The following is a 56372-nucleotide window of genomic DNA, read 5'->3' on the forward strand; positions in this document are numbered from 1 at the left end:
CGACCTCGACGATCAGGTGGCCGTCCTTCCGCCGTGTGCGGAGGGTCAGCGTGCCCGTGCCGTCCATCGCGCCGAGCGCGTTGTCGATGAGGTTGGTCCACACCTGGTTCAGCTCCGCGGCGTACGCCGGGATGGGCGGCAGCGACCGGTCGTACTCCTTGACCGTGCGGACACCCTCGGGGATCTTGCCGTGCAGCATGGCCAGCGTGGCGTCGAGCAGATCGTGCACATCGACCGTCTGGTGCGGGGCGCGGTCGAGCTGGGAGTACTGCTTGGCGGCCGCGACCAGGCCGGAGATCCGGTTGACCGTGTCGTCGATCTCGCACATCAGCAGCTCGGTGTCCACCGTGTAGGTGAGCCACCGGACCGCGGCCTCCAGGTTCTCCTCGCCCACCGCCCCGGCGATCTGGTCGAGCCAGGCCGCGTCGAGGCCGCCGGCCACCAGCGTCGCCGCCAGGTCCCAGCCGCCGACGATGTCGTGGTCGTCCAGCCAGTCGGCGACCGCGTCCTCGGCGTCGGAGCGCGCCAGCGGCGTGAGGTCGGGGGCGGAGGCCGACCGCTTGACCGCGTCCTCCTGCAGCTCCACCAGGTCGTGCAGCTGACTGCCGTCCAGCCGCCCGTCGGCGATCATGGCGAGCTTGTGCCGCATGCCCGCCACCCGCTCGCGCAGCGCCGACGTCGCCCGTACGGCGGCGGCCGCCGGGTTGTTCAGCTCGTGCGTCAGGCCGGCCGACAGCGAGCCGAGCGCGAGCAGCCGCTCCCGCTCGCCGACGATCGTCTGGGTGGCGCGCATGCCGAGGAACAACCCCTCCAGCAGGTGCATCGCCATCGGGAACCACTCGCGCACGCAGGCACCGATCACCTCGGCAGGCAGAACGAAGAACTCGGCGTCGGTGAGCGCGGTGAGCGTGTTCAGGTAGAGCTGGGAGAACTCACCGGTGATGTACGCCTGGGTGGCGCCGCCGTACACGCCGCGCTGGCCGGTGCGGCTCACCTCGACCTCGTCGCCCTGCACCCGCCTGCTCATCGCGACCGTGCCGCTCAGCAGCACGAAGAAGCAGGTCGCGGGATCGCCCTCCTGGTAGACGAGGGTGCCGGCGAGCCGCTGCTCCACCCGGCCCGCCTCCGACAGCCGCACGAGCTGCGCGTCGTCCAGCGACTCGAACAGGAAGAGCGTGCGCAGTTCGTCGGGTGACAGGGTCGGCTCACTCGGATGGTCGGTCATCTGGCCTCCAGGTAACGGTGCACGAGCGAGACCGCCATCGCGCCCTCGCCCACGGCCGAGGCGACGCGCTTGACCGACCCGGCCCGTACGTCGCCCGCCGCGAAGACGCCGGGCATGCTCGACTCCAGGTGATAGGGGTCCCTGGACGGCGTCCACCCTGCCGGGCGGTTGCCGTCCGCGAGCAGGTCGGAGCCGGTCAGCACGTAGCCGCTCGCGTCGCGGGCGACCACGTCGCCGAGCCAGTCGGTGCGTGGTTCCGCCCCGATGAAGACGAACAGCCACGACGCCGGCACGGTCGTCGTCCGGCCGGTCCGCCCGTCGCACAGCGTCAGGCGCTCCAGATGGTCGCGGCCCTGGCCGCCGACCACCTGCGTGCGCGGGTGGACCTCGATCGACCCGATGGCCTCGATCTGGTCGATCAGATAACGCGACATCGACCGGGTGAGGTCATCACCCCGGATGAGGATGTGCACCTTGCTGGCGAACCGGGAGAAGTACACCGCCGCCTGGCCGGCCGAGTTCGCCCCGCCCACGATGTAGACCTCTTCTCCGGCGCAGCTCGGGGCCTCGGTCGCGGCCGCGCCGTAGAAGACGCCGCGGCCGGTGAACTCGGCCAGGCCGGGCGCGTCCAGCAGCCGGTACGACACGCCGGTCGCCAGCACGACGGTGTGCGCCGTCACGGCGGTGTCGTCGCCGAAGCGCAGCACCGTGGCCGAACCGCTGCGTTCGAGGCCGACGACCTCCCGGGTGGTGAGCAGTTCGGTGTTGAACTTGAGCGCCTGCCTGCGGGCGCGGTCGGTGAGCTGGGCGCCGGACACGCCGTCGGGGAAGCCGAGGTAGTTCTCGATGCGGCTGCTCTGCCCGGCCTGGCCGCCGGTGGCGCGCTGCTCCACGAGCAGGGTGCGCAGGCCCTCGGACGCGCCGTACACCGCGGCGCCGAGACCCGCGGGGCCCGCGCCGATCACGGCGAGGTCGTACAGATCCGAGGCCGGGGTGGTGGCCATGCCGACATGCGCGGCGAGGTCGGCCTCCGTGGGCCGCGCCAGGGCCTTGCCGTCCGTGGTGATCACCACCGGCACGTCCGCCTCGCTCATCCCGGCGGCGGTCAGCAGGCGCACGCCCTCGGCCTCGTCGGCCCGCAGCCAGCGGTACGGCACGAGGTTGCGGGCCAGGAAGTCGCGCACCGTGAACGAGTGCGCGGACCAGCGATGACCCACGATCTTGGTCTCGGGCATCGTCACGGCGGGGGTGGCGAGCCAGGCGTCGAGCAGCGCGTCAAGCACCGGGTAGAGCTTCTCTTCCGGCGGGTTCCACGGCTTGAGGAGGTAGTGGTCGAGGTCGACGATGTTGATCGCGTTGATGGCCGCGTCGGTGTCCGCGTAGGCGGTCAGCAGCACCCTGCGCGCCAGCGGGAAGACGTCCATGGCCGCCTCGAGGAATTCGAGGCCGTTCATCTGGGGCATCCTGTAGTCGGCCAGGATGACGGCGACCTGCTCGCCGCGCAGCTTGATCTCACGCAGCGCCTCGAGCGCGCTGGGGCCCGACTCGGCTCGGATCACCCGGTAACGGTCGCCATATCGGCGGCGTACGTCACGAGCCACCGCCCGGGAGACGGAAGGGTCGTCGTCGACGGTGAGGATCGCGGCATTCTGCACAACACACAAGGTACTGGCGGATATTCGCTTAATGGGACCCCCGGGACATAGGTCCCACGGTAGGGGGACGTTCGCCGGTCGCCCCGCCGCCGCTTGTGGCCAAGGCTGGGGAGAACGAGGGAGGGTGTCATGCCGATGACCGTCCGCGACGTCATGAACAGGTTCGTGGTGGCCGTCGAGGCGACTGCCTCGTTCACCGACGTGGTCACCGCGATGTGCCGGTTCCATGTCGGGGCCGTCCCCGTCGTCGACGCCGAAAGGCGGGTGATCGGCATGGTGAGCGACGAGGACCTGCTGCTCAAGGACCTGGACAGGCGGCTCGGCGATCTGCTCTTCGAGGGGCCGTCCCGGCACAGGGAGCGCAGGAAGGCGCACGGCCGCACCGTCTCCGAGATCATGAGCAGCCCCGCGATCACGGTCACCGAGGACACCCCCCTGCGGCGGGCGGCCGTGCTGATGCACCGCAACAGGATCAAGGATCTGCCGGTGGTGGACGGGCAGACCGGGCGGATCACCGGAGTGGTCAAACAGTCCGACCTCATCAGGGCGTTCTGCCGGCCCGCCGAGGACCTTCGCGACGACGTCCTGGAGGTGGTGGCCCGCCACTCCCGGGACTGCGCCGTGCGGATCGAGGGCGGGATCGTCCACCTCGACGGCGGAGTGGAACGGCGGTCCCAGCTCTGCGCTCTGATCGGAGAGGTCTGGCGGGTGGACGGGGTGGTGGACGTCGAGTCCTCCATGACGTACGAGACTGACGACGTGGGCCGGGACGTCTCCGCGGGCGCGCCCCCGGGGACCGGCCCGGCGGAAGGCGGGAAAGTTCGATGAGCGTCGAGACCATGACCGCGTCCGAGGTGATGAGCCGGACGCTCGTCACGGTGGAGCCGGAGGAGTCGCCGCTCATGGCCTGGGAACTGATGTGGCGGGCCGGCGTCCACCACCTCCCGGTCGTGGACGCCTGCTCGCGGCTCGTCGGCGTGCTCACGCGTGAGGACGTCGCCGCGCACTGGTCGGGCGGCCCCGCCGAGCAGTCCCTGGCGGCGGTGCGCACGCTCGTGCGGGGGCGGTGCTGTCCCCGCGTCGCCCCGGACGCCCCGCTCCGCGAGATCGCCGCGCTGATGACCGACGCCGACTGCGGCGCGGTCCCCGTGCTCGGGCCTGACGAGGTTCTTCGGGGCCTGGTCACCACAACCGACGTGCTGATGGCGCTCGCCGGGAGGACGGCGCGACCGTCCGGCGGCCCCACGGACGTGAAGGGCGGCCTGTTCCGCCTGGAGCCGGTGCCGCCCGTCACCGGTCCATGAGCAGGACGGCCGCCCCCTCGACGCGGTCGGCGGCCAGGTCGGCCAGGGCCCGGTCGGCGGCGTCGAAGGAGTAGGGCGTCGTCGCGACCCGCGGGTGGTGGCGGGCCGCGAGCCCCAGGAACTCGTGCCCGTCGGCGCGGGTGTTGGCCGTGACGCTGCGCAGCGTCCGCTCCTGGAACAGGTGGCGCCGGTAGTTCAGCACCGGGATGTCGGTGAGGTGGATCCCCGCCACGGAGAGCGTGCCGCCCCGGTCGAGCGCGGCCAGTGCGACCGGCACGAGGTCGCCCACCGGGGCGAACAGGATGGCCGCGTCCAGGGGCTCGGGCGGCGGGTCGGCGCTGCCCGCGGCGGAGGCCGCGCCCAGCCGGAGCGCGAGCTCCCTCGCCGCCGCCGACCTCGTCATCACGTGCACGGTCGCGCCCTCGGCGATCGCGATCTGGGCGGTCAGGTGCGCGGACGCGCCGAAACCGTAGATCCCCAGCCGCCCGCCCGGGGGCAGGCCGGCGCGGACCAGCGCGCGGTATCCGATGATCCCCGCGCACAGCAGCGGCGCGAGCGTCTCCGCCGGGGCGTCCTGCGGCAGCGGGTAGACGTACGCCGCGGGGGCGGTCAGCAGCTCCGCGTACCCGCCGTCGGCGTCCCAGCCGGTGTACGTGGACGCGGGACACAGGTTCTCCGCGCCGCGCAGGCAGTAGCGGCACCGGCCGCAGGTCGAGCGCAGCCAGGCCACCCCCACGCGGGCGCCGGGCGGCGGCCCCGCCGTGTCCGGGCCGAGCCCCGCCACCCGTCCCACGACCTCGTGGCCGGGCACCGTACGGGGGCGTCTCGGGGGGAGGTCGCCCTCGGCGAGATGCAGGTCGGTGCGGCAGACCGCGCACGCCTCTACGCGGACCAGCAGTTCCCCGGGCCCGGGCGCGGGATCCGGCAGCACGGACCGCTCCAGCGGCCGCGTCGAGACGGGCCCCGGCCGGGCCACGACCCAGGCGTCCATGACCCGGCTATCCGTGCTGGATGCGCCGGCCGCTGATCTCGACGGGCACGATCCGGATATAGAGCTCCCGCTCGCCGCCCGCCCACGTCTCGACCTTCTTGTTCACGTCGCCGGTCACGTGGTGCGCCCCGCCGCGGACGAGCACGCTCCAGCCTTCCCGGGTGCTCTCGTCGATGTGGTCGACCTCGAAGGCCACCATGAAATCGGCCCCCTCGACCCCGGTGCGCAAATCGGCGTCCATCGGGCCGCCGAGCGCCGTCCGGAACAGCACGGCGCCCTGCTCGACCGTGTAGTTGACCGGCAGGATCACCGGCCCGCTGGGGTTGTTGAAGGCGATCCTGCCCACCCCGCCGGGCGAGATCAGCCGCAGGCACTCCTCGCGGTCGAGCTTGTCCAGGCGCGGCATGCCCGCGGGTGCGGTGTCTTCAGTCATTCGAACCTCCACAGTGATCTCATGGGCCGTCGGCACACTAACGTCCGGTACCCCTCGTGGCGGCAGGGCCGTCCGTCGTCCGCCGGAGGGACGAAGGGCCCGGAAGGCTTGGCCGCCGCTTGCCGTAATCCATCCTTAATCGCATGCCCCAGATGGGCACGACCGTCACGTGGAAGTGCTGAGCAGCCGCATACTCCTGCGACCGGCCGACGGTGTCGAGAGCCGCCGTTTCTACCGTGACGTCCTGGGCCTGGCCGTCAGCCGGGAATTCGGGCCGGCCGAGGACCCCGGGGTGGTGTTCTTCCTGGGGCAGGGGCTCCTCGAGATCTCCCCGCACGGCTCCGGCGCCGGACAGGAGGGCACGGCGATCTGGTTGCAGGTGCGCGACGTCCAGAAGGAGTACGACCGGCTGCTGGAGGCCGGCGTACGGGTGTCCAGGCCGCCCCGGCTGGAACCGTGGGGGCTGGTGGAGATGTGGATCGAGGACCCCGACGGCCTGCCGATCGTGCTGGTCGAGGTCCCCGAGGGCCATCCGCTGCGGCGCGATCACCGTTCCTTCGCGCCGTTCCCCGCCTGAGCCCCTCCGCCTCCCCGAGCGGGCCGAGTGGACTGCGGTGCTGCTGAATTGAAGAATTCTTCATATTGTGAATATGCTGGGCCTCGCCGACGAAGGAGAGGATGACATGCACGAGTTCACGGCGGAGCTGCGTGCCCGGCTCGCGGAGGCGCGCGAGGAACTGCGGCGGGCGCGGGAGGGCGGCGACGAGCACGGCATCCAGATCGCCTTGGGCCGACTGGACAACCTGAACCGCCTGGCCGCCGACCACGGGGTCGGCCCGGAGGCGGCGGGAGGGGCGGAGTGAGCCCGATGCCCGTCCCGCTCTACCAGGCCAAGGCCGACTTCTTCCGCACCCTGGGACATCCGGTGCGCATCCGCGTGCTCGAACTCCTGCGGGACGGCCCCCGCCCGGTCCGCGAACTGCTGGGCGAGATCGAGGTGGAGGCGTCGAACCTGTCCCAGCAGCTCGCCGTGCTGCGCCGTACCGGCCTGGTGAACGCGGTCAGGGAGGGCGGCACGGTGGTCTACTCGCTGGCCACCCCCGACGTCGTGGACCTGCTCGCGGCGGCCCGGCGGATCCTCACCGAGATGATCACCGGCCAGGGTGAGCTGCTGGCCGAGCTCCAGGCGGAGGCGGCGAAGTGACCGGCACGGCCAGGCGGCTGTACGGGCGGGTCGCGCGGCTGCTGCCCTCGCCCGCCGATTGGCGGCCGGCCCGTCGCAGCCCCGGCCGCGACCTGATCGCCGGGCTCACGGTCGCGGTGGTGGCCCTGCCGCTCGCGCTCGCCTTCGGGGTCGGCTCCGGGCTGGGCGCGCAGGCCGGCCTCGCGACCGCGGTCGTCGCGGGCGCGGTCGCCGCCGTCTTCGGTGGCAGCAACCTCCAGGTGTCGGGCCCGACGGGCGCCATGACCGTCGTCCTCGTCCCGATCGTGCACGGTCACGGCCCGGGCGGAGTGCTCGCGGTCGGCCTGCTCGCCGGACTCGTGCTCGTCGTGCTCGCGCTGGCCCGCGTCGGCAGGTACGCCCGTTACATGCCGGCACCGGTGATCGAGGGCTTCACCGCGGGCATCGCCGTCGTGATCGCGCTCCAGCAGGTGCCCGCGGCGCTCGGCGTGAAGGGCGAAGGGGAGCGGGTGTGGCAGGCGGCCGGCGACGCGGCCGCGAACTTCGCGCGCGACCCGCGTCCGGTGCCGATCGTGCTGGCGCTCGTGGTCGCGGGGGTCATGCTGCTGGGGGCGCGGTGGCGGCCGGCGGTGCCGTTCTCCTTCCTCACGGTCGCGGCCGCCACGGTCGTGGCCGAGATCGGCGGACTGGACGTCGCCCGCATCGGGACTTTGCCTGCCGGGCTGCCCGCGCCGTCGGCGGGGTTCCTCGACCCCTTCCTCGACCCCGGCGCCATCAGCGCGCTGCTTCCGGCGGCCTTCGCCGTGGCCGCCCTCGGCGCGCTGGAGAGCCTGCTGTGCGCCTCGGTCGCCGACGCGATGAGCGTGGGGGAGCGGCACGACCCCGACCGCGAGCTGTTCGGGCAGGGCCTGGCGAACGTCGTCTCCCCGCTGTTCGGCGGCATCCCCGCCACCGCCGCGATCGCCCGTACGGCGGTCAACGTGCGATCGGGCGCCCGCTCGCGCCTGGCCTCCCTCACGCACGCCGTCGTGCTGGCCGTCATCGTGTTCAGCGCGGGCGGCCTCGTCGGGCGCATCCCACTCGCCGCGCTGGCCGGGGTGCTGCTGGCCACGACGGTCCGCATGGTCGAGGTCGGCTCCCTGCGCGCCATCGCCAGGTCCACCCGGGGCGACGCCGCGGTCATGGTCCTCACCTTCGCCGTGACCGTCGTCTTCGACCTCGTCACCGCGGTCGCGACCGGCGTCGGCGTCGCGGTCGTGCTCGCCCTGCGGGCCGTCGCGCGCAGCGCCCAGATCGAGCAGGTCCCGCTGGAGACCGGCGACCACGGCGACGAGGAACGGCGCCTGCTGACCGAGCACATCGTGGCCTACCGGTTCGACGGCCCGCTGTTCTTCGGCGCGGCCCACCGCTTCCTGCTGGAGCTGTCGGAGGTCGCCGACGTGCGGGTGGTCATCCTGCGCATGTCGCGCGTGTCCACGATCGACGCCACCGGCGCGGGCGTTCTCGGCGACGTGATCACGCGGCTGGAGGGCAGGGGGATCACCGTGCTGCTGTCGGGCATCCGGCCGGGTCACGACGAGGTCCTCAGCCGGCTCGGGGTGGCCGGGCATCTGCGCCGCGACGGGCTCGTCTTCCCTGACACGCCGTCCGCGATCACCCACGCGAGGACGCTGCTCGTCCTCCCGTCCGGGCGGCCCGGATCCCCGGTTGCCGTCGCACGTCACCCGGACGTTTCCGCGCCGACGGTGTGATCGGTGCGCCACTGCCCGTAGGCTGCGGAGTGGAAGAGTTATAGCCTTAATTTCCTACCAGCTTTGTGGGAGACTGGGGTGATGAGCGCCTGGCCCCGTGAGACCCCTGTCACCGCCGCCGTCACGGCCGCGCGCTGGGTGCGGTCGGCGGCGGTCGACGACGACCTGGGACGGCGATGGCGGGCCAACCCCGATCCCCGGGGGCGGTCCGCCGCGGCCGGTGACGACGCGTCCCTCTACTCCGGCGCGGCCGGTGTCGTGCTGTTCTTCCTCGAGCTCGCCGCGGCGACCGGCCACGAGGCGTACCTGGAGGACGCGCTCGCGGGGGCCCGCCGGCTCGCCGTCGTCTGGCGCGAGCGGCGCGACCCAACCTTCTACCACGGGCTCGCCGGTGTGCTCTTCGCGCTGGCGGAGACCGGATGGGCGACGGGCGACGAGGAGGTCTTCGGGGCGGCCCGCGCCGCCGCCGCCCGTCTCGCCCGCGACGCCCGCCCGTTCGGCGACGGCGTCGGCTGGACGGGGGACCCGGCGCAGCGCGGCGACGGGGGGATCGTGCTCGCCCTGCTGCACGCGGCGGGCATCCTCGGCGTCCCCGAGTACGAGGAGGTGGCGATCGAGGCGGGCAGGCGCATCGCCGGCCTCGCCGTCCCCGGGCACCGCTTCGGCGGCGACGCCTGTCCCGACCTGCCGGTGGACGCCGTCACCCCCGGATTCCTGTCCGGCACGGCGGGCACGGCGTTCCTGCTCGCCCGCCTGTACGGCGTGACCCGCGACGAGCGGTTCCTCGCGGCGGCCCGCCGGGGCGCCGACTTCGTCCGGACGGTCAGCGTGGTCACCGACAGGTGCGCGCTCGTGCCGCATCACCTCCCGCAGGGGCGCCGGCTCCACTACCTCGGCTTCTGCTCGGGGTCCGCGGGGGTCGCCCGGATGTTCTTCGAGCTGCACCGGGTGACCGGCGACCCGGGCGATCTCGACTGGGTGGAACGGCTCGCGCACGGGATCGTGCAGAGCGGGGTGCCCGGGTCCCGTCCCGCGGGTCACTGGGACGTGGCCTGCCTGTGCTGCGGCACGGCCGGGCTGATCGAATGCTTCGTCGGCCTGTACGCGGCCACGGGCCGCGAGCGGCACCTCGACTTCGCGCGCGTGCTCGCCAAGGACCTGATCGGGCGCGCGACCGCGGGCGACGAGGCCGGCTTCCGCTGGTACCAGGCGTACCGGCGGCTGCGCCCTGGGGAGGTCACGGCCGACACCGGATACATGGTGGGAGCCGCGGGCATCGGGACCGCCCTGCTGCATCTGGACGCCGCGGAGCAGGCCGCGCCGCGCCGGTTGATCCTCCTGCCGGACAACCCGTTCCCGGCCATCCCGATCCCCGCCGCCGTCCTGCGCGGCGACCAAGCCTAGTTCCGGCCGGGTCGTGTCTTCACGCGTTCTCTCGCGGCTCCCCCGGTGCCGGCCGTGCCCTGAGCGGGAGCGGTCCCGGTTGCCCAGAGCGTCGGAACGCAGGATGTGAGGCAAACGGCCGGTCACCGCTCTCACTTCAGTCATGCGGACGGCGGCGTCCGTTACGGTCCGAAGCAGTGCCGATCGATCCGAGAATGTGGTGACGACCGTGAAAGCAGTGGTGATCCAGGCGTTCGGAAGTCCCGAAGGCCTGGCCGTCGTCGACCTCCCCGCCCCGGCTCCCGCCGCCGGGCAGGTGCTGGTCGCGACCGAGGCGATCGGCGTCGGCGGCGCGGACGTCGTGATCCGAAGCGGTGCTCTGGCCGCCTACGGTTTCGAGGAGGGCCTCATCCCCGGCAGCGAGGTGGCGGGCACCGTGGTCGCCGTGGGCGACGACGTCGACACCTCATGGATCGGGCAGCGGGTGTGGGCGTTCACCGGCGTGGGCGGCGGCTACGTCGAACAGGCGATCGCTCCGGTCGAGGAGATCCTTCCCCTCCCCGCGAACCTGTCCTCCGTCGACGCGGTGACGCTCGGGAGCTCCGGTGTGGTGGCCCACTTCGGCCTTGCCCATGCCCACTTCGCTCCCGGCGAGTCGGTGCTGGTGCGTGGCGCGGCCGGCAGCATCGGGATCATGACGGTTCAGCTCGCGGCCCGTGACGGCGCCGGCGCGGTCGCGGTCACGACGTCGTCGGCCGAGCGCGGCGAGCGCCTGCGCACGCTCGGCGCGACCCACGTGCTGGACCGCTCCGGCGAGGGGGGCTCGGAGGCTCCCGCGGGATACGACGTCATCATCGACGTCGTCGCCGGCGCGGACCTGCCTTCCTTCTTCGGCAAGCTCAATCCGAACGGCCGCCTGGTGGTCGTCGGTGCGGTCGGAGGCCAGCCGCCGGCGGACTTCGGCACGACGATGATGGCGGCGTTCCGGAAGTCGATGTCGTTCGCCACCTTCAGCGCCGACACGGTCACCGGGCCCGCTCGGCGTGCCGTGAGGACCGAGCAGTTCGCGGCCGCGAGTCGCGGCGAGTTGCACACGGTGGTGCACGAGGTGCTGCCGTTGGAGGAAGCCGTGTCGGCGCATCGGAAGATGGACGCCGGCGAGGTGTTCGGCAGGATCGTGCTGACGCCGTAGCCCTCGCGGTTCACGCCACTCGCCGGTCACACGCGCTGCTGCCCATCCAGCGAGCCAGACCTTCCCGGCCGTCTGAAAATTTCACCTGTCCGTGCCCCGTACGCCCAGCTCGGCGGGGGCGGCTGCCCTGACGCCGTTGACTCCCCCGACCTGTTCAACGAGCCCTACCCGGAGCGCGCGACCGGCGGCGCCGCCTCGGGGTGGGCCTGCTGGCGCGACGGCGGCACCTGCTCCGGCATCCCCTACCAGGTGGCGGGCTTCCAGTCGCTGGTGAACGCGGTGCGGGCCGCCGGCGCGACCAACATCATCATGCTGGGCGGCCTGGCCTACTCCAACGACCTGTCGCAGTGGCTGCAGTACAAGCCCACGGACTCGCGGAACAACCTGGCCGCCGCGTGGCACGTGTACAACTGCAACTCCTGCGTCAGCACCTCGTGCTGGGACAGCCGGCTCGCGCCCGTGGCCGCCAAGGTCCCGCTGGTGGCCGGCGAGATCGGTGAGAACACCTGCTCGCACGGGTTCATCGACCAGGTCATGAACTGGTTCGACGCGAAGGGCGCGTCCTACCTCGGCTGGACCTGGAACGCCTGGGACTGCTCCACCGGCCCGTCTCTGATCAGCCACTACAACGGCACCCCGACCGCCTTGGGGGCCGGGCTGCGGGCTCGCCGGCTGTCGTCCTGATCCCGATACGTGGCGTGCCCTCCTTCCCTCCAGCCCTCCGGGAAGGGGGGCGCGTCCACTCCTAACTTTGCCACTTCATGGGAAGTTCGTCCAAAAAGTAAAGTTTTCGTCCGAGATGTCGAGATTTGGGGTGTTCTTGGCTTAGTGTCCGGTTACCCAGCCGTGACCAGTCAGGAGATCCCCCATTTCCAGCTACGCGGACCCCCACACCGACGCCCTCCGGGAGCAGACGAGCCCGGCGAAGGGCGAGACGCACCACGCGACCGCCGTGCCCCCGCACCGGCAGGACGCCTCCGCCCGCCCCGCCCCGGCGGGCTCCCCGCACATGCTCGCCGACGTCACACTCGTCGCCACCGGATGGTTCCCGGACGCGGACGACGCGACGGAGCCGCAGCCGCGGGACGCCGTTCCCGAGGCGGCGATCCCGGACGCGGCCACCGCGCCCGCCATTCCGAAGGTCGGCTGCCCGACGGCCGACGGCCAGACCGTCCTTTACGCCGGCAAGACGACCGCGTCGTACTTCTGGGACGACGGGTCGGGCATCAACGGCGACACCGGGGCCCCCGCGTCGGGCGAGCCGATGCAGAAGGGCCTGGCCGCCAGCCCGAGCTGGCCGATGGGCACCAAGGGCTACGTGGTCTACAAGGGGAAGAAGGCCGACTTCTTCGTCGGCGACCGCGGCCCCGGCGTTCCCTCCAGCAGCGGGGTCATGCTCGACCTCGACGGCAAGACGTTCGCCGAACTCACCGGCGGCACCTGGAACAAGCACTCGCTCACCGTCGAGGACGCGGGCGGTCTCGGCCACATCCCGGTGAAGTACGTGATCACCCAGTGGGGCAGGGGCCTCGGCAAGACGGGCGCGCCCAAGCCCTTCTCGACGGGCGCCTACGGGGTCAAGGACCACCCGGAGCCTCCGCCTCCCTGCCCCACGGCGAATCCCGCCCCATCACAGGACTCGGCTTCACAGGACTCGGCATCACAGGACGCCGCTCCGGCTCCCGCGTCCACGCCGTCCACGCCGGGGGTGGAGGAGAGTCCCGCCTCCGTGGCCTCCCCGTCGGTGGCTCCCGCCGCCACCACCGAACCCGCCACCGCCACCACCGCAGCGGCCATGCAAGCCGAGGCAGCGGCCACCACCACCACCACCGCCACCACCGCCGCCACCGCGGCACCGGGCACGCAGGCCGAGGCGGCCGCCGTAGGGATGACCCCCCTTTCCGGTACGGCAGGGGCGAGGAGCGTCGCGTCCCCCGCGCCCGCCGCAGCGAAGGCCCCCGCGAAGGCCCCCGCGAAGACCGTCGAGAGGGACGTGAAGGGAGCCGCGAAGGGGACGAGGACCGGCGAGACGACGGCCTCCCCGGCGTTCACTCCCGCGTCGGCGGTGGACGGACAGCTCGAAAACGCCGCCGTTCCCGCCTTCTCGGTCGCGATCGTCGTGTGCGCCCTCGTCGCCGTGGGCGCCAAGGCCCTGCTGAGCCGCCCCGCCCACGCTCACAACGCCTCCCACCAGCCGGGCCGTCACCGCAAGCGGTAGGAAGACGGCCGCTTCCGGGCCGGGGGACGTCTACCGCTTGCGGCCCTTGAGCGCTCCGGCCACGCGCTTGAGCACGCGGTCCCACTCCGAGCCGAACGGGTTGTCCTGCACCAGGTAGGTCCAGGTGGCCGTGGGCCGCTTCAGGCCCTGCTCCGCGAGGTCGCGGGTGACGTCGGCCTTCTCGAAGGTCTCCCGGGCGCGCCGCTCGACCTCGTCGAGCATCGCCCGGTAGGCCGGAACGGCCTCGCGGTTGAACTCGTCGAGCGGATTGAGCCGCCCGAGGGCCCGCAGGTGGATGCCCTCACGCAGGTCGGCGAGGAAGCCGAGATGCTCGGTCCAGCAGCGGTCGAGGTGATACAGCACGATCTGCCGGGCGGCCCGCTCGACCGTCTCCTCGCCCGCCGTCTCGCACAGCTCGCCGTAGCGCTCCGGGCAGGCACGCTCCAGGGCCCGCGCCCCGGCGTCGCCGTGCAGTACGCGGTCGCGCTGCTCCAGGACCTCCGCCCGCTGGCGCTCCTGCAGTCGCGTGTAGCGCCAGGTGTTGCGGTGGATCTCCAGGTTGACGCCCTCGGCGACGCGCTGGGCGTGCGCCACCAGCCCGGCGGCGTCGGCGCCGGTCACGACGCCGTCGCGGCCGGCCGGGGGCAGCGACTGGTCCGGCGCGTACGCGGTGAGGAGCGTGTCCTCGCCGCTGACGAAGAACACCGAGCCGCCGGGGTCGCCCTGCCGTCCGGCCCGGCCCCGAAGCTGGTCGTCCAGCCTACTGCTCTCGTGCCTGCCGGTGCCGACGACGTAGAGCCCGCCGAGCCCGGCGACCTCCTGCTCCTCGTCGGGGTCGCCTGCGCCGAGCCGGATGTCGGTGCCGCGACCGGCCATCTGGGTGGAGACCGTGATCGCGCCGCGCCGGCCGGCCTTGGCGATGATCTGCGCCTCCTCGGCGTCGTTCTTCGCGTTGAGCACGGCCGCGCTCAGCCCCCTGGCCTGCAGGGCCTCGGCCAGGCGCTCGGACTCGGCCACGTCGAGCGTGCCGACGAGGACCGGCTGCCCGGTGGCGTGCCGGGTCTCGATCTCCTCCAGCAGCGCCCGCTCCTTGTCCTCGAGCGTGGCGAAGATCCGGTCGGGCTCGTCCACCCGTACGCACGGCTTGTTCGGCGGAATGACCGCGACACTGAGGTCGTAGAACTCCCGCAGCTGCTCGTGCACGGCGATCGCGGTGCCGGTCATGCCGCACACGCGCGGGTAGCGGCGGATGAGGCTCTGCACGGTCATCGAGTCGAGGATCTCGCCCGTCTCCGACGCCGGCAGGTGCTCTTTGGCCTCCACGGCCGCCTGGAGCCCGTCCGGCCAGCGCTGCAGCACCGCGACCCGGCCGCGGGAGGTGTTGATCAGATGGACCCTGCCGTCCCTGACGATGTAGTCGACGTCCCTGGTGAGCAGCGCGTGGGCGTGCAGGGCGAGGTTGACCTGGGTGACCACGCCGGGATGCTCGTAGAGGTCGATTCCGAGGGCCTTCTCGACCGTGTCGGTGCCCTTGGGGGTGAGGAAGACGCTGCGCCCCTCCTCGTCGATCGTGTAGTGGTAGCCGCGCGACAACCGCCGTACGAGTGCCGCCATCTCGGGCAGCGCCGTGCCCGGGTCGGCCGTGCCGGCCAGCACGAGCGGCACGCGGGCCTCGTCCACCAGGACCGAGTCGGCCTCGTCCACCAGCGCGACCTCGGGGGCGGGCACGACCAGCTCTGCCGGGTCCGTGCCCAGGCGGTCGCGCAGCACGTCGAACCCCAGCTCGCTGACGGCTCCGTACGTGACGTCGCAGGCGTACGCCGCCCGGCGCTCCTCGGGGGTGGAAGTCTCGGCGATCCATCCGGCGGTGAGGCCGAGCGTCTCGTACAACGGTCCCATCCACTCGGCGTCACGGCGGGCCAGGTAGTCGTTCACAGAGACCGCGTGGACCCGGGCGCCGCGCAACGCGTACCCGGCCGCCGTCAGGGCGCCGACGAGCGTCTTGCCCTCGCCGGTGGCCATCTGCACGACATTGCCCTCCAGCATGGCGAGCATGCCGACGAGCTGCACGTCGTACGGCCGCTGGCCGAGCGCCCGGCGGGCGGCCTCCCGCATCGCGGCGCAGAAGTCGGCCGAGCCGACCCACGCGGGGTCGACCTCCGCGGGGCGAAGGGCGGCCCGCCGGGCCACCTCGCCCTCCAGTTCGCCCGCCTCGGCCACGATCCGCTGGAAGGGAGCCAGGTCGACACTTCCCGGCTTGTCCAGGAACCGCCTGATCCATGCACCTACCCGCGCCACACCCGCTCCAACGACTCGCCTGCCGGACTGGTTCCACATGCCCGGTTCATGGTCCCACTATCGGTGAGGATTTCAGTGGTGGGGCGTACCTGACACTCCCTGACAGGTATGGGCGGCAGGATGGCGGCATGACAACGATCGCCAAGCTCATCGCCCTGACCATCGACTGCGCCGAGCCGAAGAAGCTCGCCGAGTTCTACTCTCAGATCACCGGATTCGCCGTGCAGTACGCCGAGGACGAGTACGCCGGGATCGGCGACGGCACGACGAGCATCTACTTCCAGCGTGTGCCCGAGCGGAAGGCGCCCTCCTGGCCGGGCGGGGACAAGCAGTTCCACCTCGACTTACGGGTGCCCGACGTGGCCAAGGCGGTCGAGGAGTACATCGCGCTGGGGGCGTCCAAGCCGGAGTTCCAGCCGGGCGACTGGGTGGTGCTCGCCGACCCGGAGGGCCACCTTTTCTGCGTGTGTCCGGAGAGGTCATGAAGTGGCCTCGGTGGTCCTCGATGGGCACAGTGTGGCTGACTCTCCTGACGATGCAGGAAGCGTGATTACATCGCGCGATTGAATCTAGTCTCTCCGTGATCGATTTCGGCGGGCAGGGGGCCCGCCCGATGCGATGCGGAGGCACTCATGACGACTCGATCGGCGACCCGTCCCGGCCTGGTTCTCCTCGGGGCGGGACTCGCCTGCGCGGCGGGCCTGCTGCCGGCCGGATTGGGCGCGACCGCGGCGAGCGCCCAGCCGAGTACCCAGTCGGGTACACCGTCGCAGGCACGGGGGCCCGCGCAGGCGGCCGCCGCCCTGCCCCGGATCGGCGTGCTCAAGGCCGGGGGCGACGCCCTGGTCAAGGAGGGCGGTCTTTCGGCGAGCTGGGTGCTGGAGCACGACGGGGTCGTCCAGGTCGCGCTCGCGGGCGACCGTATCGGCGTCCTCACCGGGGACGGCCGCGCCTGGGTGAAGGAGGGAGGCCTGTCCACGAACTGGGTGCTGGAGCACGACGGCGTCAAGCAGCTCGCGCTGTCGGGTAACCGGGTCGGGGTGCTGACGGCCGACGGCAGGGCGTGGGTGAAGGAGGGAGGCCTGTCCACGAACTGGGTGCTGGAGCACGACGGCGTCAAGCAGCTCGCGCTGTCGGGTAACCGGATCGGGGTGCTGACGGCCGACGGCAGGGCGTGGGTGAAGGAGGGCGGCCTGTCCGCCACCTGGGTCCTGGAGCACGACAGCGCCATGCAGCTCGCGCTGGCCGGCGACCGCATCGGCGTGGTCCGGGCGGACGGCGTCGCGCTGGTCAAGGAGGGCGGGCTGTCCGCCACCTGGGTGACCGAGAACACGGTCGTGAAGCAGCTCGTCCTGGCCGGCGACCGCATCGGGGTGGTCCGGGGAGGCGGGGCGGCATTCGTCAAGGAGGGTGGTCTGTCGGCTCCCTGGGTGACGGAGAACCTGAACGTCCTCGAGCTCGCGCTCGCGGGCAAGCGGATCGGCGTGCTCAAGGTCAACGGCGAGGCCCTGGTGAAGGAGGGCGGGCTGTCCGCCACCTGGGTGACCGAGAACACCGGGGTCATCGACATCGCCCTGTCCAGCGGCGTCGACTGAGCCGCACACACCGCTCGTTCCGGGATCCGCGCCGGTCGCGGATCCCGGCCGGCCTGACCGGGAAGGTGGCCTGCCCGGAAAGCCCTACTTGTGTCGCAGGCTCCCGTGGCGCGTGCCGGGTCCCACTAAGCTTGCGTGGTGATTTCTCGACACACCGGCGGGCGCGCATGACCTGGGTGGGAGTGGCCATCGCCCTCGTCGGCGCGCTGGGATACGCCCTGGGTGCGGCGCTGCAGCAGTTCGAAGCGGTGAGCGAGGGGGCCACCCTCGCTCTCGTCAGAAGGCCCCGCTGGTGGATCGGCGGGGTCATCGGTTTCACCGGGGCGTCCCTGCACGCGGTGGCGCTCAGCCTGGCTCCGCTGGTCGTCGTCCAGCCCGTGAGCGTGGCGACCCTCGTCTTCGCGGTGCCGCTCGCCGCGACGCTGCACGGCAGACGCCCGCGCCGGGCCGAGATCGCCGGATCGGTCGCGGTGGCGGTGGGCCTGCTCGGCCTGATGCTGCTGGTTCCGGCGCACAACGTGACCCCGGTCCTGTCCGACGCGCACGCCCTTGAGCTGATCGGCTGCATCGCCCTGGTGGTCGCCGTCACGTTCACCGTGGCCCGCCGGCTGAGGGGCCCGGCGAAAGCGCTGCTGATGGCGATCGGAGCCGGTGCGGTGACCGCGACCGTGTCCACGTTCGTCCGGGTCGTCGGCGGCGGGCTCGAAGGCGACCTCGGCCGCCTGATCCACTGGTTCACCCTGGCCATCCCGGTGCTGCTGGTCTGCGCCGTGGTGCTGCTGCAGAAGTCGTACGCCGTGGGCTACTTCGGTATCGCCTACGCGGGGGTTCAGGTCGTCGATCCCATCACCTCGGTCACCGCCGGAGCCGTATTGCTCGGGGAGTCGCTGCCCACCGACCTGGACAAGGCGATCCCCGCACTGCTCGCGGCCGGCCTGCTGATCGCCGGGACGATCACGCTGGGCCGGCTCGCCCCCGACCACGCCAAGCCCGCCGCCGGACCTGCGGGGCCGGACAGGATAGGTGCCCCGGTGGGCGCGTCCGAGGCGGCCTGACCTCCTCGCCGCGTCTCTCGGCCGTCAGGGCGACCAGGTGAAGATCTGGTCGCCCTGTCGCATGGCGACGTTCGGCCCGAGTGCGCCCGCCGCCAGCATCGCGCCGTCGCGCAGGGCCACCGCCACCGGGTTGTGCCAGCGGGTGAGCCGGCCGACGGCCCGCGAGCGCCGCACGATCGGGGTCGTCCGCGCCAGCCGTTCCCTGCTGTAGACGGCCAGGCCGGCGGCCGGATCGCCGTCAGGTGAGACGCGCCCGGCGAGTACGACGGCGTCCTCCATGGCCTGGCAGGCTCCCTGTCCGAGGTTCGGCGTCATGGGATGCGCCGCGTCGCCCAGCAGCGCGACCCGGCCCGCGTGGAAGGCGGGCAGCGGGGTGTCGAGGCAGTGAATGTCGTGGCGGAGCACGGCCGCCGGGTCCGCGGCCTCCAGCAGCGCCGGGATCGGATCGTGCCAGCGGCCGAACAGCCGGAGCAGCTCGTCCCTCTCGTCCGCCGCGCGCAGGCCCGCGGGGACCTTCGCGGTGGCGTAGCAGTAGACCTGACCGCCGGCGAGTGGCATGACCCCGAAGACCAGCCCGGGGCCCCAGGTCTCTGAGGCCGACACAGCCTCCGACGCGCCGGTCACACCGGGAAGCGGCACGATCGCCCGCCAGCTCGTCACGCCCGCGTAGACCGGAGCGGGATGCCCGGGGAACAGGGCCTCGCGGGTCCGGGACCGGATCCCGTCGGCCGCCACGACGAGGTCGGCATCGATCGTCTCCCCCGTCCCCGCCACGGTGACGCGGCCGGTCGCGGGCTCGACGGACTCGACGCGGGTGTTCACCCGCAGGGCGCCCCGTGGCAGGCGCCCGGCGAGGATGCCGATCAGCGCGGACCGGAGGAGCAGCACGATCGGGTCGCCGTATCGGGCGGCGGCGTCCTCGGCCGTGGTCCGCGACAGCCAGCCGCCGCCCGGCACGCGGATGCCGCTGCGGCCCTGAATGGCGGCGAGCCTCCTGACTTCGTCCCCGGCCCCGATCACGTCGAGCGCCCGCAGCGCGTTGGGTGCGACCGCCAGTCCGGCGCCCACCGGCTCGATCGACGCCGCCCGTTCCAGGACGGTCACCGACCAGCCCTTCCGCGCGAGGGCGAGCGCCGCCGTCAGTCCGCCGATGCCCGCCCCGATCACCACCGCGTGCGCCATGCCCGCCTCCTCGTTACTACAACTGTAGTGAGCGTACTACAAGCGTAGTGCGCCTCTACGATGAGGGGGTGAGCAGTCAGAGGGAGGTCCTCGTCGCGGACGCGGCCATCGCGATCCTGGCCGAGCGGGGGATGCGCGGCCTCACTCACCGGGCGGTCGACGAGGCCGCGAAGCTGCCGCCGGGCTCCACCTCGAACCACGCACGCACGCGCGCGGCGTTGCTGGAGCTCACGCTGGCCCGGCTCGCCGAGCGCGAGGAGGCCGTCTTCGCCGCCGCGGTGACACCCGATGACCGGATGCCCGAGGGCGAGGCGGCGGCGCACCTCCTGGCGAAAATGACGTACGCGGCGGTCACCGTGCACCGGGAGACCACGATCGCGCGATACGAACTGGCGCTGGAGGCGACCCGCCGTCCCGAACTGCGCAAGACGTACGACGAGATGGGGCGCCGCTTCCGCGAGCACGCGGCCGCGATGCTGGCCGCCGCCGGCTCGCCCGACCCCGTACGGCACGGCCGTCAGATGGTCGCGTACGTCGAGGGGCTGCTGTTCGACGCGGTCGTGGGAGCGGGGGGCGTGCCGCCCGTCGAGGAGCTGGACGCAGCCTTCCGGGAACTGCTCCGCATCATCGCCGGGATGTGATCTATCGGGGGGTCAGGGAGCGTCTGACGAATGCTGCCCGTCGCGAGCCTGGGCCACGGGCGGCAGGGCCATGATTTGTCAGACACGATCCAGCAGGCGGGCGCGGTGGGCGGGCCACTCGTCGTCGAGGATGGAGTAGACGGGGCTGTCCCGCCAGGTGCCGTCGGGGCGGCGTCGCTGGCGTCGGAGCACGCCCTCCCGCACGCCGCCGATGCGCTCGATCGCGGCCTGCGACCGGAGGTTGAGGATGTCGGTCTTCAGCATCACCCGGACGAACCCCAGGGTGAAGGCGTGGTCGAGCAACGCGATCTTGCAGTCGGTGTTGACGGCCGTACGCCAGTAGGCTCTCGCGTACCAGGTGGACCCCACCTCCACGTTCTCGTCGCAGCGGCAGACGTCCCAGTAACCCGTCGAGCCGACCGCCCGTCCGGTCGCCTTGAGAATCACGGCGAACTGGGTGGTCTGGCGATCGGCGAGGAGGCCGGCCACGTGGCGGTGCATCTCCTCAGGTGAGGCGGGGAACGGCCTCGGCTCGAACCGCCACACCTCCTCGTCGCCCCGGCCGGCCGCGTACAGGTCGGCGACGTGGTCGAGGGCCAGCGGCTCCAGCCGTACGACGCGGCCGTCGAGCACGACGGGCGCGGGCATCGTCGCGGTCATGCGGCAGACGCTACCGAGGCCACGCCGCGGGGGACGGCCACTTGGGGCGGAACGGCGGCGACGGCACCGCCATCGTGCCGGCCGGTCCATCGACACCTGCTTCTGTCAGCCGGGAAGTCCCGGCTGATGGGCGGCCAGCAGGCGGGCGCGGTGGGCGGGCCACTCGTCGTCGAGGATGGAGTAGAGGGGGCTGTCGCGCCAGGTGCCGTCCGGGCGGCGGTACTGCCGCCGGAGCACGCCCTCCCGCACGCCGCCGATGCGCTCGATGGCCGCCTGCGACCGGAGGTTGAGGATGTCGGTCTTCAGCACCACGCGGACGAACCCCAGGGTGAAGGCGTGGTCGAGCAGCAGGACCTTGCACTCGGTGTTGACGGCGGTGCGCCAGTGGGCCCTGCCGTACCACGTGGAGCCGATCTCCACGCTCTCGTCGAAGCCGCCGACGTCCCAGTAGCCGGTCGAGCCGATCGCCCGGCCGGTCTTCTTGAGAATCACGGCGAACTGCGTGGTGCGGGGGTCAGCGAGCAGTTTGTCCACCAGCCGGCGCGTGTCGTCCTCGATCTGAGGCACGGGCTCCGGCCGGTGACGCCAGATCTCCTCGTGCTGCGCTGCGAGGAACAGGTCGGGCACGTGGCCGGGAGTGAGCGGCTCAAGGCGTACGACGTGGCCGTCGAGCACGGCCGGTGAGGGCATCTTCGCGGTCATGCGCCCGACGTTATCGGGGACGTACGGTGCGAGCGGATGGCCACTACGACCCGATCGGCGGCGACCACTTCGCCTGTCGACACACATACCGTCTGGTCGGTACGCTAGCGGAGTGAACGCTGACCCGCCCGGCCTCGACCTCACCCGCCTCGCCGAGCGCCTGCGGCGTGAGGGCCTGACCGAAGGGCCGCTCACCGCCGAGCTGATCGTGGGCGGCAAGTCCAATCTGACGTACGTCGTCAGGGACGGCGCGAGCACGTACGTCGTCCGCAGGCCGCCCCTGGGGCACGTCCTCGCGACGGCGCACGACATGGGCCGCGAATACCGGGTCATGAGCGCGCTCCAGGACACGGGCGTTCCGGTGCCGCGCACCTATCACCTGTGTCAGGACCCCGACGTCGTCGGCGCGCCCTTCTACGTGATGGAGTACGTCGAGGGCGGGCAGCCGCCGCTCACCCCGGCCCTCGCCCACGGGCTGGTGGACGTGCTGGCCGCGCTCCACTCGATCACTCCCGAGCGCGTGGGCCTCGGCGACTTCGGCAGGCCCGACGGCTTCCTGCAGCGGCAGGTCGCCCGGTGGAAGCGGCAGCTCGACGCCTCGCGCAGCCGCCAGGTGCCGGGCATCGACGACCTCTACGAGCGGCTCGCCCGCGACGTGCCCGTCTCCGGCGCACCGGCCATCGTCCACGGCGACTTCAAGCTCGGCAACACGCTGATCGCCGGCGGCGAGGTGCGCGCCGTGCTCGACTGGGAGATGTCCACGCTCGGCGACCCGCTGACCGACCTGGCGCTGTTCCTCCTGTACGGCGAGGTCGCCTCGCTCGACCGGGGCGAGGCCGGGGAGGCGCCGCCCGGCTCGGAGCTGGCCGCCCACTACGGCGAGGCGTCCGGCCGTGACCTGTCCCGGCTCGGCTGGTATGTCGGCCTCGCCTGCTTCAAGCTCGCGGTGATCGCCGAGGGCATCCATTTCCGTTACACGAAGGGGCTCACGGTGGGGGAGGGCTTCGCCGAGGTCGGCGACCAGGTCGCCCCGATCGTCGCCCGCGGGCTCATGGAGGTCTGATGGACTTCGGGTTCGACGCGACCACGAACCGCTACCGGGAACGGCTGCTGGCCTTCATGGACGAGTGCGTCCACCCCGTCGAGCACGCCTTCCACGAACAGGCGGCCGGCAGCGGCTGGAGCCCGCCGCCGATGCTGGAGGACCTCAAGGACGAGGCCCGCTCGCGCGGCCTGTGGAACCTCTTCCTTCCGGGAGAGCAGGGCGCGGGGCTGACCACCCTGCAGTACGCCCCGCTCGCCGAGATCATGGGCAGGTCGCCCGCCATCGCGCCGCCCGCCACCAACTGCGCCGCTCCGGACACCGGCAACATGGAGGTCCTCGCGGAGTTCGGCAGCGAGTGGCAGCGCAAGGAATACCTGGAGCCCCTGCTGGCCGGCGAGATCAGGTCGGCCTTCGCGATGACCGAGCCCGATGTCGCCTCCTCCGACGCGACGAACATCGCGACCTCCATCAGGAGGGACGGCGGGGAGTACGTGATCAACGGCCGCAAGTGGTTCATCACCGGGGCGATGAACCCCAACTGCAAGATCTTCATCGTGATGGGCAAGACCGACCCGGAGGCGCCCAGACACCGGCAGCAGAGCATGGTGCTCGTCCCGCGTGACACCCCCGGCCTGACCGTACGGCGCGGCATGACGGTCTTCGGCTACGACGACGCCGACCACGGCGGCCACGCCGAGGTGGTGTTCGAGGACGTACGGGTGCCGGTGGACAACCTCATCGGCGAGGAGGGCGGCGGCTTCGCCATCGCCCAGGCACGGCTGGGGCCCGGGCGCATCCACCACTGCATGCGGCTCATCGGCATGGCCGAGCGGGCGGTCGAGCTGATGTGCCGCCGGGTGCTGACGCGGGAGGCGTTCGGCAAGCCGCTGGCCCGGCAGGGCGTGATCCAGGACTGGATCGCCGAGTCGCGGGTGCGCATCGAGCAACTGCGCCTGCTGGTGCTGAAGACGGCCTGGCTGATGGACACGGCCGGCAACAAGGGCGCGCACACCGAGATCCAGGCCATCAAGATCGCCGGCCCGGCGACGGTGGAGTGGATCCTGGACAAGGCCATCCAGGCGCACGGCGCCGGCGGGATCAGCCAGGACTTCCCGCTGGCGGCGCTGTGGGCGGGCGCGCGGTCGCTGCGCTTCGCCGACGGTCCCGACGAGGTGCACAAGCGGTCGCTGGCCTACCGCGAACTCAAGAAATACATGGGGTGATGTGTCGTGGCATGGGATGAGGCGTCGGTCGCCGAGCGCGCCAGAGCCTTCCTCGAGGAGCACGATCCGGCGGCCACGGACCGTCTGGAGTTCCTGCGTGCCCGGTTCGACGCCGGCCTGGCCTGGGTGCACTTCCCCGAGGGCCTCGGCGGGCTCGGCGCGCCCCGGGAGCTGCAGGCCGTGGCCGACCGGGAGCTGAAGGGCACGCCCGACAACCGGCCCGGCCGGATCGGCATCGGCCTCGGCATGGCCGCCCCGACGATCCTCGCGTTCGGCACCGAGGAGCAGAAGAGGCGCTTCCTGCGGCCGCTGTGGACGGGGGAGGAGGTGTGGTGCCAGCTGTTCAGCGAGCCGGGCGCCGGTTCCGACCTCGCCACGCTGGCCACCCGCGCCGTACGCGAGGGCGACGAGTGGGTGGTGGACGGCCAGAAGGTGTGGACGTCGAGCGCGCACACCGCCCGCTGGGGCATCCTCGTGGCCCGCACCGACCCGGGCGTCCCCAAGCACCGCGGGCTGACCTACTTCGTCTGCGACATGCACGCTCCCGGCGTCGAGGTGCGACCGTTGCGCCAGATCACCGGGGAGGCCGAGTTCAACGAGGTCTTCCTGACCGAGGTGCGGCTGCCCGACGCGCTGCGGCTGGGCGAGGTGGGCGACGGCTGGCGGGTCGCGCAGACCACCCTCATGAACGAGCGGGTCGCGATCGGCGGCACCCCCGCGCGGCGCACGATGATGGGCGTCGTCGCCGAGACCTGGCGTTCCCGGCCCGAGCTGCGCACCCACGACCTGCACCAGCGGCTGCTCAGGCTCTGGGTCGACTCGGAGGTCATGCGCCTGACGGCCGTACGGCTGCGCGAGCAGCTCGCCGCCGGGCATCCCGGGCCGGAGGGGTCGGGCATGAAACTGGCCTTCGCCCGGCTCCACCAGGAGCTGTCCGGCATCGAGGTCGAGATGCTGCGCGAGGACGGCCTGGCCTACGACGACTGGACGTTCCGCCGCCCCGACACGGTCGACTTCGTCGGCCGCGAGGCGGGCTACCGCTACCTGCGCGCCAAGGGCAACTCGATCGAGGGCGGCACGTCCGAGATCCTGCGAAACATCATCGCCGAACGCGTCCTCGGCCTGCCCGCCGAGCCGCGCGCCGACAAGGACGTCGCATGGAAGGACCTCCCCCGATGACGCTGCTGTACACGGAGGTGGAGGAGGAGCTGCGGGCCGCCGTGCGCGACCTGCTCACCGACATGTGCTCCCCGTCCGCCGTGCTCGACCGCGTGGAGTCCGGCACGCCGTACGACACGGAGCTGTGGAAGGCGCTGGCCCGCGACATCGGCGTCGCCGGGCTGCTGATCCCCGAGGACCTCGGAGGTGCGGGCGCCTCGGCCCGCGAGGCCGCCGTCGTGCTGGAGGAGCTGGGCCGGGCCGTGGCTCCGGTGCCGTTCCTCGCCAGCGCCGTCCTCGCGACCCAGGCGCTCCTGGCGGCGGGGGGAGAGGTGGCCGGCGAGCTGCTGGGACGGCTGGCCGCCGGGGAGGCGACGGCCGCGCTCGCGGTGTCGTTCGCCGCCTCGCCGTACGCGCCGCCGGCTCCGGTGGCGACCTTGGGCGAGGACGGCACCGTGTCCGGCTCGATCACCGCGGTGATCGGCGCGGAGGCCGCCGACGTCCTGCTCGTCCCGGTACGGCTCGCCGGCGGCGTGGGGCTGTGCGCGGTGGAGGCGTCTCCAGCCGCCGGAGAGGCGGTCCGGGTGACGCCGGTGACCTCGCTCGACCTGACCCGGCCGATCGCGACGGTGTCGTTCGACTCGGCGCCGGCGCGGATCGTCGCGAGGGCGGACGGGCCGGAGGCGGCCTGGGCCCGGGAGGCACTGGTGCGCGGCGCCGGACTGCTCGCCTCCGAGCAGCTCGGCGTCGCCGAGTGGTGCCTCACCACGACGGTCGCGTACGTGAAGGAGCGCAGGCAGTTCGCCCGGCCGGTGGGGTCGTTCCAGGCGGTCAAGCACCGGCTGGCCGACCTATGGCTGGAGGTCGTGGGGGCCAGGGCGGCGGCGCGCAACGCGGCCGCCCGGCTGGCGGAGGCGCCCGCGCCGGGACCGCTGGGCGACGACGCGGTGGTGGCCGTCGCGGTGGCGCAGGCCCACTGCGGAGCGGTGGCGGTGCACGCCGCCGAGGAGTGCGTGCAGCTCCACGGCGGTATCGGGATGACCTGGGAGCACCCGGCGCACCTCTACCTCAAGCGGGCCAAGGCCGACCAGATCGCGCTGGGCACGCCGGGCGACCACCGCGAGGCGCTGGCCGGCCCCGCGGACCTCCCCGCGCCCGCGTGAGCGGTGTTTCCGGGCCTGCTCAGGGTCGCAGCGAGTTGAGCAGGAGGTCGGCGAAGTGGCGGCCGACCTCCTGGCCGGTCAGCGGGCCCTCGGGGTGATACCAGGTGCCGAGGTGGTGGACCGAGCCGAAGAAGAAGTCGACCACCATCTCGGCGGGGATGTCGCCGCGGAAGACGCCGTCGCGCTGCCCCTCGACGACGAGGTCGCGGAACCGCTCGTGGTAGCGCCGCCGCTCGGCCCGCACGCTCTTGTACGTCTCCGGCGCGAGCTGGTGCATCGACCTGAAGAAAATCTTGGAGTCGTCCAGGTTGTCGACCGTGGTCACCACCACGTCCGTCGCCGCCGCGTGCAGCCGCTCGGTCACCGGGCCCTCCGCGTCGGCGAACCGGTTGAGGCGCTCCATCTGCAGGCGCAGCACCCGGGCGTAGATCTCGTGGAGCAGGTCGTCCTTGGAATCGAAGTAGTGGTACATGGCGCCCTTGGTGACGCCGGCCGCCGCGACGATCTCCTGTACCGACGTGCTCTCGAAACCCCGCTCGGCGAACAACCGGGTCGCCTCGGCGAGCAGGCGTTGCCGTACCGGCTCCTCCAGGGAGCCGTTCACGGGACGCTCCCCGTTCGCGCGATCCCCCGTAACGCGGCGGGCCATGCCGACCTCCTTCGTCTCTCGGGTAAAGCGTACCGACTGGTCGGTCAATGGGCGGCACTGGCGTAACTGCGCTACTTCCCTCACCTTAGGAGGGTTGGGATTCCCGTTCGGGTATCCCGGTGAAAGCCGCATGCCTAGTGTGGGGGGTTCGCGTGCCTAGTGGGTCCATTTATGTCCCGAGGGACGAGAAGTTCACCGGCGCCTCGCCGCAGAACCTGTACGAGACGTTCTGGTTCGCCGGACGCAAGAACCGGATCCGGGTGCGGGCCGTCATCACCGCCGCGGGGTTCGTCGTCGGCAATCTGGTGGGTCCGCGGCTCGGTCTCAACATGCTCGCCGCCGGCATCGGGCTGGCCCTTCTCGCGGGCGGCACCGACCTGTTCATCGCCTGGCGCCTGCACGAGCGTACGGCGGTGTGGCGGGGCAAGCGCCGAGGCGAGGTGCGCACCGGGCGCCTGCTGCGCCTCGGCCTGCGCCGGCACGGCTACCGGGTCATGGACGGCCGGGCCGTGCCCGGTGAGGCGTCGATCGACCACCTCGTCATCGGGCCGGGCGGCGTGTGGATCGTGGACAACGAGGCGTGGTCGCCCGACACCCTGATCGCGCGGTACGGCGAGCGCCTGTTCTTCGACGAGAAGTTCGGCACCTCGGTCGCCAAGGGGCTCATCTCCGCCGCCGGGTCGCTGGCCGCGCTGCTGACCAAGGAGACCGGCATCGAGGTCTCGATCGCCCCCGTGCTCGCCGTGCACGGCGGGAAGATCAAGGCCAGGGGCGGCGTGCTGCACGGCGAGGGGCTGACCGTCGCCTACCCGCGCAGGATCGCCCGCTGGGTCCGCACCCACGGCTCCACGGAGTTCACCGAGGACCAGATCGAGCTGCTGGCCCGTACGGCGGCCCGCATCCTGCGCCGCATGAGCTGAGCACTATCGGCCGTGTCGATTCGGGCGAAGGGAACCGACTCAGGCCAGAGTCTCGACGAAGGCGGCGAGCTGGGCGACGTTGCGGCACTCGTGCATGGGGACGACCGAGCCGTACGACGTGGCGAGGGAGTCCCCGGTGTCCCACTGGGCGCGAGGCTCGGGGTTGAGCCAGTAGGCGTGCCTGGCCTGCCCGGCCAGCCGCTTCAGCGTGCCCAGCGCGGGCGCCTGATAGTTGGACCGGGCGTCGCCCAGGATCAGCAGCGACGTCCGGGGACCGACCGCGTCAGGGAACCGTTCGGCGAAGCGCTCGAAGACGTGGCCGTAGTCGGTGCGGCCGAACCTGACGATGTCGGCCTCGTCGGTGAGGCGTCCGATGGCGTCGAGCACGTCCGCGCCCGGGGCGAACAGGCGGGTGATCTCGTCCACGGTGTCCACGAACGCGAAGGCCCGCACCTTGGTGAACTGCTCCCGCAGTGCGAACGTCAGCAACAGCGTGAAGTGCGAGAACGTCGAGACCGAGTCGCTGGCGTCGCACAACACGACCAGCTCGGGCCGGTGCGGGCGGGGCGGGCGCAGATGGGTGGTGAGCGGCACCCCGCCCGTGGACAGCGAGGCCCGCACGGTGCGCCGGAAGTCGAGCCGTCCGCGCCGTCCGCGCCTGTGCCGGATCGACAGCCGGGTGGCCAGGCGGCGGGCGAGGGGATGCACCTCCCGCCGGAGCCGGGCCAGCTCGTCCTTGGTCGCGCGCAGGAAGTCGACCCGGTCGATCGGCGGCCGGACCGCCGACCTGGCGATCTTCTCGACGCCCGACTCCTCGGCGATCCTGCGGCGTACGTCGGCGGCGACGGCCTCGGTGAACGCTCCGACGGTCCGCTCGACGTGCCGCCGGGCGACCTTCTCCGGCAGGCCGCCGCGCTCGTCGAGCATGGCGTTCAGCATCCGGGCCACCAGCGTCTCGGGCGACAGCGCGCGCAGCACCGGGAAGGAGAACCACGACTGCCTGCCCGGCGCCGCCCGCACCTGCCCGAACCGGCCGACCATCGTCCGGGCGAACTCCCGGAACGCGGGATCGGCCGGATCGCCCATCAGCAGCTCCGCCAGCCGCTCGCGAAGCTCGGGCAGCTCGGGCAGCTCGGCGTCCGCGGCGACGGCGGTGCCTTCGGCGCCGGTGATCACCGGCGGGAACCACAGGTCGAAGAGCGTGTCGAACCCCGGCCGGTGCGCGGGCCGCTTCACCAGCGTCGCGGCGTACGCCTCCCGGAGCGTCTCCCGCTGAGCCAGGTCGACGACCATGAGCGCGCGGGCCGCGTCCAGCCCCTCGGCCGGGGAGACCGGCAGCCCGGCCGCCCGCAGGGCGTGGACGAACCCGACGTGCCGGTCCACGAGGGACGCCGGGGGAGTCACGACCGTGTCGGCAGGCCGAGATCCTTGGCGGCCCGCACCTGGTCGGAATTGTGCTTGAGCACCACGCCCAGCGTCTCGCCGATCAGCGCCTCGTCCAGCTCCGTACGGCCGAGGGCGAGCAGGGTGTGCGCCCAGTCGACGGTCTCCGCGATCGACGGCGACTTCTTCAGCTCCAGCGCCCGCAGCGTCGCCACCGTACGGGCCAACTGCTCGGCGATGCCCGCGGGCAGTCCGGGGACCTGCGCGAGCAGGATGTCGCGCTCCCGTTCCGGCGTGGGGTAGTCGAGGTGGAGATAGAGGCAGCGCCGCTTGAGCGCCTCGGACAACTCACGGGTCGCGTTCGAGGTCAGCACGACGTAGGGCCGGCGCACGGCGGTGATCGTGCCCAGCTCGGGGATCGTGACCTGATAGTCGGACAGGATCTCCAGCAGCAGCCCCTCGACCTCGACGTCGGCCTTGTCGGTCTCGTCGATGAGCAGCACGGTGGGCTCCTCGCTCCTGATCGCCTTCAGGAGGGGGCGTTCCAGCAGGAACTCCTCGGAGAAGATGTCGTCCCACGCGCCGTCGTCGGCCTGGATGCGCAGCAGTTGCTTCTTGTAGTTCCACTCGTACAGCGCCCGCGCCTCGTCCAGGCCCTCGTAGCACTGCAGGCGGATGAGCCGGGCATCGGTCGCCTCCGCGACGGCCTTGGCGAGCTGGGTCTTGCCCACCCCCGCGGGTCCCTCGGCCAGCAGCGGCTTGCCCAGCGCCCCGGCGAGGAACACCGATGTCGCGATGCCGTCGTCGGCAAGGTAGCCGGCGGCCGTCAGCCGCTCCCGGACCTCGTCAGGCGAGGCGAACCACATGCGCGCTCCCAACCGCTGCTACCGAATGTTGTTCTACTCTAGCCCGGTTTTGACCAATCTGAGGTGTGCGATAACCTCTAAGAGCTCTGCGCCGCTAGCTCAGTTGGTTAGAGCAGCTGACTCTTAATCAGCGGGTCCGGGGTTCGAGTCCCTGGCGGCGCACCAGCGAGAAACCCCAGGCCACAGTGTCACCGGCCTGGGGCTTTTCATTCATGAAAAATCAGGACGGCAGTAGCATGGGCGCCATGCATCCGCCGGTGCCCCCCACCCCCTGGAGTCAGCCGCCCCCACCCGCTCCTCCGGGGGCGCAGGTGACTATCGACGTGAAGCGGCACTGGCTGAGTTTCATGCTGGCCATGATCACGCCGAAGATCGTCATCAACGGCCGTCAGGCGCCGGGCCGGTGGGGACGCAACACGATCCCGCTTCCTCCCGGCCAACACCATCTCCACGTCCATCTGCCCTATCTCCTCCCCCCACAGATCGGTCCGGCGGATCTGACGATCTGGCTGCAGCCCGGCATGGCGCTCGAACTCGAATACCGCGCCCCCATGTGGACCTTCTTCAGAGGAGCCCTCGGCCCCGCCCCCCAGCCGTGGAACGGAAAGGGCTGCGCGATCACGTCCCTGGCGCTCGCGGGCGGCATGCTGGCGCTTCTGCTGGTGCTGATCGTCGTCGCGGTGGTCTCAGCCGTCTGACGGTCACGGGAGTGGGACAGACTCCGCTCAGCGGATCCGGGGTTCGAGTCCCAGGCGGCGCACCACTTCGGCAGGCCCGGGCCGTTCGGTCTGGGCCTTACCCGTCTCCCGGGTGGCGTACAGGGACGCGAGCAGTTGCAGGCGTTCGGCGTCCGCGGTGCCGGGCTCGGCCGTGTAGACGAGCAGGACCGGACCGGGATTGCCGGGCAGGGGATAGACGTCCCAGTCGAGGGTGATGTCGCCGGCCTGAGGGTGCCGGAACAGCTTCGTCCCGTGAACCGTCTCGCGCACCTCGTGCCGGGCCCAGAGCCGGCGGAAGTCCGCGCTGCGGATGCTCAGCTCGCCGATGATCGTGGTCGCGCGCGGATGGGTCGGATCGGTCGCGACGGCGGCCCGCAGCATGCCGATGTACTCCAGGGCGGTGGTCTCCCAGTCGGGGCAGCGCGCCCGGGTTCCGGGGTCCTCGAACAACACCATGAGCATGTTCCGCCGCCCCGGCGGCAGGGGCTCCGGATCGCCGAGCAGCGCCTCGGCGAAGGTGTTCCACGCGAGCACGTCGAGGTGCCGGCCGAGCACGACCGCGGGGGTGTTCATCACGTGCAGCAGGCGCCGGGTGCTGTCCGGCACGCGTTCCGGGGCCCGGCGGGTGCGAACGGCCGCCGGCCGGCGCGCCGCCCGCGCGAGGGTGAACAGATGCCGGCGTTCCTCGTCGTCGAGGTCGAGCGCGGAGGCGAGGCCGTCGAGCACCTCGTCGGAGGGCCGCACCTCACGGCCCTGCTCCATGCGCTGGTAGTAATCGGTGCTCAGCCCGGCCAGCAGCGCGACCTCCTCGCGCCGCAGGCCGGCCACCTTGCGCCGGGGCCCCGGCTCGAGGCCGACGTCCTGCGGGCGCAACCGGCCGCGCCGGGCACGCAGGAAGTCGCCGAGTTCGCGGGCGTACGGGTGGTTGACGGCCATGAAGCCAGTCTGCCGCTGCGGTCCGCGCCCAAGGTAGGTCTGGCGTTCCCAGGCAAACGCGTGCGACCGAAATCCGGTGACTCCGTCCTAGCGTCGTCGCCATGACCGATTGGAACGCCAGTCACATCCCCGACCAGCACGGCCGGGTCGCCGTCGTCACCGGCGCGAACTCGGGGCTCGGCCTGGTCACCGCGACCGAACTCGCCCGGCGCGGGGCACACGTCGTGATGGCCGTGCGAGACACCGCCGCCGGCGAACGGGAGGCCGAGGCGATCCGGCGCTCCGCGCCACGGACCGAGATCGAGGTGCGTGAGCTCGACCTGGCCTCGCTCGCGTCGGTGCACGCGTTCGCGAAGGACCTGACCGCCGATTTCCCGGCGATCGACCTGCTGGTCAACAACGCCGGCGTGGTCCTCCTCGGCCCCGCCCGCACGACGGCCGACGGGTTCGAGCTGCAGCTCGGCACCAACATGCTCGGCCACTTCGCCCTCACCGGCCTGCTGCTCGACACCCTCGGGCGGGCGGACGCCGCACGGGTGGTCAGCCTCAGCTCGATCACCCACAAGAACGCCCACCTCGACTTCGACGACCTGATGTCGCGGCGCGACTTCAAGGCCGGCCGGGCGTACGGCCGATCCAAGCTCGCCACCACCGTCTTCGGCCTCGAACTCGACCGCCGGCTGCGCGCCGCGGGCTCACCGGTCGTCAGCGTCATCGCCCACCCCGGACTGTCCAGGAGCAATCTCACCCCCAGGGCCTGGGAACACCGCGGCCGGATCGGGCGTGTCTTCGCCCGGGGCGGGCTGCTGGTGACGCAGCCGGCCGAGCGGGGGGCGCTGCCCCAGCTCTTCGCCGCGACCGCGCCCGATGTGCGCGGCGGCCAGTTCTTCGGACCGTCCGGCTTCATGGAGACGCGCGGCCGGGTCGTGGAGGTCCGCCCCAGCACGGAGGCGGCCGACCCGGGTGTCGGGCGGCGCCTGTGGACCGCGGCCGAGGCGCTGACCGGCGTCACCTACCTCTGATCCCGGCCTGGGCTGTCCCTGCACCGCCCCGGATTGTCGGTGCGCCGTGAGAGGCTCCCGCTCACCGAGCGAACGATCTTCGAAAAGGGGCGGCATGGCGCGGATGATCCGGGCGATCGACGACGAGGTCTACGTCGAGGACGACGCCTTCGGGCTCTACGACACCGATGTCTCCATCGACAGCGCGGGAAGCGATCACTGGGCCGCCGTCCGCCTGGAGGCCTGGGACGGCGAGCCGCCACCCGCGGACGAGTCCTGGGAGACGGCCGACCGGCTGACGTTCGAGGCCGAGACCGGGATCGTCGCGCTGGTCATGCCGGAAGGGACGGGTCATGACTTCCTGATCGGCCCGCCGTACTTCGAGTACGCCGTCGCGGTGTACAGCAAGGGCGGAGGCGACCTGGAGGAGGCTCAGGAGCGCTGGTATGAGGCGTTCGAGGAGGGCGTCGAGGAGCCCGTACGCGGAGTGGAGAGGTGGCTGCTGCGCTTCTCTGGCCCCTTCGTGATGTCTTCGACCCCCTCCGGCACATGCGGGCGTTTCCGTACAGCGAATCGAGGCGGATGGAGCAGGTCACCCGGCAGACCGAGCCCGTCGAGGTGCCGGTGCCCCTGTCGGAGGCGTCGCAGTGGCCGGCCTCGCAGCCGAACGAGATGCGGCCCACTTTCGAGGAGTGGCTGCGGCGCCAGGAGACGCTGCTCCTGAGCACGGACGGCGTCACCGTCCACCAGTGGCTGCGCGACCACGGTGTGCCCGTCGAGGACGGCGCCGAGATCACCCCGGAGATCATGTGGTCGCGCACCCGCCCGGGACGCTACCGGGACCTCCTCGTCGACCGGCGGTACGCACGGGAGTCCGAGACGGACGGGCTTCCCAAGGGTTTCGACGAGTGGGAGGAGCACGAGCAGGTCGAGCACCTGCGTCGGCTGGAGGACGACGAGCGGATCGCGGAGGAGCTGAACCCCCACCAGCGGCCGACCTTCTACGTCTACTACGGCGACCCGATGGCGCTGCCGGGGGCGGTTCGCGGCTTGACCTGCCGAATGTGGCGCTGGGAGCCCGAGATCCCGTGGAAGCCGGTCAGGGACGGCGAGATGACCTGCCACCGCGAGGTCCTCGCTCGCGACATCCTGCGGCGCAGGATCCTCGTCACCGCGATCGTCACCATCGTGCGGGTGGAGGAGATCGGCGGCCTCCTCAGCCCGCGCTATGTGGTTCGCGACGCCGAGCCCGTGGAGGCCGCGCGCGTCCTGTGCGCCGAGGCGACCTGGCGCGACGACCGCGACCCCGCCTGACCCCGTGGTGTGAGGAGCCTGCGGAGGACGCCGTGTCCGGCCCACGGCCGGGCTAGGCCGCCGGGTCGAGGGTGCGGATCACGCCGAACTCGCCGTCGTAGCCGGGGTCCTTCGACACCTCTCCCCGGCGCAGACGGCCGACCGCCTCGGCGAGGCGCGGCGACTGGGCGGCGATGTCGTCGAGAGGGAGGTCGCCGAGGATCGCGAGCTCCGGTCCGAGCGCGGCCACGAGCCTGTCGGTCTCGGTGCTCACCTTCTTGCTCTTCGCCCCCACGCCGAGGATTTCGGCCACGATATCCGGCAACGGGACGAGGTTGCGGAAGCCCGCCGCGTGGCGGGGAGGGCCGTCTCCCGGGCGGTCGGCCAGGTCCTCGACCCTGCTGAGCACGCCGACCGTGAGCGTGCGGCCGCACACGGGGCAGAGCCCGCCGAGCTCGCGGGTCTCCTCCGGATCGAGGCGCACGCCGCACTTGCGGTGGCCGTCGACGTGGTACTTGCCCGCCTCGGGAAAGAACTCGGTCGTGCCGCACAGGCCGGCGCCGGTGCGCAGGGCGCGCTCGATCGCGAAGTAGTCGAGCTCGGTCTCGAACACCGTGGTCTCACGGCCGACGATCGGCGGCGAGTGCGCGTCGGAGTAGCTGACCAGCCGATATCCGTCGAGGCCGGAGACCCGCCACATCATGGCCGGATCGGCCGACAGCCCGGTCTCCAGCGCGAAGATCTGGCCGGTGAGGTCGCCGAAACACTCCTCGAGGTCGTCGAACCCCGATTTCGAGCCGAGCAGGCCGAACCACGGCGTCCAGACGTGCGCGGGCACCAGGTAGGCGCCCTCGCCGCAGGCCAGGACGGCCTCCAGCAGGTCACGGGAGCTCATGCGCACGGTGGGCCGGCCGTCCACGGAAAGGTCGGCGACTTTCGCGAGGCCGCGGTCGAACTCCTCGGCCTGGTCGAATCCGGGCAGGTAGACGAGATGGTGGATCTTCCTGGAGCGGCCGCCGCTGGAGTAGACGGTGGAGATCTCCACCGACAGCATGTACCGCACGGGGGAGCCGGCCACGCTGTCCGGCAGCGCCGCGGCGACGTCGCGATCGAGGTCGTCGCGCAGCCGGAACAGCCCCGGCTCGGCCGGCACCAGAGCCGTGCGCAGCCGGTCCAGCCAGGCCGGATGGGTGAAGTCGCCGGTGCCCATCAGCGTGACGCCCTTGCGCCGGGCCCACCAGGTCAGCTGCTCCAGGTCGCTGTTCTTGCTGCACGCGTAGGCGTACCTGGAGTGCATGTGCAGGTCGGCGTGGAAACGCACGGTGACCTCTCCCGATCGGCTTGACTCTGGATCTACCAGGTTGCCGGTCAGGGAAGGGCCAAACGTGCCCTTGCTCTAAGATGACGCGACAGGGGCCGCTCGTCACGTGCCGGGCAGCCATCGCTCGATCGCCTCGCGCGGCAGGTCGGCGTCGACGTGCCACAGTTTCCGCTCCCGATCCCAGCCCGGTGTGCCGCCCGCGTTCCGTACGGCCTGCTTGAACTCGTCCTTCTCCTCCCGCGGGACCTTGATGTAGAGCTTGCCGTCGGCCGCACCGGCCGCACTGGCCGGTTCGGCGCCGTCGTCCGGCGACGTGCGGGGCCTTGTCCAGTCAGGCCTGCCCCGCGCCGGACGCTCCATCCGCGCGCGGTCGACGATGTGCCGGACGCGGCGGCAGGAGGCCGGATCGGTGATCCGCATCATCAGGTCGGTGGGACCGACGTTCGCCAGCAGGTTGAGCGACCCATGCCACAACACCGTGTCGTCGACGATGAGCACCTTCTCGTGCATGCGCTCGCGGACGGCGACCCGGCACCCCGCCGCCTCCAGCTCGCGGACGAGGGCGTCCCGGCGCGGGTCGTCGGACTGGTCGCGGGTGTGCACGGTGATCCGCACGCCCGCCCGCGCCCGCGGGCCGAGATGACGGAGCCATCTGCGCACCGGAGCCGGGTCGAGGAAGGCGCAGTAGACGTCGATGCTGGCCTGTGCGCGGGCCACGTCCCATTCGATCGCGCGGGGAACCTCGTCCGCGGGAAAGAAGGCCGGACGCGCGAGTTCCTCGTCGGGGAGCCCGGCGAGGTCGGCCGCGCAGCGGAACGGGACGAGATCGTCCACGGACAGCGCACGCGCGTGCCGTTCCAGGTGCGCGAGCATGCGGGCCGCCTCGCTGCCGGGCGGGAGCCGTTCGTGGAGGAATCGGGTGTCGGCGACGACGACGAGATGGTCCTGGGCGCGGCTGAGCGCCACGTTGAGCAGGCGACAGGTCGACGAGGCCAGCCCGGTGTGCTCGTAGAAGTAGCCGACCCTGTCCCCGGCCCCCGCGACGGTGTCGATGACCACGAGCGGGCGCTGGCTGCCCTGGAAACGGTGAACCGTGTCGACCAGACCCTCGTACTCCTGGCCGAATCGGTAGGTCAGGCTGTCGCGGAGCGCCTTCACCTGGTCCCTGTACGGGGCGATGACGGCCATCCGATCGCTCGGCCGTGTCCCGGCCGGCACTCCCGTCCACTTCCTGGCCGGGAGGACCTCGTCGTACTGCAGGCCACGGACGAGCTCGTGGATGACGGCCTCGTGCACGGGGTTGGTCTTGTGCCCGCCCGTCCGGCCGCCGCCGTGCGGCAGGCGGCGTGGAGCCGTGTCGACGAGGACCAGCGGAGCGTCGATCAGCGGGGACGCGGGGAGCCGGCCGAGGTCGTTCCGGCCGGTCCGCAGCGGCGCGTCGGGATAGGCCACCGCGTTGACCAATTCGCAGATCACCGGACGCATCCGGTATTGGGTGTCGAGGCACACCAGGCGCGGGTCGGTCCGACGGACCGTGCCCGCCGCGTCCAGCAGACCGGCCGTGGAGAAGGGATCGCGGTCCATCCAGAGCTCGGCATGCGCCCGATCCGCGGGTGAGGCCTGACGGTCGCCGGAAGCCTTCGTCACCGCGGGCAGCTGCCGGAAGTCGCCCGCGACGACGACCCTGCGGCCGGCGAGGCCGGCGGTCCACCAGGCCGACGGGGTGTTCACCATGCCGGCCTCGTCGAGGATCACGACGTCGATCGCGTCGAGGAGCCTGCGCGACTGGACCGCCCTGGCCACGGTGGCCCCCATCACCCGGCAGTTCGCCCGGACGAGGTCGGCGGTCTTGCCGAGTTCCTGTTCGAGGGCCGTCAGCCGCTCGCGCAGCGCGTCCGCGGCCTGCTGAAGGGGGGCGCGCGCGGGAACCCGGCGAAGCCGCTCACGCAAACTCTCCACGCGGGACTGCGCCGAGCTCACCTCATCCGCGTGGAGCCGCTGAGTCGTGAGGGCGTCGTGCAGGCGCCGGTCGAGGACGATCAGCGCGTCGCCGTGCTCCCAGCGGGCCTGGCCGAGCTGATCCAGCCTCGCCTGCTTCCTGCGCGCGAACAGTCCGGACGGCGTGCCGATCTCCCGTGTCTCCCGGTCGATCCCGGCGAGGGCGGCCTGCCGTTCGCGGATCTCGTTTCCCAGGGACGTCACCTCGTCCGCCGCCTGGCCGAGCCGGGCGCGCAGGTCACGCAGGTGACGCTCCGCGTCCTCCGCCTCTCCGTAGAGGGCGAGGTCGCGCACCGCCGCCTCCAGCCGCTCGCGTACGTCGGCGATCTGGGCGGTCAGCTCGGCGGCCAGCCGGGGTGCGATCCTCCTGGGATCGATGTGCTCACCGAATTTGGCGGCGAGAGAGGCGAGTTCGATGTCTCCCGCCCGCTGCACGAGCCCGGCGTCGAAGCTCTCCTCCCCCGACAGCAGGTCGCAGACGCGCTCGAGCGCCTGGTCCACCGCCACCTTCGTGGGCGCGACGAAGAGCACCCGAAGGCCCTGCCGGTAGCAGCCTTCGGCGATGGAGGCCACCACGTCGGTCTTACCGGTGCCCGGCGGACCCCAGATGAAGGTCACCTCGCTGCCGAGCGCCTGCTCGATCGCGCGGCGCTGTGCGGCGTTCAGCGCACGCTCCCGATAGCCGCGGATGAAGCGCTCCGGGGTGGCGCAGCGGTCGAGACGGGGCCGGCCCATGCCGACCATCCATCCCGCCGTTGAGAGGTTCACCGCGTCGTCGCCCGCCCGCACGGATGCCAGGCGATCGGCGAGGCTCTCCCAGCCGGCCGAGTCGTCGAGGCGTACCTGCGCGTTGCCCGGCCGGCCGCCCAGGTCCGCATCGGTGCGGACTTTTATCGTGCCGTCGGGCATCCGCGTCGCCTCGGCCCTCGCCCACACGCCACGTGAGCGTGACAGCCGGACGAGGAGCTTCGCTCCCGAGAACGCGTCCTTCCACCGCTTGCTGTGGAAGAGGTACTCCCGCGTTTCGCCCGTATCGGCAATTTTCTGTCCGGATGTCAACGACACCTTTTCACCGTCGCCCTCGCTGCGCAGCTCGGCGGCGATCTCCAGTCGCACCGCTCGCAGCAGCTCATCGGCCGGAAAAGGCACGTTCCGCGAACCTGTCATCGATCTCCCGGAGGAAGCAGGGCAGGATGCCGGCGCAGATCTCGAACATACCCGTGCGGCGCGCGGCGGGCAGGGCCAATCGTCATCCCGGCGTCAGGCGGGCCGTCACCGGGACGTGGTGCTCTCCCAGTCCAGCTCGCCCTTGGCGACCTTCGGCCGCCAGCCGCGGATCGGCCTGCCGGTCTCCAGCGACCTCGTGGTCGCCTTCAGCAGCGCCAGGTAGGACGGCCACACGACGTCGCCCTCCACGGTGAGGCCCTCCTCGTTGAAGAACTCGCCGGTCTTCCCCGTACGGGTGTCGACGAACAGGTTCCCGCCGTCGATGGCGTACGCGAAGGGGATCAGGCGGCCGTGCCACCAGTAATCGTCGGAGCCTCCGCCGATGTCGCAGAGCATCTTCCACTCGCTGCGGATGTGCCTGGCGGACATCAGCTCGTAGAACGGAGCGGGGCCGAACCCCAACGAGCCCGCGCCGTCGTGCCGCAGCAGCGACGCCCGCAGATCGTCGGGGAAGCGCAGGCCCATCGCCGCCTCCGACCTGGCGATGTCGAGCGGGCGGGCCGCAGGCCGTAGCCGTTTGAACGTGACGGGCGCCTTGCGGGCCAGCCACCGCTCGACGCGCCGCCACACCGCGTTCACCTCGGCGGTGACGCGCGGGCCCGGCATACGCACCCGGGGCGTACGGCGGGGCGGCAGGCACCCGCCGGCCCGCAGCTCCTCGGCCGTCGGCTTCTCCGGGGTCGGTTCCACGGTGGGCGTGGGGCTGGGGGACGGCCGGGGGCCGCCGGCGCAACCAGGCCGCGCAGGGGCGGGCTCCCCGGCCCAGCGCAGCTCGCAGCTCCCGGTGACGACCGGATACCAGTCCCGCAGCGCCTCACCCCGCTCCAGGGCGCCCGCCAGTGCCTCCAGCATCGCGACGTGCGACGGCCAGCCCATCGGGCCGTCGTACTCCAGCTCCTCCCGCGACCTGGCCTCGCCCACCCGGCCCGTACGCGGCTCGACGAACAGTGTCCGCCCGTGGTCGTCACCGCCGATGGCCAGGAGGCTGCCGTGCCACCTCCCGTGCTCGGGGTCGGCCGCGTCCCGGTCGCCCTCTATCACCAGGTCCTCGCAGTTGCCCCAGTTGATGGCGTCCATGTCGAACAAGCTGAGCAGGCCGTACGACGGAGGGAGCCGGAACCCCGCGCCCAGGTTGCCGTCGGCGCCGTCATGCCGAAGGAAGGAGGCGTACAGGTCGTCGGGGAGGCGGCGGCCGTTCGTGGCCTCCCACAGGGCCAGGTCCTGCGGGTCGGCGCCGAACTTGAGCTGCCGCAGCGTGGCCGAGGCGTGCGCGCCCAGCCAGCGTTCGATCCGATCCCACGCCTGGTTCACCCGGGTGGTCATTCCTGGGTCGAGCGGACGCGGGGTGTACGTGGGCTCGTCGCCCACGAAGGCGGGCTCCTGCGCCTCGTCGGGCCCGGCCGAGCTCTCCTCGTCCTCCCACTGGATCGGCGGGCAGCCGACGGCTTTGGCCTCCTCCGCGGTGAGCGCGTTGGCTTTCATCTCGGCTTCGAACTCGGGGTCGCCGCAGGACAGTGACAGCGTGCCGCCCATGGACATGGAGGAGCACATCACTGTGTGCACCACGAGGGCCGGCTCGCCGACGAGCCCTGCCACCAGAAGCGCGACCACGAGCGCGGGCCGTGCGACGCGTGCCCACCGGGGTGCGATCACCCGCGCACTTTATCGATCTTGTGACTCTCGTACCGGGAAAATCGCCTATAACCGCAGATGCCAGCGCAACAGGTGCGCGGTCTGCTCACCCAGCGCGTCGTACGCCCGCTCGACCAGCGCCGCAAGCTCGCGGCGGAGCGGCTCGGATGGTTCCGCGTACGCGGTGGCCGCCCAGCGGGCGAGCCAGTCGTCCACGCCCACCCGGGCCCGTTCGCGGAGTGGCTCGTCCGATCCGGACAGGAGGATCAAATCGGTCTTGAGCCTGTTCCACGTGCCCGTCCCGGCGAGCAGCCGGCGGGCCGCCCGTCGTACGTGCGGGGGACGGCCGTCGCCGAGCAACGGCCACAACCGGTCGGCCGGCGGAGGCTTGTCGCGCAGCGCCTCGGCGACGTGACGGACGACGACCGGCGCGGGATCGACGAGCATCGCGGCGAGGTCGATCCGCGCCCCCAGACGGACCGTGGCGCGTACGGCCTCCGCCCGGACGCGGGGGTTTTCGTCGGCCAGGTACGGCAGGACGATCGGGGCGTCGGCGGAAGTGCCGCACTCACCCAGCCCGGCGACCAGGCGCCGCAGCCCGTGACCCGGTCGCTCGCCGAGCAGGCGCCGGTAGAACTCCGCGGGGTCGCCGCCGGCGCGCCGGACCGCCCACTGCGCGGTCAGTCGCACCACCGGGGAGTTGTCGCCGAGCATCCGCTCCCCGTGTTCCGGCGCGCCGAGCCGCACCAGGGCGGCCAGCGCGGTGGCACGCACCCGGGCCGCCCGGTTCGCCAGCAGTCCCCGCAGCAGGTCGGGGCGGTCCAGCCCGGCGACCGCCTCCGCGCACAGCGTTCGGCAGACGATGTCCTCCTCGTGTCGCGCCGCGTGGACCAGGTCCGCCTCGCTCAGACGACCGGCGTCGAGGCAGGCCCGGTAGGCGAACCGGCGCGTGGGGATGTCGGGGCTGCCGCGCAGGCTCGTTAGGATCTCGTCGCCCGCCCGCGTGATCGCGTCACGCAGCATGCGGACGGCCGCTTCGCCGCGTCGCCGTTTCCGGAGCCGTACGGCGACCGGCGCGACGGCCGCCAAGACGGTCGCGGTGGGCTCCACGAGCACCTGTTCCAGGGCGCCCGCAGCCGCCGACCGCACCTCGGGCACCCAGTCGGCGGTCCGGATCGCCAGGATCGGCAGCAGCCGCGAGTCGTGACGCATGGCGGGATGCCGGACGGCGCGCTCCCGCTCGTGACCGTCGTGAGCGCAGGCCGCGGCCAGCACCGCGAGCGGGGTGTCCGGTGCGGGGGGCCTGCGGCGGAGGCGCCACAGGCCGCGCGGCTCAGGCACTGGAGCGACCGTGGGCGCCGAGTACCACATCGCACGCCGCGCGAGATCGAGCTCGAGCCACAGCCAGGGTGGGGCCGCCGCGAGGGCGTCGAGAGCGCGTTCGGCGTGCTCGCGATCGGCCGCCGCCGGGAACAGGCCCTTCCACAGGTCCCACAGCACGTACCGATGGCCCGGCGCGGCCCTGGCGACGAGCGTCTCGAGGGAATCCATCACCTCACCATGGTCCAGGCTGTGGAGGTCCTCGCCGGCCGGGCTCGAACCGGCGCCCACCCGGTCCCAGAGCCGGGCGCTCTACCGCTGAGCTACGACGAGGACGCTCCATCATGGCACCGCCGGCCGGGCTCGAACCGGCGCCCACCCGGATGAAGAGCCGGGCGTTCTACCCCTGAACTACGGCGGGGCCGGGGTCCAGTCTGCTCGACCGTCCCCGGCCACGCCACGGATTAATCCGTCTCCACGGCGGAGGGCAGGTCGCCGATAACGACGCCGTTCTGGAGTCCGTGCAGGGCGTCCGGAGCCATGTCCGGCCTGACGGGACGGCCGCTGAACACCCCGGCCCGGCGCAGCAGAGCCGCCCACACCGGATCGGCGACGGCGACCCCGTGCACCAGTTCGGGCGTCGGCCGGAACACCGCGACACGGCGCTTGGGCGCGGGCGCGGTCCAGCCCGACTTCTCCGGGTCCAGCCTCGCCGTACGGCAGGCCGCCTCGACGTCCGCTCGGGTGCAGGACGCCGTGCGGTCCAGCACCTCCCAAGGCGGCGGCAGAGCGGCCCAGACCCGGGTGGCGGGATCGACGTCGCCGCCTGTCGAGCGGTGCCAGGCCGTCAGGTCCGCGGCCATCAGCCGCATCGCCTTTCCCGGACAGGACGCGTCCAGCAGCTCAAGCGCGTTCAGGGAGGCGAGGCACGCGAGCCACCCGGCGCGGGCCGCGTTGTAGGCCCCCGCCAGGGAGTTCCACGTGCTGGAGTCGTCGCCGGGCCGGACGACCATCGTCGCCCGGTTCGTGGCCGGCCGCCACCGGTCGCCCAGCAGCCGGGCGGCGTGCCGCATGACCGCCGACCACTGACCGAGCAACCGTCCGCGCTCTCCGTCGTCGAGACGGCCCAGAACATCGGGTGTGGGCCGGACCTGCGCGATCAGCCACCAGTCCGCGTCGTCCCCGCATCGGTTGAGAAGGACCTCAGCGATCTCGTCGAAGGGATTGTCCCGCCCCGAAAGGCTGAACTCGCGGCGCAGCTTGCGGCGTGCGGTGTAGTACGCCACGAAGCAGGCGGCGTCCGGGTCCGCGACGAACCTCTCCAGCGAAATGTCCGCGCCGAAGCCGGTGACGCCGATCAGCAGCAGCCGTCGCTTGTCCTGCTCGGTCTCAAGCGTGCCCGCCTTCGCGGCGATGCGGCGCAGCATCCGGAACCTGCGGTTGTACTGGCGCTTCGACAGGTCCATCCCGGCGGCCTCCCGGGCCTCGCGGTTGAGCCGGTCGGCCAGGAAGTCACTTCGGCCGGGTGTCCATCCGATCGAGTGCCCGACCGCGCTCGCGTACTCCAGCAGGGACCGGGGGTCGTCGGGGTCGACCTCCGCCGGTCCGTCGAACAGCCGGGCAGCCACCGCCACCTGGCGCGCTCCGCCCACGGGACGAGCGTAGTCGCTCGACATCGAGGTGAACCACGCGGCGCCGCGCGAGGAGTGCCGCGCGGCACGGGCGAGTACGTTGCCCTCGCGGCCCGACAGCCGTCCTGCCAGCGCCCGGAGGACCAGCTCGGCGACGTCCTCGGGCCGGTAGCGGCGGTCCAGCGAGCCGTGCAGCTCGGCCAGTGCCTCCTCGCGGGAGCGCTCGGAAGCCTTGCGGTGCTTCATGCCCGCCATGATGTCCACAGTGCCCGCCGGGAAGCGATCGGTTATCCGCGCATGGAAAACCGCTGGGCGTACGGCCCGCGGACGGGGGAGACTTCGGCGCATGCACGACACCATCGCGGCGGACCGGCTCACGTTGCGGCCACTGACCGTGCAGGACGCGGACGAGATGGCGGAGGTGCTGGCGGGAGAGGAGCTGTACGCCTTCATCGGCGGGGCCGCGCCGACGGTGCCCGAACTACGCGCCCGTTACGCCAGGCTGGAGACCGGCCGGTCCCCGGACGGACGGCAGGAGTGGCTCAACTGGATCATCCGCCGCGACACGGACGGGCGGGCGCTCGGCTATGTCCAGGCGACCGTGACGGACGAGGGGCGGAGGGCCGAGGTCGCGTGGGTCGTGGGGACCCCCTGGCAGGGCCGTGGGTACGCCTCCGAGGCCGCGGCGGCCCTGGCCGGATGGCTGCGTGCACGCGGCGTCGCCCGCATCGAGGCCAACATCCACCCGGGGCACGAGGCGTCCATGAAGGTGGCCCGCCGGATCGGCCTGCTGCCCACCGACCACGTCGAGGACGGCGAGCGCCTGTGGGCCTGGGACCGACCGGCCTGAGAGCCGGCGTGGCCCGTCAGGGAGTGGCCGCCGGAATGCGGCGTGACCAGCGGACCGGCGCTTTGATCGCAATTGAAGTGACCTTTTTGGGGAATCTCTCCGTAGTGAGCCTCCAAACTGTATGGTTCTTGCGCTCCTACGAAGAGGTGATCGGTCGTGCTCCTACGCTTCCGGATGGCCAACCACCGGTCGTTGCGCAACGAGCAGACGTTGTCGTTCGTTGCCGTGCCGAGGCGGGGGGAGCCGAAGCCGCGGGGCGCTGATATTCCCAGAGCCGTGGCCGTGACGGGGATCTACGGGGCGAACGCGTCGGGAAAATCCAACGTGCTGGACGCTCTACGGTGGATGACTTGGGCGGTGAAGAGCTCGCACACCAAGTGGGCGCCGGGCGGAGGGGCGCCGCGACGCCCGTTCCTGCTCGACGGGGCCGGCCGGGAGATTCCTTCCTTCTATGAAATCGACTTCCTCACCGAGGGAGTGCGTTATTCGTACGGCTTCGAGGTCGACGACGAGAACATCCGCGGCGAGTGGCTGTACTCCTTTCCGGCCGGCCGGCCCAGGACGTTGTTCGAACGGAACGGGCCCGAGGATTACAGATTCGGCCGCTCCCTGGGCGGGGAGACCGCTCGGATCGCGAAGCTCACCAGAGGCAACGCCCTTTACCTCTCCTCGGCGGCTTCCAACAACCACCCGTTGCTGGGTGCTCTTTACGAGACGCTGGTGAAGAATATCCACTTCGCCGAGCAGGACGACCTCGATGAGCAGGCCCGGCTCTCGGTAACCATGAAACTTCTCGAGCACCCTCGGGCGGCCAGGGACGTCAACGAACTCCTGCGGCTGGCCGATCTCGGCCTGGAGTCGGCCGAGGTGGTGCCTAGCGAGATCCCGCCCAATATGCTGGCGAGTTTCCGGCGTGTGCGGGAAGTTGCGATGGAGAGTGGCGTCAATTTCCCTGGCGAGGAGCAGTTCGAGAAAGAGATACGCCTGCATCGGGCCGGGACGGACGTCACCCTGAACATCAGAGAAGAGAGCGCGGGCACCCGCGTCTGGCTGTCGATGCTCGGCTACACCTTGGTGACACTTCTGGCCGGCCACGTGCTGGTTGTGGACGAGATCGACTCCAGCCTGCATCCCGTGCTCGGTTCGACCCTGATTCGGATGTTCAAGGACCCCGAGATCAATCGGAACGGCGCGCAGTTGCTCTTCGCGTCCCACGACACGACTCTGCTCGGCACCATGCTCGACGACGAGATCCTCAACCGGGACGAGGTCTGGTTCACCGAGAAGGACACAAGCGGTGCCACCACCCTTTTCCCACTTGCCGATTTCCGGCCGAGGAGCGATGAGAACATCGAGCGCGGCTACCTCCAGGGGCGCTATGGTGCTGTGCCATACCTAAATTTCGACAAGATTCGCGAAATCTTCCGAGGAATGGAACCCGATCTGGATGAGCCCTCGGCGTAGCCCCCCGCGCCTGGAACGGCCTTCGGCCCGGAGACATCCAAAGAAACGCATCCTCGTCATCTGCGAGGGAGTCGTCACCGAGGTGCAGTACTTCAACGGAGTCAAAGATCACTTCAAGGCGATCCCTGTGGACGTTGGGCGCTGCGACGTCGACGGCTGCGGGAAGGATCCGCTCAGTGTGGTCAAAGAGGCGATTCGGCGTCGTGACAAGGCTCGCAGCGACGCACGGCGGCAGCGGGACGCCTTCCTCGCCTACGACGAGACGTGGGCGGTGGTCGACGTCGACGACCACGCATCTCTGGACGAGGCGATCCGGGCGGCGCATGCCAACGGAGTCAAGTTGTTGATCTCCCGTCCCTGCTTCGAGATCTGGTTGCTGTGGCACTTCCAGGACTGCCTGGCCGCCCTCGCCACCAGAGATATCCAGCGTAAGCTCGCGGCGCAGCTGCCGAACTACGACAAGCATCTCCCTGCGGCTTTTCCGTACCATGACCATCTACGCGCCGAACGCCGTGCGCAAATGGCCGATCCTGACCATACGGCCCCCAACCGCAAGGGACGCAATCCCTCGACGAACGTGTGGCTCTTGGTGACCGGGATAGCCCAGTCCGGGAAAGGGGGAATACGGCAATAACAGCCGAACATCCTGCGGGGTGTCTTTGAATTCGGGCTGATTCGATGGGGGCTGCGGCGTTTCTCGGGGAGGCGGGCATGGAGACGGCGGAGTGGTATCGGTACTTCGCGGAGCGGGAGGTCAGAGGGCACAGCCCGGCGTACGAGTCGCTGGCCCTCGGGATCGCCGCCGACCCCGGGCTGCTCGAACTGATCGACGGCCTGCCGGAGCCGAAGCGGCAGCCGAACCTGCTGCTGGCGGCGGTGCGTTTCCTCGGCGGGCCGTACGACGAGTTCGGCCGGTTCCGGGAGTGGACCGTGAGCCACTGGGCCGAGGTGCGGGAGACGATGCTCGCCCGGCGGACGCAGACCAACGAGGCGGGCCGGTGCGCGAGCCTGCTGCCGGTGCTGGCGGCGCTGCCGCAGCCGCTGGCCCTGATCGAGGTGGGGGCGTCGGCGGGCCTGTGCCTTTGTCCGGACCGCTACCGCTACCGCTACGACGACGGGCCCGAGATCGGGCCGGCCGAAAGCCCGGTCCTGCTCACCTGCCGGACGAACGGCAAGGTGCCGGTGCCGGAGCGCCTGCCCGAGGTCGTGTGGCGGGCCGGGCTGGATCTCGACCCCGTCGACGTACGCGACGACGAGGCGGTGCGCTGGCTGGAGTGCCTGGTGTGGCCGGAGCAGGAGAACCGGCTCATGCGGCTGCGCGGAGCGGTGCGGATGGCGAGGCGCGACCCGCCGCGCCTGGTGCGCGGGGACGCCCTGGCGGCCCTGCCCGGTCTTGTCGCCGCCGCGCCCGCGGGGGCGACGACCGTGGTCTTCCACAGCGCGGTCATGCCCTACCTGGACGCCGAGGCGCGGGACCGCTTCGTCGCGCTCGTAGACGGCCTCCCCGTGCGGTGGATCTCCAACGAGGGCTCGCCCCGGCTGCCCGCACTGCTCGCGAAGCTGAAGGCCGAGCTGCCGGACGGGCGGCTGGCGTTCCTGCCCGCGCTCGACGGGGAACCGCTCGCGATGGCCGGGCCGCACGGCGAGTGGCTCGACTGGCTCGCCTGAGGAGTCTCACCAGGTGAGCCACAGCTCCTCCGGCCCCCTGTGGATGAGCGTGGGGGCCATGACGACCGGCCGGTCCGCCGCGAGCCGCAGCCCGGGCAGCCGCCGGGTCAGGATCTCCAGGGTGATCCGCACCTGTTCGCGGGCGAGCTGAGCCCCCGGACAGGAGTGCACGCCGTGCCCGAAGGCGAGGTGGCGCCGGGCGCGCCGGGTGACGTCGAAGTCGCCCGGCCGGTCGTGCCTGGCCTCGTCCCTGTTGGCGGAGCCGTACGCGACCAGGACGGTGGCGCCTTCGGGCAGGTCGGTGCCCGCAGCGTCACCGAGGATCAGGCAAGGTACTCAGACCAAGATGGCGCCTCCGGCGACCGTGATCACGGTGCCGGTGGCGAACGGCTGTGTCATGGCGAACAGGTAGGCCTGGGCGACCTCGTCGGTCTCGCCGACGCGGCCGGTGGGGACGGCGGCGGCGGTCTCCCGGTACATCCGCTCGCGGTCGGCCTCGTCCATCCGGCCCCACAGCGGGGAGCGCACCACGCCGGGTGAGATCGCGTTGACCCGGATCGGGGCGAGTTCGACGGCGAGCGCCCTGGTGAGGGACTCCATCGCGCCGCAGACCGCGGCCGCGACCGCCCAGCCGGGGCCCGGCCGGTCCTTGGCGATCCCGGTGGTCAACGTCACCGAGCCGCCCGGGCGCAGGTGCGGGGCCGCCGCCCGCACGGCCGCGAGCGCGCCGAAGAAGCGCACGGTGAAGAACGACTTCGCCTGCTCGGGGTCGAGCGTCGCGAGAGGGGTCAGCTCCAGCGGTTCGCCCGCCGTGTAGACGAGGTGGTGGATCTCGCCGATGTCCTCGAACAGGGAGCGGACGCGTTCGGTCCGGGAGAGGTCGGCGACCCGGCCCTGGGCGCCGGCCGGCAGTGCCGCCAGGGCGCGGTCGACGCCCGCCGAAGTGCTGGAGACCACGAGGACCTCGGCCCCCTCCTCGGCCGCGGCGCGTGCCGTGGCCAGTCCGATGCCCGAGGTGCCGCCGAGGACGACGACGCGCTGCCCGTGAAGCTTCATGGTGGTGACCTTTCAACAGAATCAGAATCGGAGGTGTCTCCACTTTGCGATCGCACATGGGCGGGAGTCCAAGACCTGTCCGGGCGCCTGTAATACCCTCAGGGCATCAGTCCCGCGAGGAGGCGCCGGTGGACGTGGACCTGCGCAAGCTGCGTTACTTCGTGGCGGTCGCGGAGCGGCTGCACTTCGGGCGGGCGGCCGAGGCGCTGCACATCGCGCAGCCCGTGCTGTCCCGGCAGATCAGGGCGTTGGAGGGCGAGCTCAGGGCCCAGCTGTTCGTCCGCACCAGGCGGGGCACCGAGCTGACGCCCGCCGGCGAGCAACTCCTGGAGGACGCCCGGCCGCTGCTCGCCGCCGCCGAGGCGTTGCGGCGGCGGGTCGGCCGGGCCGCCCGCGGCCCCCGGACCTTCACCGTGGCCTTCATGCCCGGCCTGATCGTCACCCCGGCCGTGCGCGCCCTGTCCGCCCGGCACCCCGAACTCACCGTCGAGGTGCTCCGCACGAGCTGGGACGACCAGATCGACGTCATCCGGGACGGGCGGGCCGACGTCGGCTACGTCCGGCTGCCGGTGGACCGGCGCGGGCTGCGGCTGCGGCCGCTGTTCGCCGAGCCGCGCGTCGTGGTCCTGCCGGCCGGCCATCCGCTGGCCGCCAAGGACGCCGTCGACGTCGCCGACCTGGCGGGCGAGTGCCTGCTGCAGAACCCCGCCACGGTGCCGGAGTGGCCCGGTGACGCTCCCCGGACGGAACCCGCTGTGCGAACGGTCGAGGAGAAGCTGGAGCACGTGGCGGCGGAGCGTGGCGTCGTGATCCTTCCGCTGTCCGCCGCGACCTTCTACACCCGTTCCGATGTGGCGCACGTGCCCGTCCGGGACCTCCCGCCCAACGAGGTCTGCCTCGCGTGGGACGCCGACCGCCGCGGCCGGCTCATCCAGGAGTTCGTCGACCTCGCCGCCGAGCTGCAAGGGGAAGGGCCGCGAGGGCGTGGGATCGGCACCGCGGGGGGTAAGGACAGACCGGAAGGAGAAGGGCATGCCTGATCCTGCGGAAACGGAGCGGCTGCGCCAGGTCGTGGACGAGGTCTTCCACGACCGTCCCCGCGTGACGCGCCGCGACCTCTACTCCGCCGCCGCCGCGGACATCCACGTGCCGGCCGAGACCCTCGCCCTTCTGCACGAGATCCCCGAGGCCTCCTACAACCGGCAGGAGATGCTGGAGGCCATCGAGGGGGCCGTACGAGACCGGGACGAGACGGAGCGGGCGGCACGGCGACCGGAACAGATCAGCGCGCTGGAGGACACGGCCGAGGCCGAGCACGCCGTCGCCGACGACACCACGTTGAGCGCGCTGATGCAGGAGTCCTCCGGCCCTCCGCCGGACGCGCCGCTGTTCCGGGAGCCGGGCGAGTGAGAGTCCCGGCGGCCCACGGGACCGCGATGAACCGGCGGCGCAAGCCCGAGGACGCGTGAGCAGACACACAGGAGGCGCGTCGTGCTGACAGTCACCGACCACGCCGTTCAGGCGATCCGCGATCTGATGGTGGGGGAGTACCTCCCCGAGGAGGCGGGCCTGCGCATCGCGGCCAAGCCGGGCGAGCCCGCCTCACTGGAGCTCTCGCTGGTGAGCGCGCCCTTCTCGGGCGACGAGGTGATCGAGAGAGCGGACGTGCGCGTCTTCCTCGAGCCGGAGGTCGCGCAGGCCGTCGGCGGCAAGACGCTCGACGCCGAGACCGGTTCCGGCGGCCGCCCGACCTTCCGCCTGAGCTGAAACCCGTCTGAGCCGAAACCTACTGGTCGCCCTCGTCCTCCTCGTCGTCGGGCGGCAGGCCGGTGCCCGCGACCGTGTCGGCGAGCTGGTCGTCGTCGAGCCGTCCGGTCGGCGGCTGCCCGAAGGTCCCTCCTCCGGAGGCACCGCCGCCCGAGATTCCCTTGCCGCCGACGATGCCGGCGGCGTCCTGGTCGGCCTGCTCCACCGATCCCTGCCGGGTGGCCCGGATGCCGGGCGTCCGGTTCTTGAACCGGGGATCGTCCTGCGCGTTCGTCGCCAGCTCCTCGGCGAGCTGCTTCGGGTTCATCTTCTTCTCGTCCATACGGGCCGCCGTACCCGGCGGCCCGCGGGCCATTCAGACCCCGGCGTGCCGGTTGCGCAGCGTCTCAAGGCCGACCAGGTCGTCCGGCTCGGCGTCCGGGGTCTCCTGGTCGAACCTCGCCAGGGCCGGGTGCCGCAGGGCGAGCGTGATCGTGAGCGCGATGGCGACGCCGCAGACGATGTACAGCAGGCCGATGCCGCGGCCCTCGCCGACCCCGATCACCCGGCCGACCGTGCCGGCCAGCGGGCCGTCCGCCCGCATCAGCGGCTCGAAGACCAGCCCCACCAGCCAGGCCTGTACGGCCAGGCCGACCGGCTGGGTCGACAGCGCGAGCATCCGGTTGATCGCGATCACCCGGGCGTGATAGCGCTGGGGCACCTTCGAGTGGATGATCGTCAGCCAGATGCCGTCGCTGATCGTCATCATCAGCGACATGCCGAAGGCGCCGACCGTGATGAGGATCAGCGACGGGCGCAGACCGGCGATCGCGCAGAAGACCCCGAGCACCCCGGCGGCCGCCAGCATGCCGAACATCCGCCGGTCGCGCGGGCCGCCCCACAGCGTGATGATCAGACCGCCGCAGACCGCGCCGATGCCCGCGAGCAGCGCCACCCGCCCGGTGTCGGCCAGCTCACCGACCGACAGCACCAGCGGCGAGATCATGATGAAGCCGGTGAACAGGAAGAAGTTCACGATGAACATCGTGAAGGCCATGGCCCGAAGGCCCCGCCGCCGCAGCAGGTAGCGGAAGCCGTTGCGGATCTCGGCGGAGACCGTCTCCCTGCGCCGCCAGGCCATCGTGGCCGGGAAGCGGACGAGCAGGGTCACGACGAACGCGATCGCGTAGCAGACCACGTTGGCGGTCAGGATGCCCTCGATGCCGATCAGCGCCAGCACGGCGACGGAGAACAGCGGCACCATGAGCTGGGCCACGGCGTTGCCGAGCTGGACGACGCCGCCGACGTGGTGCAGGTAGGCCTTGGGCGCGAGCTGTGGCCCGGCCGACTGCCAGGCCACCCGTTGCAGGGTCACCGAGATCGACAGCACCACCAGCAGGCCGTACAGCAGGGGCATGCTCAGCACGTCGCCCGCCATCAGCGCGAGCAGCGCCGCCTGCACGGCCAGCGACATGCCGTCGGCCGCCAGCATCGCCCGTTTTCGGTCGTACCGGTCGACGAGCGCGCCGATCAGCGGCGCGAGCACGAGCCCCGGCACCAGCCCGATGATGGCGAACAGGCCGAACTGCACCAGCGAGCCGCTCTTCAGGTACGCCCAGATCGGCACGGCGAACTCGGTCATCACGGCGCCGATCATGGAGACGATCTGACCGGTCGCCACCGTGAAGAACCGGCCGAGGCCGGGCTGCGGCCCGTCCGTGTCGGCCTTCCGGTCGGTGGACACGCGCTCCCGCCACCAGGTGGCCGTGTCGCCGGGCGCCGGGACGTGCCATTCCTCGGGGCGGTCCACGGAGGTGTGCGCGGTGGTGACGATCGCGGCCAGCTCCTCCGTGCGGTACCGCAGGAAGTAGTGACCGGCCTCGGCCATCACGACCAGCGCGGTGGTCTCCGAGACGCAGTGCCAGTCGCGGTAGCGCTCCTGGTAGAAGTCGGTCAGCGCGTCGCGGTCGCCGACGATCGAGATCACCGGGGCGCGCAACTGCGGGCTCTGCCGCTCCACGAGCTCGCTGAAGTAGTCCTCACCGGCCCGGGCGTCCACCCGCATGGTGCCGATGATGTGGTCGACCTGCTCGGGGGCGAGGTCCTGCAGGTCGGCGCCCATCGCGCGCAGCCAGTTGGCGTGCGCGTTGGCGTTGTCCAGCGCCTTACTGCGGAAGATCCGGCCGAGCAGGCCGTTGAAACCCTTGCTCGGGGTGGCGAACGGGAAGCTGCCGCCCGTGTAGACGGCCTCGACCCGGTGCCCGGCCGCCTCCAGCCGCCGCGCGATCTCGGCGGTGAGCGCGCTGCCGACGCAGTGGCCGTACAACGCGACCGGGCCGCGCACCCGCTCGACGACCTCGTCGCACACGCGCTGGGCGGCCTCGTGGAACGGGATCGTGCTCTCCTCGACGCCCAGCTCGTGGCCGGGCAGGGCGACCGCGAACAGCGAGTGGCCGTCCGGCAGCGCGTCGGCCAGCGGCTGGTAGACCATCGCGCTGGCCCCGCCGTACGGGATGCAGACCAGCGACAGCGTGGGCGCCTTGACCGGCCGGGTGAGCTCGACCAGCAGGCCGCGCGGGCCGTCCTCGGCGGCGCCCTCCGGCGTCCCGTTGGCGGCGTCGATCAGCGCGGCCAGCTCGCGGACGGTGCGGTTGGCGATCGCGTCGAGCACGGTCACCTGGTAGCCGTCTGCGGGCAGCACCTGGCGCAGCTTGGCGACCATGCGGATGAGCAGCAGGGAGTGACCGCCGAGCGCGTTGAAGTCGCTGTCGATCGAGATCGCCTCGACGCCGAGGACCTCACACCAGACCCCGGCCACGGCGATCTCGGTCTCGGTCTCCGGCTCGGCCAGGTCCTCGCCCACCCGGACGACAGGATCGGGCAGCGCCTTGCGGTCCACCTTGCCGTTGGCGTTGAGCGGGATGGTCTCCAGCGGCACGAACACCGACGGGACCATGTATTCCGGCAGCCGCGCCGCGCAGTGGTCCGCCAGATCGTCCGGCTCGGACGCGGCGGGCACGTAGTAGGCGACCAGCCGCTTGTCCTCGGGCGTGAACGCGTGCACGGTGACGACCGCGTCCCGCACGCCGGGGTGGTCGAGGACGGCAGCCCTGACCTCGTCCAGCTCGATGCGGTAGCCGCGGATCTTCACCTGGTCGTCGAACCGGCCGAGGAAGGCGACGTCGCCGTCGCGCGTCCAGGCCACCCGGTCGCCGGTGCGGTACATCCGGCCATCCGGGGTGAAGGGATCCGGCAGGAACCGCTCCTCGGTCAGGTCCGGCCGGTTCATGTAGCCGCGGGTGACTCCCACGCCGCCGACGTACAGCTCGCCCGGCACACCGACCGGCTGCAGCCTCCGGCCGGCGTCCAGCACGTACATCCGCATGTTGGGCAGCGGACGGCCGATCGGGACGACCTCCACCAGCTGGGCGTCCCGCACCGAGTAGACGCAGGTGCCGACCGACGCCTCGGTGGGGCCGTACTCGTTGATCAGCCGGCCCGGGCCGAGCATCTCCAGCCACCGGTTGGCCATCGAGCCGGGCAGCGCCTCGCCCGCCACGACGATCTTCCCGGCGAGCGCGGCGGCCTGCCCGGCGTCGATCTGGTGACCGAGCACCTCCAGGTGGCCGGGTGTGCACTTGATGAAGCTGTACGGCCCGCCGGCCGCCAGCAGCGCGCCCAGCTCGCCCATGTCGAAGTCCTGCGGCAGCACGGTGACGCGCTGACCCACGACGAGCGGCGCCCACAGGTTGGGCACCACGAGGTCGAACGCCACCGAGCCGAACAGCGGGGCGCCGCCGTCGCCCTGGGAGGCCAGGTCCTCCACGGCCCACCACACGTGGTTCACCAGCCCGCGGTGGGTGACCTGCACGCCCTTCGGCTTCCCGGTGGAGCCCGACGTGAAGATCACATACGCCATCCGGTCGATGTCGTACGGCACGCCCACCGGCTCCGTGGGAAGGCCGTCGAAGACCCCGCTCTCCACGTCCACGACCTCGACGCCCTCGAACAGGTGCGCGTGACCCGCCGAGGTCAGGACCAGCGGGGTCGCGGCGATCGACAGCATGTCGCGGACGCGCTGCGCGGGAAACTTCGGGTCCATCGGCAGGTAGGCCGCGCCCGCCTTCCACACGCCCAGCAGGCAGGCGATCAGGTCCGGGCTCCGGTCGAGCAGCACGCCCACCGTGTCCTCCGGGCCGACGCCGCGCTCGCGCAGCAGGTGGGCGACCTGGTTGGCGCGGGCGTGCAGCTCGGCGTACGTGGTCGTGCGGCCCTCGAAGGCCACCGCCACCGCGTCCGAATCCGCGTGCCGCTCCAGCAGCTCGGGCAGCGCCACGTCCGGGTACGGCCGGGCCGAGTCGTTCCACACGCCGAGCACCCGCTCGCGTTCGGCGTCGGTGAGCAGCTCCAGGCCGGCCAGCGGGGTGTCGGGGGCGGCGGCGATCCGCTCGGCCAGCGCCCGGTAGTGCCCGGCCAGCCGGGCGACGGAGTCCGCGTCGAAGCGGTCCTTCTGGTAGGTCAGGTAGAGCTCGGGGTCGCCCGTGCCGTTGAGGTGCACCAGCAGCGCGAGGTCGTAGGTGAAGTCGTCGACCTCGTGCTCCCAGACCGACGCCGTCAGCCCCGGCCAGCGCCCGCGCTGGTCACGGAAGACACGCAGCGAGAAGCCGACGGTCGACAGCGAGAAGTTGCGCGCGTCCCGGTCGCTGAGCGCCCCGGTCAGCTCGGAGAACGGCAGGTGGTTGGCGAGCGCCTCGCCGAGCCTGCGCCGCACCCCGGCGGCGGCCTCGCGGAACGAGGGATCGCCCGACAGGTCGGCGCGCAGCGGCAGGGCGTTGACGAAGCAGCCCACGAGGGGCTCCAGCTCCACCCGGCGCCGGCCGCCGTTCACCGTGGCGATCGTCAGGTCGTCCTGCCCGGTGTAGCGCGCCAGCAGCATCGAGAAGACGGTGAGCAGCGCCACGAACGGGGTGGTCCCGGGGCCGCCGGCCTCCCGCAGCGCCGCCAGGACCTCGTCCGGCAGCGTGAACAGGTGACAGTCGCTCCGGTTGCCCTCGACGACGGCCTGGCCGTCCCGCGCGATGGGGAGCTCCACCGCGCCGGCGCCGTCCAGCCGGTCGCGCCAGTACGCGAGCCGCCGCTCGCGCTGCTCCCCGCTCAGCTCGCGCCGGGACCAGGCCGCGTAGTCGGCGTACTGCAGCGGGGGCGGGGCCACCTCGGCGGGACGGCCCTCGTGAGCGGTCGCGTAGACGCCGGTCAGCTCGTCCACGATGATGCCGACCGACCACCCGTCGCACGCGATGTGGTGGCAGACGAACATCAGCACGTGGTCCTCGTCGGCGAGCCGGACCAGCGTCGTACGGTGGACCGGCCCGGTCTCCAGGTCGAAGCGCTCGACGGCGGCCCTGGAGGTGATCTCCCGGGCCCGGCGCTCCCGCTCGGCCTCCGGCAGTTCCCGCAGATCGACGACGTCGAGCGGCGCCGGCCCCGGGTCGAGGACGATCTGGCGGGGCTCGTGCCCGTCGCCCTCGTAGACCGTACGCAGGATCTCGTGGCGTTCGACCAGGCTGTCCAGGGCGACGGTGAGGGCCCGGGTGTCGAGCAGGCCGGTGAGCCGCAGGCCGATCGTGGCGTTCGGCGCCGGTGCGCCCTCGGCGAAGCGGGCCCCGAGCCACATCTGGGTCTGCTCGTGGGAACAGGGGGCGGGTCCCTCGCCGCGCGGGGCGATCGCGTCCGCGGCGGCGGCCCTGGCGGCCCTGGCGGCGAGCAGCCGGCGCAGCGCCTCCTGCCTGCGGGGGGAAAGCGACGCTATTAGATGCTCGTTATCAGTCGTCGGCGATATCGTCACCGAGCGTTCTCCTCTCTGCGCATTAATGCGCAGGACCAACTGACCACGCAGAAAAGTGGTTGAACGAGAAAACGCTTTATCGTCGATTCCGCAGGACCTCGCCGCGTATCCCGCCGCGTTTCGGGCCGAGATATATGGGAGCGCTCCCACGAGAGTGATTGTTTCACGATACGGGATGCACGCTGGGTAACGCAAGCCTCACTTCTACCTGCGGTCCGGAACGAAGAGTAAGGGGAAATCGACCTTCCGTCACTAATTGCGGGCGGCGGAACATGGGCTCTCGTCGGGGCTGTCGGCGGACACAGGTACATGTCGGATAATTTGACTTCTAGAGTCGGTGTACCGGATGAAACATGTTTCTTGCGCATGACCCGATTCTGGTTCTATGTTGGCCGCCGGAATCTTTTCTTCGCAGGGGCGCCGCCTATTCGAGGGCCCGCCTGCCTCCTTGATTCGACTTTTCCCCGTGCTCGGCCGCGGCCGGATCCCGCGCAGAAGGAGGACGCATGGACGAGTTCTGGAAGCCCCTGGAAATAACCCCGGACGGCTCCGCCGCCACCCCCGAAGGGCTGATGGAACGGCTGCGCGAAATCAACCTGGGCGACCTGCTGGTCCGCGAGAAGGCGCTCGTCTTCCGCGGGTTCGGTGTCACGCCGGGGGCCCTCGACCCCGTGATGGACATGCTGCTGCCCAACCGGCTGGCGTACGTCCACGGCAACTCGCCCCGCACCAAGGTGGGCGGCAACGTCTACACCTCGACGGAGTATCCGCCCGAGTACACGATCTCCAT

General features: G+C 71.8%; 52 protein-coding genes and 3 tRNA genes (2 of these 55 running past the window's edge). 32 read left to right on the forward strand and 23 right to left on the reverse strand.

Translation table 11 applies throughout. The annotated features are described in order from the left end of the window. Together AB0O28_RS33610 and AB0O28_RS33615 are read right to left on the reverse strand one after the other, a co-directional pair. Positions 1-1225, reverse strand: partial view of an ATP-binding protein gene (locus AB0O28_RS33610; RefSeq protein ID WP_363646603.1) — the 5' portion only. Its footprint begins 224 nt before the window's first position; 1225 of the gene's 1449 nt are visible here — the first part of the coding sequence; the start codon lies at positions 1223-1225; its stop codon lies beyond the left edge, outside the window. Beyond that, positions 1222-2880 carry an FAD-dependent oxidoreductase gene (locus AB0O28_RS33615; RefSeq protein WP_363646604.1) on the reverse strand — a complete coding sequence of 553 codons (1659 nt, stop codon included), beginning with the start codon at positions 2878-2880 and terminating at the stop codon, positions 1222-1224. The genes AB0O28_RS33610 and AB0O28_RS33615 overlap by 4 nt, the downstream gene beginning before the upstream one ends. Before the next feature lie 129 nt (positions 2881-3009). Between AB0O28_RS33615 and AB0O28_RS33620 the strand changes: the two genes are divergently transcribed. Then, positions 3010-3708 (forward strand): CBS domain-containing protein, encoded by a 699-nt coding sequence (locus tag AB0O28_RS33620; protein WP_363646605.1) that lies wholly within the window; start codon positions 3010-3012, stop codon positions 3706-3708. Continuing rightward, positions 3705-4184: a CBS domain-containing protein gene (locus AB0O28_RS33625; RefSeq protein ID WP_363646606.1), complete on the forward strand. Its 480-nt coding sequence runs from the start codon at positions 3705-3707 to the stop codon at positions 4182-4184. Before AB0O28_RS33620 ends, AB0O28_RS33625 begins: the two co-directional genes overlap by 4 nt. Here AB0O28_RS33625 and AB0O28_RS33630 read toward each other — a convergent pair. Beyond that, a complete protein-coding gene (locus tag AB0O28_RS33630) occupies positions 4171-5175 on the reverse strand; it encodes a zinc-binding alcohol dehydrogenase family protein (protein ID WP_363646607.1) in 1005 nt (334 codons plus the stop codon). The genes AB0O28_RS33625 and AB0O28_RS33630 overlap by 14 nt on opposite strands. A 7-nt stretch (positions 5176-5182) precedes the next feature. Continuing rightward, positions 5183-5608 carry a pyridoxamine 5'-phosphate oxidase family protein gene (locus tag AB0O28_RS33635; RefSeq protein ID WP_363646608.1) on the reverse strand — a complete coding sequence of 142 codons (426 nt, stop codon included), beginning with the start codon at positions 5606-5608 and terminating at the stop codon, positions 5183-5185. 169 nt (positions 5609-5777) lie between these two features. On the opposite strand from AB0O28_RS33635, the gene AB0O28_RS33640 reads away from it, so the two are divergent. The 8 genes from AB0O28_RS33640 to AB0O28_RS33675 all read left to right on the forward strand — a co-directional run bounded on the left by AB0O28_RS33640 (position 5778) and on the right by AB0O28_RS33675 (position 13335). Next, a complete protein-coding gene (locus AB0O28_RS33640; RefSeq protein WP_363646609.1) occupies positions 5778-6185 on the forward strand; it encodes a VOC family protein in 408 nt (135 codons plus the stop codon). A 106-nt stretch (positions 6186-6291) separates the two neighbouring features. Beyond that, positions 6292-6471: a hypothetical protein gene (locus AB0O28_RS33645; RefSeq protein WP_363646610.1), complete on the forward strand. Its 180-nt coding sequence runs from the start codon at positions 6292-6294 to the stop codon at positions 6469-6471. Positions 6472-6476: 5 nt separating this feature from the next. Continuing rightward, entirely contained in the window at positions 6477-6812 is a 336-nt protein-coding gene (locus AB0O28_RS33650; protein WP_363646662.1) for a metalloregulator ArsR/SmtB family transcription factor, read from the forward strand. Next, positions 6809-8542: a SulP family inorganic anion transporter gene (locus AB0O28_RS33655; RefSeq protein WP_363646611.1), complete on the forward strand. Its 1734-nt coding sequence runs from the start codon at positions 6809-6811 to the stop codon at positions 8540-8542. The genes AB0O28_RS33650 and AB0O28_RS33655 overlap by 4 nt, the downstream gene beginning before the upstream one ends. An 81-nt stretch (positions 8543-8623) precedes the next feature. Beyond that, positions 8624-9946: a lanthionine synthetase LanC family protein gene (locus tag AB0O28_RS33660; RefSeq protein ID WP_363646612.1), complete on the forward strand. Its 1323-nt coding sequence runs from the start codon at positions 8624-8626 to the stop codon at positions 9944-9946. Positions 9947-10154: 208 nt separating this feature from the next. After that, a complete protein-coding gene (locus tag AB0O28_RS33665) occupies positions 10155-11117 on the forward strand; it encodes a zinc-dependent alcohol dehydrogenase family protein (RefSeq protein ID WP_363646613.1) in 963 nt (320 codons plus the stop codon). A 150-nt stretch (positions 11118-11267) separates the two neighbouring features. Next, on the forward strand, positions 11268-11801 hold the full coding sequence (locus AB0O28_RS33670) for a cellulase family glycosylhydrolase (protein ID WP_363646663.1): 534 nt from the start codon (positions 11268-11270) through the stop codon (positions 11799-11801). Positions 11802-12069: 268 nt separating this feature from the next. Continuing rightward, complete coding sequence (locus AB0O28_RS33675) at positions 12070-13335, forward strand: hypothetical protein (protein WP_363646614.1); 1266 nt, start codon at positions 12070-12072, stop codon at positions 13333-13335. Between the two features lie 30 nt (positions 13336-13365). On the opposite strand, the gene secA2 is transcribed toward AB0O28_RS33675, so the two are convergent. Further along, positions 13366-15633 carry an accessory Sec system translocase SecA2 gene (gene secA2, locus AB0O28_RS33680; protein ID WP_363646615.1) on the reverse strand — a complete coding sequence of 756 codons (2268 nt, stop codon included), beginning with the start codon at positions 15631-15633 and terminating at the stop codon, positions 13366-13368. Positions 15634-15761: 128 nt separating this feature from the next. Here secA2 and AB0O28_RS33685 point away from each other — a divergent pair, with 128 nt between their 5' ends. From AB0O28_RS33685 to AB0O28_RS33695, 3 genes are all read left to right on the forward strand, one after another. After that, positions 15762-16118, forward strand: a complete 357-nt coding sequence (locus AB0O28_RS33685; RefSeq protein ID WP_363646616.1) for a VOC family protein — start codon at positions 15762-15764, stop codon at positions 16116-16118. 147 nt (positions 16119-16265) lie between these two features. Continuing rightward, entirely contained in the window at positions 16266-17228 is a 963-nt protein-coding gene (locus AB0O28_RS33690) for a hypothetical protein (RefSeq protein WP_363646617.1), read from the forward strand. Between the two features lie 167 nt (positions 17229-17395). Beyond that, positions 17396-18283 (forward strand): DMT family transporter, encoded by an 888-nt coding sequence (locus tag AB0O28_RS33695; RefSeq protein ID WP_363646618.1) that lies wholly within the window; start codon positions 17396-17398, stop codon positions 18281-18283. Positions 18284-18307: 24 nt separating this feature from the next. Here AB0O28_RS33695 and AB0O28_RS33700 read toward each other — a convergent pair whose 3' ends face one another. Next, on the reverse strand, positions 18308-19465 hold the full coding sequence (locus AB0O28_RS33700; RefSeq protein ID WP_363646619.1) for an FAD-dependent oxidoreductase: 1158 nt from the start codon (positions 19463-19465) through the stop codon (positions 18308-18310). Between the two features lie 68 nt (positions 19466-19533). Between AB0O28_RS33700 and AB0O28_RS33705 the strand changes: the two genes are divergently transcribed. Further along, positions 19534-20106, forward strand: coding sequence for a TetR family transcriptional regulator C-terminal domain-containing protein (locus AB0O28_RS33705; RefSeq protein ID WP_363646620.1), 573 nt, complete (start codon positions 19534-19536; stop codon positions 20104-20106). 78 nt (positions 20107-20184) lie between these two features. On the opposite strand, the gene AB0O28_RS33710 is transcribed toward AB0O28_RS33705, so the two are convergent. Both AB0O28_RS33710 and AB0O28_RS33715 read right to left on the reverse strand, forming a co-directional pair. After that, complete coding sequence (locus tag AB0O28_RS33710) at positions 20185-20766, reverse strand: GNAT family protein (RefSeq protein ID WP_363646621.1); 582 nt, start codon at positions 20764-20766, stop codon at positions 20185-20187. A gap of 105 nt (positions 20767-20871) precedes the next feature. After that, complete coding sequence (locus AB0O28_RS33715) at positions 20872-21468, reverse strand: GNAT family protein (protein ID WP_363646622.1); 597 nt, start codon at positions 21466-21468, stop codon at positions 20872-20874. A 112-nt stretch (positions 21469-21580) separates the two neighbouring features. On the opposite strand from AB0O28_RS33715, the gene AB0O28_RS33720 reads away from it, so the two are divergent. From AB0O28_RS33720 to AB0O28_RS33735, 4 genes are read left to right on the forward strand one after another with little or no spacing between them, the layout of a single operon-like run. After that, the gene (locus tag AB0O28_RS33720) at positions 21581-22531 is read left to right on the forward strand and encodes a phosphotransferase family protein (RefSeq protein ID WP_363646623.1); all 951 of its coding nucleotides are present in this window, start codon (positions 21581-21583) and stop codon (positions 22529-22531) included. After that, entirely contained in the window at positions 22531-23736 is a 1206-nt protein-coding gene (locus AB0O28_RS33725) for an acyl-CoA dehydrogenase family protein (RefSeq protein WP_363646624.1), read from the forward strand. The genes AB0O28_RS33720 and AB0O28_RS33725 overlap by 1 nt, the downstream gene beginning before the upstream one ends. Before the next feature lie 6 nt (positions 23737-23742). Further along, positions 23743-24915 (forward strand): acyl-CoA dehydrogenase family protein, encoded by a 1173-nt coding sequence (locus tag AB0O28_RS33730; protein WP_363646625.1) that lies wholly within the window; start codon positions 23743-23745, stop codon positions 24913-24915. Further along, positions 24894-26057, forward strand: coding sequence for an acyl-CoA dehydrogenase family protein (locus AB0O28_RS33735; RefSeq protein WP_363646626.1), 1164 nt, complete (start codon positions 24894-24896; stop codon positions 26055-26057). Before AB0O28_RS33730 ends, AB0O28_RS33735 begins: the two co-directional genes overlap by 22 nt. Before the next feature lie 19 nt (positions 26058-26076). Here AB0O28_RS33735 and AB0O28_RS33740 read toward each other — a convergent pair whose 3' ends face one another. Further along, positions 26077-26706 (reverse strand): TetR/AcrR family transcriptional regulator, encoded by a 630-nt coding sequence (locus AB0O28_RS33740; protein WP_363646627.1) that lies wholly within the window; start codon positions 26704-26706, stop codon positions 26077-26079. Between the two features lie 152 nt (positions 26707-26858). Between AB0O28_RS33740 and AB0O28_RS33745 the strand changes: the two genes are divergently transcribed. After that, a complete protein-coding gene (locus AB0O28_RS33745; RefSeq protein ID WP_363646628.1) occupies positions 26859-27626 on the forward strand; it encodes a nuclease-related domain-containing protein in 768 nt (255 codons plus the stop codon). A 39-nt stretch (positions 27627-27665) separates the two neighbouring features. Here AB0O28_RS33745 and AB0O28_RS33750 read toward each other — a convergent pair whose 3' ends face one another. Then, positions 27666-29030, reverse strand: a complete 1365-nt coding sequence (locus tag AB0O28_RS33750; RefSeq protein WP_363646629.1) for a VWA domain-containing protein — start codon at positions 29028-29030, stop codon at positions 27666-27668. Beyond that, positions 29027-29875 (reverse strand): MoxR family ATPase, encoded by an 849-nt coding sequence (locus AB0O28_RS33755; RefSeq protein WP_363646630.1) that lies wholly within the window; start codon positions 29873-29875, stop codon positions 29027-29029. Before AB0O28_RS33755 ends, AB0O28_RS33750 begins: the two co-directional genes overlap by 4 nt. A gap of 88 nt (positions 29876-29963) precedes the next feature. Here AB0O28_RS33755 and AB0O28_RS33760 point away from each other — a divergent pair. Both AB0O28_RS33760 and AB0O28_RS33765 read left to right on the forward strand, forming a co-directional pair. Then, positions 29964-30040, forward strand: a tRNA-Lys gene (locus tag AB0O28_RS33760). A 146-nt stretch (positions 30041-30186) separates the two neighbouring features. Further along, positions 30187-30573, forward strand: coding sequence for a hypothetical protein (locus AB0O28_RS33765; protein ID WP_363646631.1), 387 nt, complete (start codon positions 30187-30189; stop codon positions 30571-30573). 27 nt (positions 30574-30600) lie between these two features. Here the strand turns inward: AB0O28_RS33765 and AB0O28_RS33770 are convergent, their stop codons facing one another. Next, complete coding sequence (locus tag AB0O28_RS33770; RefSeq protein WP_363646632.1) at positions 30601-31530, reverse strand: helix-turn-helix transcriptional regulator; 930 nt, start codon at positions 31528-31530, stop codon at positions 30601-30603. Between the two features lie 101 nt (positions 31531-31631). On the opposite strand from AB0O28_RS33770, the gene AB0O28_RS33775 reads away from it, so the two are divergent. From AB0O28_RS33775 to AB0O28_RS33785, 3 genes are all read left to right on the forward strand, one after another. After that, the gene (locus tag AB0O28_RS33775) at positions 31632-32552 is read left to right on the forward strand and encodes an oxidoreductase (protein ID WP_363646633.1); all 921 of its coding nucleotides are present in this window, start codon (positions 31632-31634) and stop codon (positions 32550-32552) included. A gap of 94 nt (positions 32553-32646) precedes the next feature. Further along, positions 32647-33255 (forward strand): hypothetical protein, encoded by a 609-nt coding sequence (locus tag AB0O28_RS33780; protein ID WP_363646634.1) that lies wholly within the window; start codon positions 32647-32649, stop codon positions 33253-33255. Continuing rightward, positions 33204-33845: a hypothetical protein gene (locus AB0O28_RS33785; RefSeq protein ID WP_363646635.1), complete on the forward strand. Its 642-nt coding sequence runs from the start codon at positions 33204-33206 to the stop codon at positions 33843-33845. Before AB0O28_RS33780 ends, AB0O28_RS33785 begins: the two co-directional genes overlap by 52 nt. Before the next feature lie 52 nt (positions 33846-33897). Here AB0O28_RS33785 and AB0O28_RS33790 read toward each other — a convergent pair whose 3' ends face one another. From AB0O28_RS33790 to AB0O28_RS33820, 7 genes are all read right to left on the reverse strand, one after another. Continuing rightward, the gene (locus AB0O28_RS33790) at positions 33898-35145 is read right to left on the reverse strand and encodes an endonuclease Q family protein (protein WP_363646636.1); all 1248 of its coding nucleotides are present in this window, start codon (positions 35143-35145) and stop codon (positions 33898-33900) included. A 102-nt stretch (positions 35146-35247) separates the two neighbouring features. After that, positions 35248-38310, reverse strand: coding sequence for an AAA domain-containing protein (locus AB0O28_RS33795; protein ID WP_363646637.1), 3063 nt, complete (start codon positions 38308-38310; stop codon positions 35248-35250). Between the two features lie 105 nt (positions 38311-38415). After that, positions 38416-40023 carry an SMI1/KNR4 family protein gene (locus AB0O28_RS33800; protein WP_363646638.1) on the reverse strand — a complete coding sequence of 536 codons (1608 nt, stop codon included), beginning with the start codon at positions 40021-40023 and terminating at the stop codon, positions 38416-38418. A 45-nt stretch (positions 40024-40068) separates the two neighbouring features. Beyond that, the gene (locus AB0O28_RS33805; RefSeq protein ID WP_363646639.1) at positions 40069-41553 is read right to left on the reverse strand and encodes a hypothetical protein; all 1485 of its coding nucleotides are present in this window, start codon (positions 41551-41553) and stop codon (positions 40069-40071) included. Between the two features lie 29 nt (positions 41554-41582). Then, positions 41583-41655 (reverse strand) — tRNA-Gln (locus AB0O28_RS33810). Between the two features lie 12 nt (positions 41656-41667). Beyond that, positions 41668-41743 (reverse strand) — tRNA-Lys (locus AB0O28_RS33815). 43 nt (positions 41744-41786) lie between these two features. Beyond that, entirely contained in the window at positions 41787-43199 is a 1413-nt protein-coding gene (locus AB0O28_RS33820; protein WP_363646640.1) for a hypothetical protein, read from the reverse strand. A 100-nt stretch (positions 43200-43299) separates the two neighbouring features. Between AB0O28_RS33820 and AB0O28_RS33825 the strand changes: the two genes are divergently transcribed. From AB0O28_RS33825 to AB0O28_RS33840, 4 genes are all read left to right on the forward strand, one after another. Next, positions 43300-43803 carry a GNAT family N-acetyltransferase gene (locus tag AB0O28_RS33825; protein ID WP_363646641.1) on the forward strand — a complete coding sequence of 168 codons (504 nt, stop codon included), beginning with the start codon at positions 43300-43302 and terminating at the stop codon, positions 43801-43803. A gap of 156 nt (positions 43804-43959) precedes the next feature. Further along, positions 43960-45267: an ATP-binding protein gene (locus AB0O28_RS33830; protein WP_363646642.1), complete on the forward strand. Its 1308-nt coding sequence runs from the start codon at positions 43960-43962 to the stop codon at positions 45265-45267. After that, positions 45251-45901: an RloB family protein gene (locus AB0O28_RS33835; RefSeq protein ID WP_363646643.1), complete on the forward strand. Its 651-nt coding sequence runs from the start codon at positions 45251-45253 to the stop codon at positions 45899-45901. Before AB0O28_RS33830 ends, AB0O28_RS33835 begins: the two co-directional genes overlap by 17 nt. 77 nt (positions 45902-45978) lie before the next feature. Next, entirely contained in the window at positions 45979-46935 is a 957-nt protein-coding gene (locus AB0O28_RS33840; protein WP_363646644.1) for a DUF2332 domain-containing protein, read from the forward strand. A 6-nt stretch (positions 46936-46941) separates the two neighbouring features. Here AB0O28_RS33840 and AB0O28_RS33845 read toward each other — a convergent pair whose 3' ends face one another. Beyond that, a complete protein-coding gene (locus AB0O28_RS33845) occupies positions 46942-47262 on the reverse strand; it encodes a cytochrome P450 (protein ID WP_363646664.1) in 321 nt (106 codons plus the stop codon). A 9-nt stretch (positions 47263-47271) separates the two neighbouring features. Continuing rightward, complete coding sequence (locus AB0O28_RS33850) at positions 47272-47991, reverse strand: SDR family oxidoreductase (protein WP_363646645.1); 720 nt, start codon at positions 47989-47991, stop codon at positions 47272-47274. A gap of 128 nt (positions 47992-48119) precedes the next feature. On the opposite strand from AB0O28_RS33850, the gene AB0O28_RS33855 reads away from it, so the two are divergent. The 3 genes from AB0O28_RS33855 (at position 48120) to AB0O28_RS33865 (ending at position 49758) form a co-directional block, all read left to right on the forward strand. Then, on the forward strand, positions 48120-49031 hold the full coding sequence (locus tag AB0O28_RS33855) for a LysR substrate-binding domain-containing protein (RefSeq protein ID WP_363646646.1): 912 nt from the start codon (positions 48120-48122) through the stop codon (positions 49029-49031). Beyond that, positions 49024-49401 (forward strand): hypothetical protein, encoded by a 378-nt coding sequence (locus AB0O28_RS33860; RefSeq protein WP_363646647.1) that lies wholly within the window; start codon positions 49024-49026, stop codon positions 49399-49401. The genes AB0O28_RS33855 and AB0O28_RS33860 overlap by 8 nt, the downstream gene beginning before the upstream one ends. Before the next feature lie 81 nt (positions 49402-49482). Further along, positions 49483-49758 (forward strand): Fe-S cluster assembly protein HesB, encoded by a 276-nt coding sequence (locus tag AB0O28_RS33865; RefSeq protein WP_363646648.1) that lies wholly within the window; start codon positions 49483-49485, stop codon positions 49756-49758. A gap of 19 nt (positions 49759-49777) precedes the next feature. On the opposite strand, the gene AB0O28_RS33870 is transcribed toward AB0O28_RS33865, so the two are convergent. Then, positions 49778-50080, reverse strand: coding sequence for a hypothetical protein (locus AB0O28_RS33870; RefSeq protein ID WP_363646649.1), 303 nt, complete (start codon positions 50078-50080; stop codon positions 49778-49780). Between the two features lie 33 nt (positions 50081-50113). Next, on the reverse strand, positions 50114-55582 hold the full coding sequence (locus AB0O28_RS33875) for an amino acid adenylation domain-containing protein (RefSeq protein ID WP_363646650.1): 5469 nt from the start codon (positions 55580-55582) through the stop codon (positions 50114-50116). 506 nt (positions 55583-56088) lie between these two features. Here AB0O28_RS33875 and AB0O28_RS33880 point away from each other — a divergent pair. After that, positions 56089-56372: the 5' portion of a TauD/TfdA family dioxygenase gene (locus AB0O28_RS33880; RefSeq protein WP_363646651.1), read on the forward strand. 643 nt of this gene lie beyond the right edge of the window; the window shows 284 of its 927 coding nt (coding positions 1-284); the start codon lies at positions 56089-56091; its stop codon lies beyond the right edge, outside the window.

The sequence above is a fragment of the Microbispora sp. NPDC088329 genome (assembly GCF_040685655.1).
In the GTDB taxonomy this organism is placed as follows: domain Bacteria; phylum Actinomycetota; class Actinomycetes; order Streptosporangiales; family Streptosporangiaceae; genus Microbispora.

Coding starts and splice junctions, on each gene's coding strand:
- AB0O28_RS33620 (WP_363646605.1), top strand. CDS start 3,010: ATGCCGATGACCGTCCGCGACGTCATGAACAGGTTCGTGGTGGCCGTC.
- AB0O28_RS33625 (WP_363646606.1), top strand. CDS start 3,705: ATGAGCGTCGAGACCATGACCGCGTCCGAGGTGATGAGCCGGACGCTC.
- AB0O28_RS33630 (WP_363646607.1), bottom strand. CDS start 5,175: ATGGACGCCTGGGTCGTGGCCCGGCCGGGGCCCGTCTCGACGCGGCCG.
- AB0O28_RS33635 (WP_363646608.1), bottom strand. CDS start 5,608: ATGACTGAAGACACCGCACCCGCGGGCATGCCGCGCCTGGACAAGCTC.
- AB0O28_RS33645 (WP_363646610.1), top strand. CDS start 6,292: ATGCACGAGTTCACGGCGGAGCTGCGTGCCCGGCTCGCGGAGGCGCGC.
- AB0O28_RS33650 (WP_363646662.1), top strand. CDS start 6,477: ATGCCCGTCCCGCTCTACCAGGCCAAGGCCGACTTCTTCCGCACCCTG.
- AB0O28_RS33660 (WP_363646612.1), top strand. CDS start 8,624: ATGAGCGCCTGGCCCCGTGAGACCCCTGTCACCGCCGCCGTCACGGCC.
- AB0O28_RS33685 (WP_363646616.1), top strand. CDS start 15,762: ATGACAACGATCGCCAAGCTCATCGCCCTGACCATCGACTGCGCCGAG.
- AB0O28_RS33690 (WP_363646617.1), top strand. CDS start 16,266: ATGACGACTCGATCGGCGACCCGTCCCGGCCTGGTTCTCCTCGGGGCG.
- AB0O28_RS33695 (WP_363646618.1), top strand. CDS start 17,396: ATGACCTGGGTGGGAGTGGCCATCGCCCTCGTCGGCGCGCTGGGATAC.
- AB0O28_RS33700 (WP_363646619.1), bottom strand. CDS start 19,465: ATGGCGCACGCGGTGGTGATCGGGGCGGGCATCGGCGGACTGACGGCG.
- AB0O28_RS33710 (WP_363646621.1), bottom strand. CDS start 20,766: ATGACCGCGACGATGCCCGCGCCCGTCGTGCTCGACGGCCGCGTCGTA.
- AB0O28_RS33715 (WP_363646622.1), bottom strand. CDS start 21,468: ATGACCGCGAAGATGCCCTCACCGGCCGTGCTCGACGGCCACGTCGTA.
- AB0O28_RS33725 (WP_363646624.1), top strand. CDS start 22,531: ATGGACTTCGGGTTCGACGCGACCACGAACCGCTACCGGGAACGGCTG.
- AB0O28_RS33735 (WP_363646626.1), top strand. CDS start 24,894: ATGGAAGGACCTCCCCCGATGACGCTGCTGTACACGGAGGTGGAGGAG.
- AB0O28_RS33740 (WP_363646627.1), bottom strand. CDS start 26,706: ATGGCCCGCCGCGTTACGGGGGATCGCGCGAACGGGGAGCGTCCCGTG.
- AB0O28_RS33755 (WP_363646630.1), bottom strand. CDS start 29,875: ATGTGGTTCGCCTCGCCTGACGAGGTCCGGGAGCGGCTGACGGCCGCC.
- AB0O28_RS33770 (WP_363646632.1), bottom strand. CDS start 31,530: ATGGCCGTCAACCACCCGTACGCCCGCGAACTCGGCGACTTCCTGCGT.
- AB0O28_RS33775 (WP_363646633.1), top strand. CDS start 31,632: ATGACCGATTGGAACGCCAGTCACATCCCCGACCAGCACGGCCGGGTC.
- AB0O28_RS33780 (WP_363646634.1), top strand. CDS start 32,647: ATGGCGCGGATGATCCGGGCGATCGACGACGAGGTCTACGTCGAGGAC.
- AB0O28_RS33785 (WP_363646635.1), top strand. CDS start 33,204: ATGCGGCCCACTTTCGAGGAGTGGCTGCGGCGCCAGGAGACGCTGCTC.
- AB0O28_RS33795 (WP_363646637.1), bottom strand. CDS start 38,310: ATGACAGGTTCGCGGAACGTGCCTTTTCCGGCCGATGAGCTGCTGCGA.
- AB0O28_RS33805 (WP_363646639.1), bottom strand. CDS start 41,553: ATGGATTCCCTCGAGACGCTCGTCGCCAGGGCCGCGCCGGGCCATCGG.
- AB0O28_RS33820 (WP_363646640.1), bottom strand. CDS start 43,199: ATGAAGCACCGCAAGGCTTCCGAGCGCTCCCGCGAGGAGGCACTGGCC.
- AB0O28_RS33825 (WP_363646641.1), top strand. CDS start 43,300: ATGCACGACACCATCGCGGCGGACCGGCTCACGTTGCGGCCACTGACC.
- AB0O28_RS33835 (WP_363646643.1), top strand. CDS start 45,251: ATGAGCCCTCGGCGTAGCCCCCCGCGCCTGGAACGGCCTTCGGCCCGG.
- AB0O28_RS33840 (WP_363646644.1), top strand. CDS start 45,979: ATGGAGACGGCGGAGTGGTATCGGTACTTCGCGGAGCGGGAGGTCAGA.
- AB0O28_RS33850 (WP_363646645.1), bottom strand. CDS start 47,991: ATGAAGCTTCACGGGCAGCGCGTCGTCGTCCTCGGCGGCACCTCGGGC.
- AB0O28_RS33860 (WP_363646647.1), top strand. CDS start 49,024: ATGCCTGATCCTGCGGAAACGGAGCGGCTGCGCCAGGTCGTGGACGAG.
- AB0O28_RS33870 (WP_363646649.1), bottom strand. CDS start 50,080: ATGGACGAGAAGAAGATGAACCCGAAGCAGCTCGCCGAGGAGCTGGCG.